We start from the raw sequence: 43,138 nt of genomic DNA on the forward strand, positions 1-43,138 counted from the left end.
CCCCTCCCGCCCCGTTCTGTGTGTGCGCGACCCCCCCCGGGCGCCGGGTCGTTCCGGGCCCCCTCTTTTCCCCCTCCCTCTATACCGCGCCGCCCCTCCTTACATCCGGCGGTCAGCTCATCCGGGAGACCGCCGCGCGCCAACGGACCAGGTCCCGCCGCCGACGCTCGTACGTGATGGCGAGCCCGATCAGCGCGAGCCCGCCGGCGGCCAGGAAGATCCACCGGGGTAGCTGGTCCCACGCGCCGACCACCTCGTGCAGGGCGACGACGGCCAGGGTGGCGCCGCCGAGCAACACCGGCGCCTGCCGCCGCCAGTGCGCCCCGGCAAGCACCACCGCCAGCGCGCCCACTCCGAGCAGCAGCCGCCGCCACGGTTGGTCCCCGTCGACCAGCACCGACGCGAGACTGGGCAGGAGTGCCGCCGCGAGCCCGGGGCCGTGCGTCACCCAACTGCTCAGCGCCGGCTGGACATGCAGCGCCAGCGCACCGACGACCAACGCGCAGAGCGCTGTGGGCAGGGTGTACGCCTCCAGCACCGCCACCTGCGCAGAGGCGAGCAGCACCCAGACCGCGAGCAGTTCACAACCGGCTGCCGCCGAGGCGAGCAGTGATCGGCGCCGGGCCGGCTCACCAGGGCGCAGCGCCCGTACCCCGACCACCACCCCCCAGATGGTGGCGACCGCGGCGGCGTACCGGGCGGAACCGACGGTGAGCAGCAGTGCGACCAACGCCCCGGCGTGCCCGGCCGCCTCGATCGCGATCGACTCGGCCGACCGCCGTCCGCGCAGCAGCACGCCGCCGGCCAGCACCGCCACGGCGACCCCGAGCACCACGAGGGCGGCCACCCGTAGCGGCAGTTCCGCCGCCCGGCTGACGGCGACCGCGAGGGTCAGGGCGGCGCCGCTCGCGACCAGCCAGCCGACGATCCGGACCGCCGGCAGTGGCGCCGCGCCGCCGGCCGCCGCGCCGATCGCCGTGGCGACCAGCACGACCAGGCTCAACGCGAGCAGGGTGCTGGCCTTGGTGGGCAACGCGCCGGCCAGGCCGGCCCCGGCCAGCAACACCCCCACGGGTACGGACACCAGCCCGAACCGGGTCGCGCCGGGCGCTGCCGTGCGGCCGATCGGTACGGTGCCGGCGAGCAGCGCGGCGAGTCCACCGAGCAGGGCCACCCCCGGCACCACCGGCCAGTTGGCGCCGACGCAGGCGAGCACAACCGGCACCGCTGTCGCGGCCACCGGGAACGCCACCATGGCCGCCCCGCCGATGGTGCGGTGCCAACTCCAGCCGGCGAGGGCGAGTACGGCGGTCAGCACCACCAGTGCGGCAGCGGCACGGCCGTCGACGGGCCAGCCGTACGGGGCGAGCCCCACACCGGCGGGCGCCCCCGACCAGACCTGGCCCAGCCAACCGTACGGGCCGAGCAGCACCGCGCCGACCGTCGGTGCGACCGCCAGCAGGACCGGGAACGCCAGCACCGGCACGCAGAACAGGCTGGCCAACGCCGGGCCGGATACCCGGTGTCCGGGCTGCGGCGCCTGGACCGGTTCGGTGTCGGTGGTTCGGGCGCCCACACCCCGGGTCGTCAGCGCTCCGCCAGTCTGGAGCGCGGCGACCACGAGGAGCAGCGCCAACGCCGAGTAGAGCCCGACCGGCTCGTCGGTGCGGCCGGCCAGCGGGGCCAACCCGGTCACCAGTGCGGTGCCGGCGAGCGCGGTGTCGGCGTACGGCAGGTGGCCGGGTCGGTGGCGACGTACCAGGAGCATCGCACCGAGGACGAGTACGCCGCTGGCGAGCGCGGCCCGCGCCTGCCACCACGGTTGCGCCCCGGCGGCGAAGAGTCCGACCGTCGTCGTCGCGGGTACGGCGAGGAGCCCGACGGCGAGGGACGCCCCGCCGATCATCCGCCGTACCGCTGTCACCGGGTCCGGTGCCTCGTCGCCGCCGGTGCCGTCCCGGCCGGGTCGACCGGTCCCGGCTAGTACGGCGACGACCAGCCCGGTCAGCATGATCGTGCCGAGTGCGGCTGCGGCACTGGCTGGACGGGCGAAGGCGACCAGGAGCGCGTGCCCGGCCAGTGCCGCTCCGACGAGCGCCCGGACCAGCACCGACGCCACCCCGGGGGCCGGTACGCGTACGGCGGCGAGCAGCAGCGGCACCGCGAGCGCCAGCTCCACCACGGCCAGTCCCCACCAGGGCAGCGGCAGCGCGGCCGGGAAGGCGAGCACCGCCAGCCCGACGCCGGCTACTCCGACCGGTTCCCGGGTCGGCCGGGGCAGCAGCACCGCGAGCGAGAACGCGAGCAGCAGTACGGTGACCGGCGCCTGCCAGTCCAACGTGCTGACCGGCCCGGTGCCGTCCGCCCACCAGGACGGCCGCCGACGGTCCAGCGCGACCTGTCCGGTGATCGCGGCTATCGCCAAGATCAGGCTGCCCAGGGCGCCGACGAGCAACAGCCCGCCGACCCACGGGCCGCGCCAGACCTCGACCGGCAGCCACCTGCGGCTCCACGCGACCGCGCCGGCCAGTACGGTGACCACCACCGCGCTCACCACCATTTCCCACGGCCCGACCAGGTCGAGGACCGGACGCAGGACCGAGGCGGCGAGGCTGAGCACGACCACCAGTCCGGCTGCGGCCTGGAAGCCGGCGTTGCGCGTGAGCACCGCGCCGGCCACCAGAGCCGTCACCGCGACCAGCAGTGGCCCACCGGCCAACACCGGCGCTCCCGGCCCGACGCCCAGCAGCAGCGCGATCAGGCCGCAGAACGCGGCGATCGCCAGCGCGGCGGCGTACGCCACCCAGCCGACGGCCCGACGGGCCGGCGCCACCCCTCCGGGCGCCGGACCATCAGTCCCCCCACCGCCCACACGTACGCCGGCCGGGACCGGTTCACCGCTCCGGGAGCCGGGACCGGAACGGACCCGCCCGACGTGCACCACGGCCAGGTTGAATCCGGCCAGCGCGGCGAAGACCAGCGCCCAGCCGGCCACACCGGGATCCGCCTCGCTCACCAGCAGCGGCAGTACCGGCTGGACCAGCGCCAGTGCGGTGAACCAGGGCGCATCGAGACGGGTCGACCGGTGGTAACCGAGGGCCACCGCGGCGCTCACCCCCCAGACCAGCGCCGCGTACGTGGCGCCCGGCCAGGATCGGACGTCGAGGAGGTTCACCGACCAGGCGGCGTAACCGTCGAGCGCCACCAGCAGGAGTCCGACCACCGAGAAGGTCTCGGCGGTGGCGGTGAGCCCTCGTCGCTTCGCCAACGGCGGCAACGCGAGGACACCGGCGGTGACCCCGGCCAGGATCGCCGCTCGGCCGGCCACCCCGACCACCGACCAGGTGACCGCGATGAAGACGATCGCGGCGGCGCAGAGCAGCAGCCCACCGAGGACGAAGAGCAGGTTCTGTACGGTCCGGGTGGACGCTTCCGGGCGTACCGGTGCGGGCGCGGCGGCGGGGGTGACCGGGGCGGGGGTCGGGCGTGTCGCCGCCGCGACCCGTACCTGGGCGGCCAGCTCGGCGCGGCGGCGGCGGAGATCGTCGAGGGTGGTGACCAGCGCCGCGTACGCCTGCCGGGTCTGCTCGACCCGGGCGGCCAGCGCGACGATCTCACCGTCCAACCGGACCACCTCGGCGGCGACCGGATCCGGTGCCCGTCCACAGCGCGGGCAGCCGGTGCTCAGATTGGCCCCGGCCCCACATCCGGGGCAGGGATACAGGCTCGGCGGATTGCTCACCCTCGCATGCTCGACCCGCCGGCCCCGACCGGCACAGAGTGCGGATACTCAGCGGCGGGCAGGGTCCCGGGGGCGGGTACTCACACCACCTGGTCCGAATCCCCGACTCAGGTCCGGGTCTGGTCGTGGATCCAGGTGGTGTAGTCCGGGTTTCCGCTCTCCACCCAGTGCACCAGGATCTCCGGCACCTCGTACGGGTGGGAGCTGCGGAGGTGGTCGACGAGAGCCTCCACCCGGTCCGGCGCGGTTTTGAACTGCACCGACCACTCCCGGGTGGTTTCCATCCGGGACTGCCACCAGTAGGTGCTGTCCATCGGGCCACCCACCTGGGCGCAGGCCGCCAGCCGGCCGGCGACCGCGGCGGCGGCAAGCAGATCCGCCACTGACCGGGCATCCACCACGGTCGTTACCACGCAGAGCTGGTCCACGTGGCGCACCTTACGCGCTGTTGCGGTGGATATCGACCCATTCGTCAATACGTTTCCACCAGTCGTAAAGCCAGTCGATCCGCTCCTGCCGACCAACTGGTATTTCTTCCGGCGGCACCGACCAGAAACGCATCACAATCTTCTTATCCATCGGCAGTTCGCGCCAGACGTCAGCCACGGTCAGCATTCGGTCGAGTCCGGTATGCGCGACAAAAATGACACCCGCGTCGGGTGCCGCATCAAGCGCGGCGAGTACGCCACCGGGCTGTGGTGCCAGCACGTGACGCATCGCCTCCGCCCGTACGGCCATCTTCTCCAACCCTCGGGCCCGCAGCCGCTCGATGGCCCGGACCCGCCGACGCGGGGTGAAGTTCCCGCCCTCCGGAAAGATCACGAACGCGTCGTTGCTGTCCAGGCCGACCGCGAGGTGCCCGATCTGCTCGGTGAGGGGACGGCCCGGCTGGCGACTGTCGCCGCCGATCGCCGGGTCCTGGGCCCGGCCGGGCGCGATGAACCGGTTCGGCAGTCGGTTGAGCAGGACGTCGACCGCCGGGTCCCATTGCAGGGTCTGCTTGAGGACGATTCGCGGCTCGCGATCGAACCAGTTCACCAGGGCGTGGATCAGAATGAACGAGTCACCCGGACCGGCATGGCGGCAGAGCACCAGTTGCGGACGCCCCGGCAACGCGCTGTCCGGGTCCGTACCCACCATCTCGATCGTCAGGCGCAGCGTCCACTGCGCCTGCCAGAAAAGGAAGTTGAGGAACCAGCCGGTGAGCACGTAGTGCGCCCGCTGGAACCGTGGTGAACGCTTCTTCCAACCGAATCCGGAAGCGACCCAGAGCCCGAAAAGTGCGATCAGCGCCGTCGCGTCCCAGGCCAGGTAGATGATCCCCATCCAGAGCACGCGCAGCGGGCGCAGGTAACCCGGCACCAGTGGCGACACCGCCGCCGCGAGGATCAACCAGACCGGCAGCGCGCTGACCACCACGACGGCCAGCAGCACCACCGCCGGCGCGAGAAGCACCCGCCGCAGCCAGCGCGGCGGCAGCCACATCAGCTGCCCTCGACGTGCGACTGCAGGTAGCGCCGGGAGGCGGTGTACGCCCGGCTGATCCGCCGGCCCACCGCCGCCATGTCGCGGTACGCCCACGGAGTGTCATCGCGCGGCTGTGACCCTCCGGTCGGCAGCACGTGCACGTCCACGTCGTCCGGCAACGCCGCCATCTCCCGGGCGAACCGGTGCCGACGGGCGATCTCGAAGGCGACCTGGGCGATCTCCCACGGCCGCCGGGGCGGGGTCAACGGCCGTTCGATCCGGCCCACCTGGAGCACGAAGATCTGTTTCGCCCCGCACTCCACCGCCTCGCCGATCGGAATCGAGTTGACGATGCCGCCGTCGACGAAGTGCTCCCCGTCGATCTCGGAGGGTGGGAGCAGGCCGGGAACCGAGGCGGAGGCGAGCACCGCGTCGACCACCGGCCCGCTGGAGAACCAGTGCTCGGCGGCGCGCTCGATGCTCGCCGCGCAGCAGCGGAACGGCACCTTGAGGTCGGCGAAGGTGGTCCCCTCACCGAGTTCGGATTCGAGCAGCCGGCGCAGCGGTCGGGGCGAGTGCAGGTGCGTACGGGCGGCGAACCGGCGGAGTTGCCGGGCCACCGAGTCGCCGTACACCTCGCTCGCCTCCGGCGACGCCCAGAGCCGGACCAGCCGGTTGGTCACCGCCTCGGTCGGGTCGGCCGCCACCAGGGCGCCGTTGACCGCACCAATCGACGTGCCGATGACAAGCTCGGGGCGGATGCTGGCGCGGAACAGCGCCCGGAGCATGCCGACCTCGACCGCACCGAGCACGCCCCCGCCGCCGAGCACGAACGCGACCGGACCCTTGACCATGCCTTTCATCGTGGCACGGCCGGTCACGAGGCGGGCAGGCACGGCCGCTGCGACGTGCGCGTCTTCACGCCGTCCGGCCGCCCCGGCGAGCCGTGACCTGTCAGGCGGGGCGCTGCTCCGAGGCGAGCGAACCGCCGCCGATGCGCGGGAAGGGCTCGGTGGAGAAGACCACCTCGACCGGCACCTCGAAGAAGGCGGCGATCCGCAGCGCGAGATGCAGGCTGGGTCGGAACTCGCCCCGTTCGAGGTAGCCCACGGTCTGGTAATGGACCCCGAGCGCCTCGGCGAGCTGCCGGCGGGAGATACCCCGCTCGACCCGGAGCACCGCGATCCGGTCGTAGATCACCTCGTTCATGGCATCCGCCCTCTCACGTGACCCGCTGCAGGGCCTTCTCGCGACGAGCGGCCACGCTCGACCCCGACTCCCGTCGAGCCATCCGACGCAGCACGACCGGCGCCACGACCAATCCCACGACCGCCCAGACCCCGAGTACGCCGAGGGTCTCCAGGTGCCGCCAGGACTGTCCGATCTCGACCGCCGAGAGGTTCTCCGGAAGCAGCGCCGATCTCATCCCCAACCCCAGCCAGTAGATCGGGAACACCTGCGCGACCCCCTGCAGCCAGGCCGGGAAGTTGGTGATCGGGTAGAAGATACCGGAGCTGGCGACCAGCCCCATGATCGGCAACATGATCAGGCCCATGTTGCGCGGGTTGTCGAAGAGGGAGCCGAGGATCGCACCGATCGGCATGGTCGCGACCAGCCCGAGCACCAGCACCCAGACCAGGGTCAGCCAGGCGGCCGGACTCGTCACCGTCAGGCCGTCGACCAGGAACAGACCGGGTACGAGCTGGAGGGTGGTGCTCACCACGGTGATGCCGGAGATCAGCACGATCTTGCCGATCAGGTAGCCCAGCATCCCGTTCGGGACCGCCTTGGCCCGGAGCAGGGTGCCGTCCTCCCGCTCGACGATGAGCTGCTGGGCCACGTTGACCAGCCCGCCGAAGGCGACGCCCATGCCGATCGCACTCGGCAGGGTCCGCGACCCGAGCGAGAAACTCGTCCCGGGCACGGTGACGTCCCGGGTGAAGAACATGACCGCGAGCAGGATCGCGGTGGGAAAGAAATACGTCCAGAGGTTCTGGGCGGTGGTGAACGACTGACGTAGCTCGATCCCGCCACGCACGAGCCCGGACCGGACCGCGGTCAGCACCGGTGTCATCGGACAACCTCCTCGAACGTACGCGCCGCCGTGGCGGCCCGCCCCGACTCGAACTCCCGGACCATGGCCATGTAGGTGTCCTCCAGGCTGGCCCGACGTACCTCCAGGTCGGCGATGGACTCACCGTGCTGGCGGAACAGTTCCCGGACGAACCGGGTGGCGTCCACGGTGGTGTGCACGAAACGCTGGTCGTCGTGGGTCCAGCGGATTTCCGCCTCGGTAGACATCCGTCGGGAGAGTTCGTCGGCCGAACCGTCCGCGATGATCCGGCCACCGGCCAGGATCAGGATCCGGTCGGCAAGCTTCTCCGCCTCGTCCAGGTCGTGCGTGGTCAGCAGAATCGTGGTGTCGTCGGTGTCGGAGAGCCGGTGCACCAGGTCGTGGAACTCCCGCCGGGCGGCCGGGTCGAAACCAACCGTCGGCTCGTCGAGGAAGAGCAGCTCCGGGCGGCCGACGATGCCGATCGCCACGTCGAGCCGCCGCCGCTGCCCACCGGAGAGCTGGCCGACGCGCTTGCCGGCGTGCTCGGTCAGCCCGACCGCCGCCACCAGCTCGTCGACGTCCCACGGGCGACGCACCTGCCCGGTGGAGTACGGCACGTAGTAGGAACCGATCTGGGCGAGCAGTTCGCGTACCCGCCACTTGGCGTGGTCACGCCAGGACTGAAGGACCACGCCGAGCCGGGCCCGCCACCGCTCGTCACCGTGTCCCGGGTCCACACCGAGCACACTGACCTCACCCGCGGAACGCATCCGGAAGCCTTCGAGGATCTCGATGGTGGTGGTCTTGCCAGCCCCGTTCGGGCCGAGCAGCGCCAGCACCTCGCCCCGGCGCGCGGTGAACGTGACGCCGTCGAGCACGTCGTTGGCGCCGTAGCGCATGCGCAGGTCGCGTACGTCGAGCACGGTCGACCCGTCGGTCCGGCCGGCGACCCGGGCGGGCGCGTTCAGCTCCTGCAACCCCGTCATAGACCTTCACCTCCCCGTCTAACCAGTAGGCCAGACCATAGCATGAGTACTACATTCTGAAGCAGTCTCATTTCTGGCAGCCGCATTTTCCTGCCCGCACCGGCGCTGGGTAACATGAGCCCGCCCCGATGCTTCCCGTAAAGCCCCGTCCGGCGGCTGAGGAGACCAGGAAGTGCCCCTATCGCAGGGCGTCGATGCCCTCACCCGGCTCCGCCGCACGATCTTCCGTACGCCCGGTCCACTGCGCTGGGTCGCCATCGGCACCGCGCTCGGCCTGGTTCTCCTGCTCGTACTCTTCGGAGTCGTGTTCCGGACCGGACTCGGCATCGTGCCGGTGGTCGGCGCCCGGGAACCCGACGGTGGCAACCGGGTCGGCGCCGCGGCACCGATCGGCATCGCCCCCAGTCCGGGGACCTCACCGAAGCCACTGCCGGACGAATACCTACCCCTGGTACTGGCCGCCGGCAAGGTCTGCCCGGAACTGCCGGCGCCCCGGATCGCCGGGCAGGTGATGGCCGCCTCCGGCTTCACACCCGGAATCCTCGGCGAGGACGGCGCGGAGGGGGTCGCACAGTTCCGACCCGAACTCTGGCAGGCGTACGCGCCCTCCACCGCGGCCTCGGCGACGGACCCCGCCGTGGCCGTACCCACCCTCGGCCGGGCCATGTGCGGCCTGGTCGACGAACTCGCCCCGCTCGACGGGGACGCCTACCTGACCGCGCTGGCCGCGTTCCAGTGGGGACCGGAGGCGATCCGGGAGGCCGGCGGGCTGCCCGACGCCCCGAGCCTGCGCGCCTTCGCCGACATGGTGTCGGACTACACCGCCTACTACGCGCGGGATCCGCGACTCTCCGGCGCCTCGCCCACCCCCACCCGGCGAACCAACCCGACCGGACCGACACCGAGCGGACCGACGGGCACGGCCAGCGCGCCGGGCAACGGCACCCCGAACCCCACCAGCCCCGGCACCAACCCCAGTGGCACCCCCAAGCCCCCGGCGACCACCACCACCGCGCCGCCGCCCCCACAGACGCCGGTCTGGCAGGAACGGGTCATCCGGTCCGGCTCCGCGCTCCGCCCCAACCAGTCCTGGACCTCGAACCGGTTGGAACTCACCCTGACCGGCGACGGCGACATCGTCCTGCGGGACCAGGGACGGACGGTGTGGCGGTCGGGCACCGCAGGGAGAGGCGGTCAGATCCTGGTCTTCCAGGGCGACGGCAACCTCGTCCTGTACTCGCGGTACGGCGCGACTCTCTGGAGTTCGCGTACCGCGCGCAACAACGGCGCGACGCTGGTCCTGCGGGCGGACGGAAACGTCGTCATCTCCGACGACGGCAGGAGCATCTGGCAGACCGGGACCGCGAGCTGACCAACGCCTCGCCGGCCGTGGGGAGCGGCCGACGAAGCGGGTACCCCAGAGCCGGAAACCCCGGCCCGACCAGGGGTTGACGGCAGGTGCCGGGTCGGACCGTCGATCGTTGACAGAACGATGACATTCACGCAACCTGATACGATCCCCCTCCCCAGGCAGGTGCTGCACACGATGGCTGCGCTGTACGCGGGCGGTCTACTCGCCCGCAGGTACCGACTCATCGACCAGATCGGCGCGGGCGGCATGTCCGTCATCTGGCGCGCCCGCGACGAGGTACTCGACCGGGTCATCGCGATCAAGGTCCTCGCCGCGTCGCTCGCCGCCGACGCCAAATTCCGTGACATGGTCCGCGAGGAGGCACGCGCCGCCGCCCAACTCGTCCACCCGCACGTCACCGCCGTACACGACTACGGCGAGGAGATCGCCCCGGACGGCGCCGTCACCGCCTTCGTGGTGATGGAACTGCTCACCGGTGAAGAGTTGGAAGCCCGGTTGCGGGGCGGTCCGCTGCCCTGGGCCGACTCGGTGGAGATCTGCGCCCAGGTGGCTGAGGCCCTGGCCGAGGCGCACGAACTCGGCATCGTGCACCGGGACATCACCCCGTCCAACGTCATGATGACCTCGGTCGGCGCGAAGGTGCTCGACTTCGGCATCGCCACCCACGTCGGTGCGCCAGACGAGGACGAGGACGGCGAGACCTTCGGCACGCCCGCGTACGTGGCGCCGGAACGGCTCGACGGGACTCCGGCGCAACCCGCCACCGACACGTACTCGCTGGGTGTGCTGCTCTACGAGACGCTGACCGGACGGGTGCCCTATCCCGCCGAGACCTGGGACGACCTGACCGAGGCGCTGCGTACCGGCGGTCCCGTGCCGCCGCTGACCGGCGTACCCGGGCTGCCACCGAAGGTGGCCGACGCCTGCCTGCGCTGCCTGGCCCGCGATCCGGCCGACCGGCCGACCACCAGGGAGGTTGCCGAACTGCTCCGCGGACAGTTCCTCGCCGCCGAGCCACCACCACCGGCCGGTGCGGCACCGCCGCCCAGCCGACCGGCGATCGTCGCCGAGCCGTCGCCCTCCCCGACCGCGACGATCCCACCGACGCCGAACCCGCCAGCCTGGTCGTACGAGCGGACAGCCACCGCCGTACGGGTGCTGCCCGCCCTCGGCGAGCCGGCCGGATCCGGTCCCGGTGCACTGGCCACCGCACCCGTACGCCGCCCGGAGCAGAGCAGTGTCCGCTCCCGGATCGGAACGCTCGGACTCGCCTTCGGCGCGGTCGCCGTACTCGGACTGGCCGTGGTCATCGGCGCCCTGATCAGCGGCCCGCGCCAGCCCCGACAGGTCGGCCTCCCCACCGCCCCGATGCCGAGCATCTCCGCACCGGCGCCGTTCGCGAACGGGTCGACGCCGTCCAGAACACCAACCACTGCTCCGGTCAGACCGACGCCGACCAAACCGGTCGTCGTGACCGCGGCGACGTTCCCGGAGGCGGTGGCGGAACTCGACCGGTTGATCGGCAACGGCCTGGCCGCTGGCGCGATCCGCGGAGATGTCGGACTCGACCTGCGCAACCAGCTACGCAACCTGCAGACGTCGATGATCTCGGGACCGATCGACCTGGTCGGACCGGTTGACCTGCTCAGGCAGGCGGTGGCGACCCGAGTGCACGAAGGTGGCATCAGCCGCGACTACGCCAAGCAACTGGACGCGGCCCTGGCCCAACTCACCGCAACCTGACCCGAAGGAAGGGCCCCTTGTTATCGCATTCTGTATAGGAAGGGGCCCTTCCAAACGGCTGTCCAGCCGACGCCTTCACAGAAGTCGCGGTGGGACCGGCCGCGAACACCGGCATCGCCGCCGCGACGGCACCCACCCCCGGCACGCCGGCCCGGGGGCGACGCGTGAACGCCGACGGACGGTCAGGAGACGACGAGCGACTGGATGCTGACCGCCGCCGCACCACGCGCCCACTCCTCGAACGGGAGCGGGCGGATGGAGAGAGGGCACTGGGCGGCGGCGCCGAATGCCTGGCGTTCGAAGCCCGCTCGGATGTGCGGTTCGAACAGGTCGTAGACGGCCAGCCCTTCACCGGACACGACGATCCGGGCCGGGCCGACCAGGTTCGCGACCGCCGCGATGCCGGTGCCGATCGCGTTGCCGGCGCGGGCGAAGACGGCGGCGACCCGTTCGTCGCCGGCTCGGGCCAGGGCTACCGCGTCGTCGATGGTGAGGTCGGGCCGACCGGTCCGGTCCCGGGCCTGTTCGACGATGGCGTACGTGCCGGCGATGGACTCCACGCAGCCCCGCCCGCCGCAGTGGCAGCTCGGGCCGGTCGCGTCGATGCCGATGTGGCCGACCTCGCCAGCCACTCCGTGCGACCCGGAGACCAGCCGGCCGTTGACGACCAGGCCACAACCGATGCCGGTGCCGACGGTGACGAGGGCGAAGGACTCGACGCCGACGCCCTCGCCGAACCAGTGTTCGGCGGCGGTCAGCGCCTTCACGTCGTTTTCCACGGTGACGCTGAGCCCGGTGAGCAGACTCGCCTGCTCGCGCAGTGGCACGTTGTGCCAGCGCAGGAAGGGCGAGTATCGGACCAGGCCGCTGCTGCGGTCCACGTCCCCGGAGATGGCCAGTCCGAGCCGACGAGTGCGCTGGCGGTAGTCGTCGGGACCGTCGAGCAGTTCGTCGACGAGTTGGCCGAGTTCGCCGAGGACCACCTCGACACCGGTGTCGGTCAGCGGCCGGTGGGCCGCTGACCGTACCCGCGCTCCGAGGTCGCAGACCACGCCGATCAGCTCGTCTGCGGTGATCTTCACGCCGACGAAGAACTCGCGGTCGCTGCGGATGGCGAGCGGACTGGCCGGGCGTCCGGCCCCCGGTCCGGTCCGTTCGGTCGCGGCGAGTTCGTGCAGGTAGCCCAGTTCGATGAGCGGTCGCGCGGCCTTGGTGACCGCCGCGGACGAGAGTCCGAGCCGGCGGGCGAGGGTGACTCGGCTGAGTGGACCCTCGGTCAGCACGGCGGTGAACACGGCCGTTGCCGCCGGGGCCACGGAGAGGCTGCCCGGGCCGGTCTCGGGAAACATACGCGAAACCTAGAATCAATAATTAACTTCGTCAAGTATTGATTTCGGCGCGGCGACGGTCCTACGCTCGGCGGCACTTACGGCCCGCCCCCCACCCCCGGCCCGGCGGAGCCACCACCCGTTAGCCGCACAACCGAGGAACCGATGCCCACCGTGCTGTTTCACCCCGACCATCGCCTGTGGCTGCTGCGCGGGCCGACCGCGGCGTACGCCGTCCGGCTCGCCGAGGACGGCGCCGTGCGGCATGTCCACTGGGGTGCGCCGATCACACTCGACCAGGCGGTTCAGGCGGGCGAGCGCACCTCGCCGGCGGCGAGCAGCTTCGAAGCGGTGGCCGGGGTGGACGAACTGACGGTGGAGGGCGGTGCCCGTTTCGGCCCGCCCAGTCTGCTCGTACGGTTCTCCGACGGCACCCGCGCCCTCCAGTGGCGGTACGCCGGCCACGACGTCGACGGTGGGCACCTGAGCATTCACCTGGACGATCAGCACTACCCGCTACGAGTGACCCTGCACTACCACATGCATCCGGACAGTGACGTACTCGAACGGTGGACAACCGTCCGGAACCTCGACGCCCACCACCCGGTCACCCTGCTCCGCTGCGACTCGGCGACCTGGACTGTGCCGGGCCGGCCCCACTACCGCCTCAGTCACCTGGTCGGCGGCTGGAACAGCGAGTTCCAGCTACGGCGTACCGAGATCCCGGTGGCCGAGACGGTGCTGACCAGCCGGCGCGGCATGACCAGTCACCACGCCAACCCCTGGATCGCCGTCGATGACGGCACCGCCACCGAGGAGCACGGCGAGGTCTGGAGTACCGCGCTGGCCTGGAGCGGCAGTTGGCGGATCACCGTGCACCGCGACCCGGTCGGCCGGACGACCTGGACCGGCGGCTTCGGCCACGAGGGGCTGACCTGGACCCTCGCACCCGGCGAAGCTCTGGACACGCCGACCGTCGCCGGCCTCTACAGCGTCGGCGGATTCGGGTCGGCCAGCCGCGCCTGGCACGGATACGTCCGCCGGCACGTGCTGTCGCACCCCGACGAGACCCGGCCGGTCCTCTACAACTCCTGGGAGGCGACCGGCTTCGACGTCGACGAGGCCGGCCAGATGGCCCTCGCGGCCCGCGCGGCGAGCCTCGGCGTCGAACTGTTCGTGATGGACGACGGCTGGTTCGGCGCCCGCAGCAGCGAACATGCCGGCCTCGGCGACTGGGTTCCCAACCCGGCCCGTTTCCCCACCGGCCTGCGCCCGCTCGCCAGCGAGGTACGCCGGCTCGGCATGCGGTTCGGGCTCTGGGTGGAGCCGGAGATGGTCAACCCCGACAGCGACCTGTACCGGGCGCACCCGGACTGGGTGCTGCACATGGCGAACCGCGACCGCACCGAGATGCGCCACCAACTGGTACTCAACCTGGCCCGACCGGACGCCGCCGAGTGGACCCACTCATGGCTCGACCGTCTGGTCAGCAAGCACGACATCGACTTCCTCAAGTGGGACGCCAACCGCCCGTTCACCGAGGCTGGATGGCCCGGCCACGGTGACCCCGACCGGCTCTGGATCGCACACACCCGCGCCGTCTACCAGATCATGGACCGGCTCCGGGCGGACCACCCGGACCTGCGGATCGAGGCGTGCGCCGGCGGCGGCGGGCGCGCGGACCTCGGCGTGCTGGCCCGTACCGACCAGGTGTGGACGTCCGACAACACCGATCCGGTCGACCGGATCGGCATCCAGCACGGGTTCGGTCAGCTCTACCCGGCGCAGGTGATGGGCGCCTGGGTCACCGACAGCCCGAACGTCGCCACCGCCCGACGTACCCCGCTGCGCTTCCGCTTCCACGTCGCGATGGCCGGCGTGCTGGGCATCGGCGGCGACCTCACCGCCTGGACCGAGGAGGAGCTGACCGAGGCGGCTGGACTCATCGCCACGTACAAGCTGATCCGGCCGGTGGTCCAGCACGGGACGGCGTACCGGCTTCGCGGCGACGGCACGCTGACCGGCATGCAGTACGTCCACGGTGACGACCACGTACTGCTCGCCTGGTGCCCCACCCGACGGTTCGGCCACCAGCCACCACCGCTCCGCCTGGCCTCGGTCGACGTCGCCGCGACCTACCGCGACCTGGAGTCCGGGGCGACGTACCCGGGCGCGCTGCTCCGGCATGCCGGGCTCCCCCTCGACCTGCCACCGGGCGACCACGCCAGCACCCTCGTCCGGCTACGGCATCTCGGCTAGCCGGGATGCGCACCCCCGACCGACCGAGGCCGATCTGCGCACCTGGGCGGCCGACCATGCACCAGCCACACCACGCCCACCGAACGCACCGACAGCCAGACACCGGCGAGATCCGGTGTCCGAACCCTCACTGGGAGGTTCCCCATGGCACACCACCAGGCCACACCGTCCCCCTTCACCTCTGACTCCCGCCCCGGTCGCCGTACCCTCCTGAAGGGCATCGGTGGCGTCACCGCCGCACTCGCCTCGGCACCACTGCTCGCGGCCTGTAGCGGGGGCTCCCCTTCGGGAGAGGGGGACGACAAGAACACCTCGCTCGGTTCGGGCCTCTCCGACGCCGTGCCGCGCAGCGCCATCCAGGCGATGGTCGACACGTACCAGCAGAAGTCGGGCGCGACCGTGAAGACCAACGTGATGCCGCGCAACGAACTGGTCAACAACATCAGCACGTACCTGCAGAGCAGCCCGGAGGACGCGGTCACCTGGTTTGCCGGCTACCGGATGCGCTACTACGCCGCCAAGGGTCTGCTCGCCCCGCTGGACGACATCTGGGAGAAGATCGGCAGGAACTTCTCCGAGGGCATCGCCAAGGCGTCGACCGGCGACGACGGCAAGAAGTACCTGGTGCCGAACTACAACTACCCGTGGGGTTTCTACTACCGCAAGAGTGTCTGGCAGTCGCACGGCTACCAGATCCCGGCCACCTTCGACGCCCTGCTCGCACTCTGTACGCAGATGAAGAAGGACGGCCTGACCCCGATCGCCTTCGCCGACAAGGACGGCTGGCCGGCGATGGGTACGTTCGACTACCTCAACATGCGCACGAACGGCTACCAGTTCCACGTCGACCTCTGTGCGCACAAGGAGTCCTGGGACCAGCAGAAGGTCAAGGACGTCTTCGACAACTGGAAGGCACTGCTGCCACACCAGGACCCGGCCGCCCTCGGCGCCACCTGGCAGGAGGGGGCCCGGAGCCTGGCCACCAAGAAATCCGGCATGTACCTGATCGGCTCGTTCATCGGTCAGGAACTCACCGACCCGGAGGTCGCCGCCGACCTGGACTTCTTCCCGTTCCCCGCGATCGCGGTCGAGGGCACTGACGCCATCGAGGCGCCGATCGACGGTTTTGTGCTCTCCGCGAAGGGTGGGAAGAACAAGGCCGCCAAGGACATGCTGGCCTTCTTCGGCAGCGGCGCCGGGCAGGACGTGTACGCGGCGAAGGACTCGTCGAACCTGCAGACCGCCAAGGACGCGAACACCTCGTCGTTCAGCGCGCTGAACCGCAAGGGTGCCGAGGCGATCGCGAACGCGAAGTACATCAGCCAGTTCTTCGACCGCGACGCCCTACCCGCGATGGCGAACAACGTCATGATTCCGGCCCTGCAGAGCTTCCTCAAGGACGGCACCGTCGACACCCGCAACCTGGAGTCGCAGGCCAAGACCTTGTATGCCGCACAGTGAGCCGTCACCTGTCATGACAACCACCACCGTGTCCCCGTCGGTCGCGCCGTCGGCCGACGGGACCGCACCCCGGCCACGGTCCCGTCGGGTACGGCGACTGACCGGCTCGGACCGACTCGTGCTCGGCCTGATGGTGGGTGTACCCACGCTCATCCAGGCCGTGCTCGTGTGGATCCCCACACTGTTGTCGGTCGGGCTCTCCTTCACCCGTTGGAACGGGCTTGACCTGGCCGACATCCGACCCGCCGGCCTGACCAACTACACGTACGCGACGCAGGAGTACCCGCCGTTCTGGCCGGCGGTCTGGCACAACGTGATCTGGCTGGTCTTCCTCGCGCTGGTGGCCACCCCGATCGGCCTGCTGCTCGCGGTCCTGCTCGACCAGAAGATCCGGGGTAGCCGGCTCTACCAGAGCATCTTCTTCACCCCGGTGATGCTCTCGCTGGTCATGGTCGGCATCATCTGGCAGCTCGTCTACGCCCGCAACGAGGGCCTGCTGAACAACCTGTTGGGCACCGCCGGAACACCCGGCGCGACCGACTGGTTCGGCGACTCGCAGGTCAACCTCTGGGCCGCCCTGATCGCCACCACCTGGCGGCACGCCGGCTACATCATGGTGCTCTACCTGGCTGGTCTGAAGGGCATCGACCCCAGCCTGCGGGAGGCCGCCGCGCTCGACGGCGCCACCGCCCGGCAGACGTTCCTGCGGGTGGTCTTCCCGGCGATGCGACCGATCAACATCGTGATCGTGGTGATCACGATCATTGAGGCGCTACGGGCCTTCGACATCGTGTACGTGATCAACCGGGGTACCAACGGCCTGGAACTGCTCAGCGTCCTGGTCATCCAGAACCTCGTCGGCGAGGGCCAGGTGATCGGCGTCGGTTCCGCCCTCGCGGTGATCCTGCTGGCGATCTCGCTCGGCCCGATCGTCTACTACCTGGTCCGCACCTTCCGGAGGGCAGACTGATGACGACGACCGCGACGCCCGCGCCGGCAACCGGCCTCGTGGACGGCGGCGACCGGGCTGCCACCCGACGCCGGCCCCCCGGACGCCGGCACTACGGCACCCACCTGTTCCTCGTCGCGATGGCGGTGCTGTGGCTGGTACCGCTGCTCTGGGCCCTCTACACCGCGCTGCGACCGAAAGCGGTGACGGACCGGTACGGCTACTGGAGCCTGCACGGACCGCTCAACCTGGACAACTTCTCCGCCGCCTGGACCCAGGGCGGCATGGCGACGTACTTCGGCAACTCGGCGATCATCACCATCCCGTCGGTGCTGCTGACCCTCGCCCTCGCCTCGATGATGGCGTTCGCGGTGAGCCGGTTCAGTTGGAGGTTCAACCTGACGTTGCTGATCATGTTCACCGCCGGCAACATGCTGCCGCCACAGGTGCTCGCCGCACCGCTGTTCGAGATGTTCAAGCACACGCCGCTGCCGTACTCGATCAGCGCCTCCGGCAGCCTGCTCGACACGTACTACGCGGTGATCGCGGTGGAGGTCGCCTTCCAGTTGGGCTTCTGCACGTTCGTACTGGCCAACTACATGAAGGCGTTGCCGGGCGAGCTGACCGAGGCGGCGCTGGTGGACGGGGCGGGCGTCTGGCGGCAGTACAGCCGGATCATCCTGCCGCTGTGCCGACCGGCCCTGGCAGCCCTCGGCACGCTCGAAGTGATCTGGCTCTACAACGACTTCTTCTGGCCGCTGCTGTTCATCCACAGCGGCGACCAGTTACCCATCACCACGGGCATCAAGAACCTGCAGGGACAGTTCCTGCTGGACTACAACCTGATCGCGGCCGGCGCCACCATCACGGTCATCCCGACCCTGGTCGTCTACCTGGCCCTGCAGCGGCACTTCGTCGCCGGCCTGACTCTCGGCGCGAACAAGGGCTGAGGCACCGTCGGGGCCCCGGATCGGATCAGGCCGGACCCGATCCGGGTGGGTCGAGTCTGATCCGGTTCCCGGCCCGGTCGAAGAGGAGGAGCCGGTCCAGGTCGACGGCGAGCACCATTGGCGCTCCGGGACGGGGTGGGGTCAGCGCGGGAACCCGCACCACCAGATCGGCGACGGGCGGCTGCTCCTGCGCGGACTCTGGCTCGTACACCGGGTAGAAGCCGTACTCGGTCCTGGCGGTCGGGGGCGGTGAGTCGGTGCGCTGGTGCGGAATCATGCGGGCGAGCGCGTGCCGGAACGGGTGGGCGGTCGGCGGGTCGTCGGCGAGCAGTGCCGACAGGTGCTGGCCGGTGTCCGGGTGCTCCAGCCTCGACTCGACAACCGAGGTCGGTACGCCGCCGATGTCCACGTGCACCAACGCCTCGTGCCCGAGGTGCTCCACCGACCGTACGCTGCCGCGCAGCACCGCCCCCTGCCCGGCACCGGGCGTCACCGGAGTCAACGTCTCCGGTCGCAGTGCGAGCGTCACCCGTTCGGTGTGCCGGCGGACCAGCGTCCGTAGTCTCGGGTCGTCACGGGGCAGTTCCATCAGTTGCGAGCCCACGTCGATCAGCACCCGTTCGCGGTCGACGTAGACCGCCCCCTGGAGCAGGCTGGGGCGGGGTGTGCCGAGGAACGCCGCCACAAAGAGGCTGACCGGATCGGCGTACACCTCGGCCGGTGTGCCGATCTGCTGTACCCGGCCCCGGCGCAGCACCGCCACCCGGTCCGCCATCGCCATGGCCTCGACCTGGTCGTGTGTCACGTACAGGGTGGTCACGCCGAGCCGCCGGGACAGCCCGGCGATCTCCGTACGCAGTTCGGCCCGGACCCCGGCATCCAGATTGGACAGCGGCTCGTCGAGCAGGAACGCCTGCGGGCGTCGGACGATCGCGCGTGCCATCGCCACCCGCTGCCGTTGGCCCCCGGAGAGGTTGGCCGGCCGGCGTTCCAGCAGGTGGGCGATGCCCAGTTGCTCGGCTGCCTCGGCCACCCGGGCGGCGAGCGTGCCACTCGGCTCCGCACCGAGCCGCAACGGGAACCCGATGTTCTGCGCCACTGTCAGATACGGGTACAGGGCGTAGTCCTGGAAGACCATGGCGACCCGGCGGTCGCGTACCGTCTGGTTTTCCATCAGGTCGCCGTCGAAGAGGATCCGGCCGCTGGTCGGCTCCTCCAGACCCGCGACGAGCCGCAGGACCGTGGACTTGCCGCACCCGGTCGGGCCGAGCAACACCACGAACTCGCCGGATCCGATCTCCATGCTCACGTCGTCGACCGCCACGGGCCCGCCGTCGAAGACCTTGGTCAACCGGTCGAGGGTGATGGCGACCAAAGGGACCACCTCCTGCCCCACATGGTCCGGGCCGGTACGCCACTCGCGCTACCCCCGCGACACTTTCGATGGGCCATCGATACGCCGAACATCCCCTCCCCTCCCCGCCGGACGCCCAAGGACAACGCGTTTGGAAGGGCCCCTTCCTATACAGAAAGCGATAACAGGGGGCCCTTCCTTCGGTTACCAGGCGCCGGTGGGGGTGAGGGCGGAACTGGTGAGGCGGGGGGCGGTCGCCGCCCAGCGCCGGTAGATCCGCTCGTAGCCCTCGGCCATCAACTCCGCCGAGAAGGAGTTCCGTACGTGTGCCACGCACACCGCCGGATCGAGACGACCCGCGTCCCGCAGCGCCTGTGGCAGGTCGTCCGGGTCGACACAGACGATCCCGGTCTCGCCGGGTCGGATCAGCTCCGGTACGGCACCACGGTCGAGCGCCACCACCGGCGTACCGGTCGCCATCGCCTCGACCATCACCATGCCGAACGGCTCCTCCCAGCGGATCGGCATGATCAGGCAACGGGCCGAGAGCATCAGCTCGAAACAGGTCGCCCGGTCCGGGTTGCGCAGCACGGTCAGATCGGGACCCTGGAGCGGTTCGATCACCTCGGCGAGGTAACGCTGCTCCTCGGGCTCGTCGCACTTGCCCGCCAGCACCAGCGACAGCCCGGCCGCCCGACATGCCCGTACGGCCAGGTCCGGTCCCTTGTCCGGGCTGAACCGCGCCAGCCAGAGCACCGGGCCGGTGCCGACCGAGGTCTTGTGCGGTACGTCGTCGAGCGCCATTCCGTTGTGGACGGTCGCCGCCCACGGCAGGTGGGGACGGAGTCGACGCTGCGCGTGTGAGATCGCCACCAACCCGACCGACCGGTCGATGTCGGCGAGAATGTCCCCGAGTTCGCCGGTCGGGCGGTTGTGCACGGTCGCCACTGTCGGCACGGACCGCCGGGGGGCGACGAACGGACCGATGGTGGTGTGGTCGTGTACCACGTCGAACACGTCGGGATTGATCATCTGGTCGACCCGGGCCAGGTGTGCCAGTTCGGGCAGGGACTGCCCGAGGCGTTCGTGCTGCAACTCCGGCATGGTGCCGACGAACCGGGCAGCGGTTCCCGATCCCGTACCCGCTCCGAAGAGGGTCACCTCGTGCCCACGGGCGGCCAGCGCGTCAACCAGCGCGGCGCAGACCTGCTCCACCCCGCCGTAGCCAGCGGGTGGAAGCTCGTACCAGGGCGGCACGACCATCGCGATGCGCAATGGCGCCGTCCGGTCGAATCGGTCGATTGGCATGTGGTTCACGACGTCGAGCCCTCCCCACTGCTCCGGCTGACCCGGATAGCTCGGGTTCCCCGGCTGCACGGGGGATAACCGGCGGTCATGGCCACGAAAACGGGCGACGGGCGGGACCGGCGGGCCGGCAGACGGTCACATCGCCATTCCGAGCTGGTCGTCGACCTCCCGGACGCCCGGTGCCGACCAGGCCACCCGGCGCGCTTCCTCCCGTTCCATCCACGAACGGACGGTTCCCGCGAGGATGACCGTGTCGGTCTCGACCCGCACCACGATCTTGTCGGCGTTGTCTTCGATCACCCGTGCCAGCGCCCGCCGGATGTCCCGTTCCCGCTCCTGTGGCATGACCCGTTCACCCGGTCGTACGGAGATGAGGTTGGTGATTCCCCGGACCCCGGAGAGCCGGCCGAGGTCCCGCTCAGCGGCCTGCTTCTGGTAACCCCAGTCGACCTCACCGCGCAACACCACCCAACCGTTCGCGACGGTCACGTCGATCTGCTCCACCGGCACGAACGAGTCCCAGTCGAGGGCGCGGCTGGCCGCCTTCGCGATGTCGGTGTCGGTGGGTGCGGTCGAGCCGTGGAACCGTACCTCGATGTCGTTGGCCACGCCTCGAACACCACGGATGCGGTGCGCGGTGCGTTCCGCTGCCCACCGGCGGGCGTAGCTGTCCACCCACCCGGTCAGCGTGACGACACCGTCCCTGACCACGACTCCGACCTCGTTGGGCTGCACCTGCGCCTCCCATTTCAACTCGGCCAGCAGATCACGCTGGATGACCGTGTCGTCCTGGATCGCGGTCGCTGTGGTCATCGCCTCTCCTTCCCGGGTCCGTGCCTCTTCTGCCGCTCCCCCGACCGTCACGCCGGCCGGGGTGACCCGTCCTCGTCCGGGCGAGGTGAGGAGAAGCCGGTGACGGAGAGACGCGAGAAGAAGCCGTGACGGATGAGACGTGAGAGCGAGCCGGTGGAGGGGTGAGACGTGAGAGCAAGCCGGCGACGGATCAGAGGAAGCCCGGTACCGGGGAGAAACGGAACCGGTACCGGGCGGGGCGGAAAGGAAGCGGCGGGCGACGTGACCAACCCCCTTGGTCACATCGCCCGCCGCTTGGGGAGGAGGCGCACTTCCGAGTTACGGACAGTGCCCTCAGGTCTGCGCGGTCGCTGGTGCTATGACGTCTCGGCGAGCGTCACGGTTGCGGTCTGCTCCACACCATTTCGGGTGAAGGTCAACTGGACCTTGTCGCCCACCTTGCCGGTCTGCACGGCGCCCACCAGATCGTTGGAGTCGTTGACCGTCTTGTCGCCGAAGCGGGTGATCACGTCGCCCTGTTGCAGGCCGGCCTGGGCGGCCGGGCTGCCCTGGGTCACCCCGTTGACCACCGCGCCGACGTCCTCGGACTCGGTCACGCTGACCCCGAGGTACGGGTGGCTGACCTTCTGGCCCTGCTGGAGCTTGCTGGCGACGTCCTTGGCCTTGTTGCTCGGGATCGCGAAGCCGACGCCGATGTTGCCGTTGCTGCCGGCGGTGGCGATGGCGGTGTTGATGCCGATCACCTCACCCTTGGTGTTGATCAGGGCGCCACCGGAGTTACCCGGGTTGATCGGGGCGTCGGTCTGGAGCAGGCCGGAGATCGAACTCGCCGCCTGCGGCTGCTGCTGTTGCTGGAACGGGTTCTGCGGCTGCTGCTGCTCCTCGCCGCCGGCCTGGATGGTCCGGTCCCGGGCGCTGATGATGCCGGCGGTGACCGAGCCCTGCAACCCGAGCGGGCTGCCCAGGGCGAGCACGGTGTCCCCCACCTGCATGGCGTCGCTGTCGCCGAACTTCGCCGGGTTCAGGTCGCTGACCCCCTGCGCCTTCACCACCGCGAGGTCGGTCTTCGGGTCGGTGCCGATGATCTTCGCCTGGGCGGTCTTGCCATTGGCGAGGACGACCCGGACCGTGTCACCGGAGGCACTCGCCACCACGTGGTTGTTGGTCAGGACGTAGCCGTCGGCGGTCAGCACCACACCCGAACCCTCACCGGTGCCGGTGGTGATCGAGACGACGCTGTTCTCCACCGATGCCGCGATCTTCGGCAGGTCCTCGCTGTTGATGATCGGTGCGGCGCTGTAGGTCCGACTGGGTCCGGAGGAGCCTCCGTCCAGCGCCAGCGCGACCGCACCACCGGCGATGCCGGAGCCGGCCATCAGCACCAGAGCCGCCGCACCGATCGCCGCGAACTTGCCGGCCCGGCTCGGCCGGGGCGCCGGAACGGGCACACCCGGGCCCTGCGCCCAGATCGGCGGCGGGTTCCCGCCGACCTGCGGCGGCTGCGGCGGCAGGTGCGCGCCGTGCGGGTGGTGCCCGGCGTAGGTCGGGTTACCGGTCCAACCCGGCTGGTTCTGCGCGGCCGGGTGCCAGGGGCTCGGCGGGTACGGGTTCGGCGCCGGGTGCGCGGGTGCCCCGGACTGCGGAGCGCCGTACGAACCGGCGTACGGGCCGGGCTGACCCGGGTGACCGGCGTACGGGCCGGCCGGTGCCCCGGAGGTCCCGGCGTACGGGCTGGCGTACGGGCTCTGCGGCGGCTCGGCCGCGGCGGCGGGCGTACCAGCCTGCTCCGGCTCTCCGGCGGTGGCCGGTTCGGAGGCGGCCTGGGCACCGGAAGTGGCCGGTTCGGAGGCGGCCTGGGCACCGGAGGCGGCGGTGGAGTCGGCCGGCCCGCGCTCGACGGGCGACAACTCCGCGGTGGGATACGACGGCGTGGTGTCGGCGTCGGCGTTGGCCGACGGCCTCTGCGGGTCGGTCTCGTACTCGTTCATGGCACCTACCTTGCCCCGTTGCTCTGCGACCCACCTGGAATCGCACTGGGTGTTCGCTGTGAATCGTTCAGTTCGTCTGGGCGCCCGGCACCGCTACTCGTCTTCGGTCGCGTCGGGCGTGCCCGGGGCGAGTGGCAGTGTGACCCGGAAGGTGGCCCCGCCGCCGGGTGTCTCAAGCACCTCCACGCTGCCGTGGTGTGCCGCGACCAGGGCGGCGACGATGGCCAACCCGAGACCGGTGCCGGTTGCCCCGTCGGCCCGCCGGGTACGGGCCGCGTCGGCCCGGTAGAACCGCTCGAAGACCCGTTCTGCCTGCTCGGGGGCGAGTCCGGGCCCGGTGTCGGCAACCTCGACGGTGGCCACGTTCCCGGTGTCGGCGCGCAGTCGCAGCGTCACCGAGGCGTCCGGTGGGGTGTGGGTGATGGCGTTGGTCATGAGGTTGCCGAGCACCTGTCGCAGCCGCGCGTCGTCGGCGAGCACCACCAGGTCCCCGGAGCCCGGCACGACCTCCAGGAAGATCTTCCGGTCGGGTGCGATCGCCTGTGCCGCCTGGACCGCCTCGGTGGCGAGCACCGGCAACTCGACCGGCCCCAGCACCAGCGGTCGCTCCCGGTCCAACCGGGCGAGCAGCAGCAGATCCTCCACCAGCAGACCCATCCGGGACGCCTCGTCCTCGATCCGGCGTACCAGCCGGGCGGTCTCCTCGGGCGAGCCCGCCGCCCCCTGGCGGTAGAGCTCGGCAAAGCCACGGATGGTGGTCAACGGCGTACGCAGCTCGTGTGAGGCGTCGGCGACGAACTGTCGCATCCGCTCCTCGGAGCGTCGGGCCCGTGCCTCGGACGCCTGCGCGGCGAACGCCGCGTCTCGTGCCCCCAACTCGGCGTTGCGGGCTGCGGCCTCGGACGCCGCCCGGGCGGTGAAGGCCGCCTCGATCTGGGTGAGCATCGCGTTCAGAGCCCGGGAGAGACGACCCAGTTCGGTCTTTGCCTCGGCCGCGCCGGGCTCGGGGTCCGGGACCCGTCGGGTGAGGTCGCCGTCGGCGATCGCCGCCGCGGTCTGCTCGATCTTGTCGAGCGGCCGGAGGCTGGTTCTGACGATCGCCGCGCCCAGCGACGCGAGCAGGATCAGCACCGTGCCACCGACCACCAGGTCGATCCAGATGAGCTGCTTCACCGCGAGGTCGACATCGTCGAGGTTCTGCCCCACGCCGATGAACCGGTGGTCGTCCACCTGGACAATTTTCATTCGCCAACGCAGCCGCTTGTTGTCCCCGTCGGTCGTGAATGCCTTACCGTCGGCGTGCGCCTCGAACCACGAGACACTGTTCAAGGTTCCCGGCAGGTCGACCTTGGTGAGCTGGCGGTCGTACTGCACCGTGCCTGTTCCGCTGCTCTTGTCCACGGCCACCACCAGGTAGTCGGTGGGCAGGCTGGGGTCGATCGTGGGCACCGACACCGAGCTCCGCTTCATGAAGGCGGACAGCTCGGAGTCGACCTGGTCGACCAGGTAGTTGCGGAGGAAGAAGGTGGTCATCACGCTGATCACCAGCAGGGCGGCGGCGACCAGGGCGAGGACCGCGGTGACCAGCTTGAAGCGCAGCGGCGTGCTCCGCAGCCGGCTCTTCAGCACCGAGGCCGGAGTGGTCACGCCGCCGGCTTGCGCAGCACGTAGCCGACGCCCCGCAGCGTGTGGATCAGGCGGGGCTGGCTGCTGTCGACCTTGCGCCGCAGGTAGGAGATGTACGACTCGACGATGTTGTCGTCGCCCCGGAAGTCGTAGTTCCAGACGTGGTCGAGGATCTGTGCCTTGGAGAGCACCCGGTTCGCGTTGAGCATCAGGTAGCGGAGCAGCTTGAACTCGGTCGGGGAGAGCTGCACCCGCTGCCCGGCCCGGTGCACCTCGTGCGTCTCCTCGTCCAGCTCCAGGTCGGCGAAGCTGAGACGGGACGGCGTCTGGTCCCCGGTCGCGGTCCGGCGCAGCACGGCCCGGATCCGGGCGGTCAACTCCTCCAGACTGAACGGCTTGGTGACGTAGTCGTCACCACCGAGGGTCAGTCCCCGGATCTTGTCATCGGTCGCGTCACGGGCGGTCAGGAACACCACCGGGGTACGCGTACCGCTCTCCCGCATCAGCCGGATGACCTCGAAGCCGTCCAGATCGGGCAGCATGACGTCGAGCACCACCAGGTCGGGGCGACGCTCCTTGGCCGCCGTCACGGCGGCACTGCCGCTCGTGGCGGTGGCCACGTCGAATCCCGCGAAACGCAGGCTGGCGGAGAGCAACTCCAGGATGTTGGGGTCGTCTTCCACGACGAGTAGTCGTGCCTCGGTTTGCGCTGCCATGACCACATCATCCGCCGCTCCCCTTCGGGCGGGCTGGAGGTCCCCTGAAAACTACCTGGGAACCCACCCAGCTCCGCCGGGGAAGGGTCGGGCGGCGCGCGGACGGGTCAGCGGAGCAGGCGGCGCAACCCGTCGAGGGCGCCGTCGAGGGTACGGAGCAGGGTTCGCATCTGACCGTCGGTGAGTTGCCGGCCGTGCACCAGTGCGCGTACCTCGGCGGTGAAGTCGGTGAGCCGGCGGTCGAACTCCGCACCGAGGTCGACACCGGGCGGCGGGGGCTTGCGGGGGGCGCCGCCGGGGTTGGCCCAGCCACTGAACCGGGTCTGGCGGGCGGCGGCGCGGAGTTCGCGTTTGAGGTCTCGGACCGAGCCGCGTACCTCCGTCGGGATCTCTCCGGCCAGGCTGGCGAGATCCTCCACCGAGGCCCGGATGTCCGATTCGAGGTCGGCCACCTCACCACTGCGCTGAGTCAGCTCGGCCCGACCGGCGTCGGTGATCTCGTAGACCTTGCGTCCACCGGCGGCGGTGTGGGTGACCAATCCCTCGACCTCCAGCCGCTGGAGCCGGGGGTAGATGGTGCCGGCACTCGGCGCGTAGAGGCCGAGGAACCGCTGCTCCAGCAGCCGGATCAACTCGTAGCCGTGCCTGGGTCCGTCGTCGAGCAGTTTGAGCAGATAGAGCCGGAGCCGCCCGTGGCTGAAGACGGCCGTCACGCCGCCCCCCGATCCTCGTTGCCAGCCCTGGTCCCGGTCCACTGGCCGCTTCCCGTCACACCCGGCCCCACACCCGTCCCGTCGCCTCCGGCCGTGGTGGGTGGCCGGACGTCGTCAGCGCACTGTCGCGTCTCCCCATGCTAACGCGATACATCGCGACATGACGAGTAGGTGCGGGTCGGGCTCAGGCGGCCAGGTCGAGTCCAGGCGGCGGGGCCCCCACCGACGTCGAGACGGGGAGCGCCGGGACGGAAGCCGCGTTCGACGGAACGACCAGGGTGACCGGGACGGGCAGCGGGAGCACGGGCTCGACCCGGGTGGCGGGGCGGTGCGCCAGGGGGCCGGCGAGGCGGACCGCCGACTCCGCAGCCTGGGCCAGCCGTCGCCGGGAGGCCGACTCCTCCGGGTGCAGCGCCGGTGCGGCGGTCACCGTGATGGAGAGCCCTCGCACGGCGATCACCCGTTGCAGCGACACCCAGAGGCTGTCGTCACCGAGGAAGGCGGCGGCGGTCGTACCGTCGCGCCCCGGACCGGTGCGGTAGCTGATCGTCAGCGGCACCACCGGCGCCCCGGCGTCGATCGCCGCCTGGAACATCGCCGGCCGGAACCGGCCCCCGGCCGGACAGTCGCTCGCCTCGCGGGGCTTGCCACACCAGGTCGTACCCTCCGGAAAGACCGCCACCACCCGGTCGGCCCGCAGCGCCTCCGCCACCAGGGCGACCGTTCGGGGCAGCGCCCTCGGCCTGCCCCGGTTGACGAAGATCGTGCCGCCGGCCGAAGCCAGCGGTCCGATCAACGGCCACTGCCGGACCTCCTGCTTGGCCAGCATCCGGGCCGGTGCGACCGCCAACGTGGCCATGATGTCGAGCCACGAGATGTGGTTGGCGGCCAGCAGCGCCCGGCGCCGGGGCAGCCGGCCCCGTACCCGCAGGGTGATGCCGAGGGAACCGAGGACCAACCGGGCCCACCAGCGCCCGCCGGCCTGGCGTCCGGCCGGGGGCAACACCGGAAGTACGGGGAGCAGCAACGCCCCGAAGAGCAACGCACCGAACAGGGCGGTCAGCCGGCCGGCCCGACGCAGCCGCGAGACCTCCGGGGTCTCCCCCGCGCCGGGAAGGCAGTCCGGCCCGCAGGCCGAGCGCGGTTGCCAGAGGGTGTTCATCCTTCTTCTCCGAGTCCGAGGAAGTGACGGCGGTAGCGGGGGTGCATCCGGTCCATCGAGAGCAGGACGTACAGGTCGGCGACGTCGAAGTCGGGGTCGTACGCCGGCTCGCCGCAGACCCAGGCGCCGAGCCGCAGGTAGCCGCGGAGCAGGGCGGGTACGACGGCCGGCGGTGCTCCGGGCGTACCGGCACCGGCGGCGACCGCCGACACCCCGGAGGGCTCGGCCAGCCAGGGCCGGTGCGGGCGTACCCGCAGCGGCGGCGGCGCCATGTTCCGGGCGGAGACCTGTGCCCAGACCGCGGCGGCGTTCGCGCCACCGTCTTCCAACCCGACCGAGGCGCAGCCGCCCAGCCAACGCAACCCGCGCAGGTGTAGGTAGCGGGCGATACCGGCCCACATCAGATTGATCACGGCGCCGGTGCGGTGGTCGGGGTGCACGCACGACCGCCCGATCTCCACCAGCTCGTCGCGGAGCGGCGCGAACGCGGAGAGATCGAACTCGCTCTCGGCGTACCGCCGGCCGGCACGCGCGGCGCGGTCCGGCGGCAGCATCCGGTACGTCCCGACCACGGCCCCGGTGCTGTCGTCCCGAACCAGCAGGTGGTCGCAGTGCGCGTCGAACTCGTCGGTGTCGAGTCCATTGACGTCGGAGTGCAGGGTGGCGCCGAGTTCTTCGGCGAAGACGTCATGGCGCAGCCGTTGCGCGGCGGCGACCTGAGCCGCGCTGTCGGCGATCAGCAGGGTGTAACCGCTGGTCCCGGTGGGTGCGGGAGCGGTAAGCAGAACAGCCATGCGCTATGTGTAAGGTCGCCGCCTACCGTTGGCGTGTCGCGCACCAGGTAAACGGGTGTCGATCGGGTGAACGGCCCTGGACGCGGCGCGCGGCCGGTCCGACCTGCCACCCGATGGCGTACGGCAGCGGTCCCGACTCCGCCGACCAGGCGACGACCGCGACTTGAATGCCAGGTGAACAAGACTTTCATGCTGTGAATCGCAACACGGGCCCGATGCGGCAATGCCCCTCGATAGCGTACGGCGTAGCCTGGGCGGTGACTTCTGACTCCAGCTTCAGGCGGCGGCAGAACCCGCGTGAACCGCAGAACCCGCGTGAAAGAGGCGATCACTGGCCGTGTCGACCCAGCAGACTTCGCAGGACAACCCACTGGCGGGTTTCGGCCCGAACGAGTGGGTCGTCGAGGAGATGTACCAGCGTTACCTCGCCGACCCCACCAGCGTCGATTCAGCCTGGCACGACTTCTTTGCCGACTACCGACCGGCGACCGATACGACCCCGGCCGGCGCTGACGGCAACGGGTCGGGTCCCAAAACAGTAGCAGCGGCCAAGCCGGCGCCGGAGGTGAAGAACGTACCGGCCGCCGCCCCGCCGGCCGCGAAGCCCCAGCCGGCGAGCGAGTCCACCGCGGCACCGGTCGCCACCAAGCCGGCCGAGGCGAAGTCGACCCAGGTCGCCGCGAAGGCCGAGGCGGCACCGGCCGCCGCCCCGAAGCCGAAGAGCACACCGGCCCAGCCGGCCGGCGGCAGCTCCACCACCGCGTTGCGCGGGGTCGCGGCCAAGATCGTGCAGAACATGGACGCGTCGCTGTCGGTCCCGACCGCGACCAGCGTGCGCGCGGTTCCGGCGAAACTGGTCGTGGACAACCGCATCGTGATCAACAACCACCTGGCCCGTGGCCGAGGCGGCAAAGTCAGCTTCACCCACCTGATCGGGTGGGCCATGGTCCGGGCGCTGGCCGAGCACCCGGAGATGAACAACTCGTACGCCGAGGTGGACGGCAAGCCGGTGATGGTCCGGCCGGAGCACGTCAACCTGGGCATCGCGATCGACCTGGTCAAGCCGGACGGTTCGCGCAACCTGGTGGTGCCGTCGATCAAGGCGTGCGAGCAGATGGACTTCCGCCAGTTCTGGCAGGCCTACGAGGACGTGGTCCGGCGGGCCCGCCGCAACGAACTGACCATGGAGGACTACGGCGGCACGACGGTCTCGCTGACCAACCCCGGCGGAATCGGCACCGTGCACTCCCAGCCCCGCCTGATGGTCGGGCAGGGCACGATCATCGGTGTCGGTGCGATGGAGTACCCGGCGCCGTACCAGGGCATGTCCGAGGAGACCCTGGCCGAACTCGCAGTCAGCAAGATCATCACGCTGACCAGCACGTACGACCACCGGATCATCCAGGGCGCGCAGTCCGGCGAGTTCCTGAAGGTCATGCACGAGCTGATCCTCGGCGAGCGCGGCTTCTACGACGCGATCTTCACCTCGCTGCGGATTCCGTACGAGCCGGTCCGCTGGATGCGGGACGTGGCGGTGACCTCCGAGGGCCAGATCGACAAGACCGCCCGGGTCATCGAGATCATCCACGCGTACCGGGTCCGTGGTCACCTGATGGCCGACACCGATCCGCTCGAGTTCAAGATCCGCAAGCACCCGGACCTGGACGTGCTCCAGCACGGCCTGACCCTCTGGGACCTGGACCGCTACTTCCCCGTCGGCGGCTTCAACAGCAAGCAGAAGATGAAGCTCCGCGAGGTTCTCGGGGTGCTGCGTGACTCCTACTGCCGCCGAGTCGGCGTGGAGTACATGCACATCCAGGACCCGGAGGAGCGGCGCTGGATCCAGGACCGGATCGAGCGCAAGTACGAGAAGCCGGCGCCGGACGAGCAGAAGCACGTACTCAACCGGCTCAACGCGGCCGAGGCGTTCGAGACCTTCCTCCAGACCAAGTACGTCGGCCAGAAGCGCTTCTCCCTGGAGGGCGGCGAATCGCTGATCCCGCTCCTCGGTGAGGTGCTGGAGGCGGCGGCCGAGGGCGGGCTGGACGAGGTCGTCATCGGCATGGCCCACCGGGGCCGGCTGAACGTACTCGCCAACATCGTCGGCAAGCCGTACGAGAAGATCTTCTCCGAGTTCGAGGGGCACCTCGACCCCCGGTCGACCCAGGGCTCCGGGGACGTCAAGTACCACCTCGGCCAGGCCGGCAAGTTCAGCACCCCGGACGGCGAGCACGCGATCAAGGTGTCCGTCACCGCGAACCCCTCGCACCTGGAGGCGGTCGACCCGGTGCTGGAGGGCATCGTCCGGGCCAAGCAGGACCGGATCGACCTGCGGCTTGAGGGCTACACCGTGCTGCCCGTGGCGGTGCACGGCGACGCCGCGTTCGCCGGGCAGGGTGTGGTGGCCGAGACGCTCAACCTGTCACAACTGCGCGGTTACCGCACCGGTGGCACCGTCCACGTCGTGGTCAACAACCAGGTCGGCTTCACCACCGCCCCGGAGTACTCGCGCTCCAGCCTCTACAGCACCGACGTCGCCCGGATGATCCAGGCGCCGATCTTCCACGTCAACGGGGACGACCCCGAGGCCGTGGTCCGGGTCGGTCGGCTGGCCTTCGAATACCGCCAGGCGTTCAACAAGGACGTCGTGATCGACCTTGTCTGCTACCGGCGGCGCGGCCACAACGAGGGCGACGACCCCTCGATGTCCAACCCGCAGATGTACCAGATCATCGATTCGAAGCGGTCGGTCCGCAAGCTCTACACCGAGGAGCTGATCGGGCGCGGGGACATCACCGTCGAGGACGCCGAGGAGTTGCTGCGCGACTTCCAGGCCCAGCTCGAACGGGTCTTCAAGGCCACCCGCGACGCCGCGACGGCGGGGCGGCAGTCCACCCGCCCGCGCCGCCAGCCCGAACCGGAGCCGCAGGTCGAGACGGCGGTGAGCGCCGACGTGGTCCGCTCGATCGGCGTCGCGCACACCACGCTGCCGGAGGGCTTCACCCCGCACAAGCGGATCCAGCAGTTGCTTGAGCGTCGGGCCAAGATGGCCGTCGAGGGCAACATCGACTGGGGCTTCGGCGAGATCATCGCCTTCGGTTCGCTGCTGCACGACGGGGTGACCGTCCGGCTCGCCGGACAGGACTCCCGCCGGGGCACCTTCGTCCAGCGGCACGCGGTGATCGTGGACTCGAAGACCGGCAAGGAACACCTGCCGCTCTCCGCGCTCACCGGCGACCAGGCCCGGTTCTTCGTGCACGACTCGCTGCTCAGCGAGTACGCCGCGATGGGCTTCGAGTACGGCTACTCGGTGGAGAACACCGAGGCGCTGGTGCTCTGGGAGGCGCAGTTCGGTGACTTCGCCAACGGCGCCCAGTCGGTGGTGGACGAGTTCATCTCGTCGAGTGAGGTGAAGTGGGGACAGCAGTCCGCGGTGACGCTGCTGCTGCCGCACGGGCACGAGGGTCAGGGACCGGACCACACCTCCGGCCGCCCGGAGCGGTTCCTCCAGATGTGCGCGGAGGACAACATGCGGGTGGCCATTCCGACCACCCCGGCCAACCACTTCCACCTGCTCCGGCGGCAGGCGCTGTCGGAGAAGCGCAAGCCGCTGGTCGTCTTCACCCCGAAGTCGCTGTTGCGGCACAAGCTCTGCGTCTCCAGCGTGGAGGACTTCACCAACGGCTCGTTCCAGCCGGTGCTGGGTGACCGGACCATCGCCAAGCCCGAGGCGGTCAAGCGGGTGCTGCTCTGCACCGGCAAGATCTACTACGACCTGCTCCAGGCCCGTGACGAACGCAAGATCACCGACACCGCGATCGTCCGGATGGAGCAGCTCTACCCGCTGCCGGTCGAGGAGATCCGGGCCGCCCTGGCCGAATACCCGAACGCCGAGGACTTCGCCTGGGTCCAGGAGGAGCCGGCGAACCAGGGCGCCTGGTCGTTCGTGGCGCTCAACCTGCTGGAGCACCTCGAAGGCGTACGGCTGCGGCGGATCTCCCGCCCGGCGGCTGCCGCCCCCGCGGTGGGCTCGGCGAAGATGCACGAGGTCGAGCAGACCGCGTTGATCGAGGCGGCTCTCCCCCGCCCCTGACCGTCGCACCGCGTTGAGTTGAGACCGGGGCGGATCGAGGTTCCCACCTCGATCCGCCCCGGCGTCTGAAAGGACCACGATGTACTTCACCGACCGGGGTATCGAGGAACTGGTCGAACGCCGGGGGGACGAGAGCGTCACCCTGGAGTGGCTCGGCGAGCGACTGCGCGACTTCGTCGACCTCAATCCCGAGTTCGAGACGCCGATCGAGCGGTTCGCCACCTATCTGGCCCGGCTCGACGACGAGGACGACGAGTAGACGACACCGCCCGGTGTGTCCCGGTAGACCTCGGCCGACCCGGCCGCTAGGGCGCCCGATCTTGTAGGTTGGGCAGGTGGCACGCAGTGTCTATATCGCCAGCCTGGGACAGGGCGGCGGCAAGTCGACGATCGCGCTCGGTCTGGCCGAACTCCTCTCCCGGCAGGTCGAGCGGATCGGCGTGTTCCGGCCGCTGGTCAGCGGGAGCGAAGAGGACCCGATCCTGGCCCTGCTCCGCGCCCGCTACCGGATCGACACCCCGGCGGAAGATCTCTACGGCACCACCTACGCCGAGGCGTCCGCCCTGGTCGCCGACGGCCAGCGGGAAGAGCTGATCGCCCGGATCGTGGAGCGCTACCGTACGGTCGAACGCGGCTGTCCCGCCGTCGTGGTGGTCGGCAGCGACTTCGACGACGCGGCGGAGAGCCGCACCGGTGGTCTTTCCCGGGAACTCGCCTTCAACGCCCGGCTGGCGACCGAATTCACCAGTGTGGTGGTGCCGGTGGTGGACGGGTTCGGCCAGGAACCGGAGGCGATCGCGGCAGCGGCCCGTGGCGCCTACCACGACCTGGAGGACCTGGGTGCGACCGTACTGGCGGTGATCGCCAACCGGGTTCCGGGGGCGATGACCCTGCCGGAGCTGCCGGTTCCGGCGTACGCCATCCCCGAGGTGCCGACCGTGTCGGCGCCGACGGTGGCCGAGGTGGCGACGGCCCTCGGCGCCCGGCTGCTCGCCGGGGACCGGGCCGCGCTCGACCGCGACGTGCTCGACTTCGTGGTCGGCGCGGCACACGTGCCGACCCTGCTCGACCATCTCACCGACGGCGCCCTGGTGATTACCCCGGGCGACCGAGCAGACCTGCTGGTGGCCGCCGCCGCGGCGCACGTCGCCGGTCAGGTCTCCGTCGCCGGCCTGGTGCTCACCCTGGCCGAACAGCCCGATCCACGGGTGATGCGCCTGGTCGAACGGCTTCGCACCGGGCTGGCGGTGTTATCCGTGCCCGGCGACAGCTACCACACGGTCGCCGCGTCCAGTCGGATCGAGGGGCGGCCGAGCATGGCCAACCCACGCAAGGTCGAGGCCGCTCTCGGCGCCTTCGAGGCGGCCGTCGACACCCCCGAGCTGGCCCGTCGGCTCCGGGTCACCCGCTCGGTACGGGTCACCCCGTTGATGTTCGAGTACGACCTGATCGACCGGGCCCGCGCGGCGCGGCGCCGGCTCGTGCTGCCCGAGGGCACGGACGAGCGGATCCTGCGCGCGACCGAGATCCTGCTCCGCCGTCGGGTGGCCGACCTGACCCTGCTCGGCGACCCCGGCGAGATCCGCCGCAAGGCCCGCGAGCTGGGGGTGGAGATCAACCAGGCCGAGTTGGTCGACCCGGCCACCAGCCCCTGGCGCGACACCTTCGCCGCCGAGTACGCCCGGCTGCGCGCCCACCGGGGCGCCACCCTCGACCTGGCCCAGGACGTGGTGGTCAACACCAACTACTTCGGCACCCTGATGGTGCACCAGGGTCACGCCGACGGCATGGTCTCCGGTGCCACCCACACCACCGCCGCCACGATCCGCCCCGCGTTCGAGATCATTCGGACGGTGCCGGGGCTCTCGGTCGCCTCCAGCGTCTTCTTCATGCTCCTCGCCGACCGGGTGCTGGTCTACGGCGACTGCGCGGTCAACCCCGACCCGGACGCGACCCAGCTCGCCGACATCGCGCTCTCCTCCGCCGAGACCGCCGCCCGGTTCGGCGTCGAACCCCGGCTGGCGATGCTCTCGTACTCGACCGGCGCCTCCGGGGCCGGCGCCGATGTGGAGAAGGTGGCCGCCGCGACCGCACTGGTCCGGGCCCGCCGACCGGACCTGCTGGTCGAAGGGCCGATCCAGTACGACGCCGCGATCGACCCGACGGTGGCGGCCACCAAACTGCCCGGCAGTACGGTCGCCGGCCGGGCCACCGTCTTCGTCTTCCCCGACCTGAACACCGGCAACAACACGTACAAGGCGGTGCAGCGCTCGGCCGGGGCGGTCGCGGTCGGTCCGGTCATGCAGGGCCTGCGTCGTCCGGTCAACGACCTGTCCAGGGGCGCCACGGTCAAGGACATCGTCAACACGGTGGCGATCACCGCGATCCAGGCGGCGGCGCCACCGGAGCCGGAAGGCAGGGTGGTCGCGTGAGCCGGATCCTGGTGGTCAACTGCGGCTCGTCCTCGCTCAAGTACCGCCTCTACGACCACGTCGACCCGGACGGCTCGGGCAGCACCGGCGGCGGGCCGGTGGTGCTCGGGCAGGGGGTGGTCGAGCGGATCGGCGAGCCGGACGGTGGCCCACCGGACCACGAGAGCGCGGTCCGACAGGTGCTGGAGAGGATCGACCGTACCGGCCTGACCGCGGTGGGACACCGGGTGGTGCACGGCGGCGAGCGCTTCGCCGCCCCCACCCTGATCGACGACGAGGTCTTCGCCGAGATCAGCGAACTGGTGCCGCTCGCTCCGCTGCACAACCCGGCCAACCTGACCGGCATCGAGGTGACCCGGCAACTGCTGCCGGAGGTGCCGCAGGTCGCCGTCTTCGACACCGCGTTCCATCGCACGCTGCCGGACTCGGCTTCGCGCTACGCCATCGACTCCGCCACCGCCGACCGGTACGGCATCCGCCGCTACGGCTTCCACGGCACCTCACACGCGTACGTGTCCCGGCGTACCGCCGCACTGCTCGGCCGGGCGTACGAGGAGACGAACACCATCACCCTGCACCTGGGGAACGGGGCCAGCGCCTGCGCTGTCGCGGGTGGCCGGAGCATCGCCACCTCGATGGGCATGTCGCCGCTGGAGGGTCTGGTGATGGGCACCCGCAGCGGGGACCTGGATCCGACGGTCCTGCTCCACCTGCACCGCTCCGCTGGGCTGTCGGTGGACGAGATCGACGACCTGCTCAACCACCGCAGCGGTCTGCTCGGTCTGAGCGGCGCGAACGACATGCGCGAGGTGCTGCGCCGCCGGGCGGCCGGTGACCCGGCGGCCGAACTGGCCTTCCAGGTCTACTGCCGGCGGCTCACGTTCTATGTCGGCGGCTACCTGGCGTTGCTCGGTCGGCTCGACGCGATCACCTTCACCGCCGGGGTCGGTGAGCATGCCGCACCCGTACGCTCGGCCGCGCTCGCGGGTCTGGAACACCTGGGCGTGGCGGTGGATCCCGACCGTAACGCCGGGGCCGGCGACCGTCTCATCTCGCCAGACGGGGCCGGGGTGGCGGTCTGCGTCATCGCCACCAACGAGGAGTTGGAGATAGCCCGACAGGCCGCGACGCTGGTCGCGACCGGCTGACCCCCGGTCCCGCCGCCGCCCGCCCCGCCCACGGATCGGGGCGGGTAGGGCGGCAGACAGGGCGGGGAAGGGTCGACGGGTAAGCGAACTAGAGGACCAGCCAGGCGATCAGGCCGATCACGACCACGGCCGAGACGACGAGGGCGACGACCAACGGCAGGTTCGACGACGACGACTTGACGGGAGCGGGCGGTTCGGCGGCCGGGTGCGCGAAGGCACGGAAGGCCTCGGTGTTGCCACTGGGGTCCTGGTACGTGTCAGGCATGCCGATGACCATAGCGAACGTGCCCGACAGCCTGCCTCGGACCACTCGTCGACCCGGCGAACCACCGAGGTGGCCGCCCAACATCGACCGGCTGGCCGCCGTACCGCAGCCGGACGGGTGGCCGTGTATCGCGGAGTGCGCGCTTACGGTCAAAGAGGTGCGCGGAAACAACCGTGGATCGGGTCGGTCGACCTGAGCCGGTCGATCACGCGTACCGACTACGGGCGGGCGGTCGCCGCCTCGGGGTGCGCCATCCAACGGGCTGCGCCCCGCCCAGCGCCAGAGGGAACGTACGCGGTCGGCGTGCGTACGCTCGCTCGTGGCCGCGGTGCCGCCCGCCCCCACCAGTACTCACACGTACACCTCCTCTCCTCGCGCCACACCCGGGCCCGCGCTGACGCGCGGGCCCGGGTGGAGGGGGGCGGGTGAAGCGGTCGGGTTACGGCACCACTGGCCTACGGTTGTCCGCCCAGACATTGCTGGGCTTGTCCCAGCTGATTCCGGCCTGGTTCGGGCGGGCGACCACACCGAACCGGAAGTCCCGGCCGAAGACGTTCTGGCGGAACCTGATGTTGCTGCCGTTGAGGTCCTCGCGGATGCCGATCGAGTAGTTGCCGCCGTTGCAGTAGTTGTTCTCGAAGGTCAGGTTCGACACCACCGGACCCGTCGTCGAACCGATCATGATGCAGGCGTTGAACGGGTCCCTGGTGATCGGGTTGTACGTCTCCAGCGAGTTGCCGCGTACCACGATGTTCGACGCGCCGGTGGTCTGCAAGGCGTCGTTGTGCGAGCCGCTGGCCCGGGTGAGGTGGTGGATCCAGGAGTTCTCGATCACGGTGTTGCTGCCCATGCGCGGGCCGTCGATGGTGTTGGTGATCTCGACCCGGCGCAGGGTGTAGTCGCCGCAGCAGACGGCGGCCGAGTTCTTGCCCTGACCGTTGATCTCGACATCCTCGACCAGCAGGTTCACCGCCCCCTTGGTCCTGATCGAGTAGAGACCGCCGCAACTGATCCGCGACTTGCGCAGCACCACGTTCTTGGCGGTGACGTTCACGCAGCCCTTGATGTCGAGCCCGGTGAAGACCTGGCCGTCCTTTGCCGCGTTGATCGAACCGGATGCCTTGAGCTTGACACCGGATGGCACCCCCGTGTTGTTCGGGCCGGGGAAGGAGTCCGGGATTCCGCTGACCGCCTCCGGCGGCGGCACGCTGCTGGGCCCCGGAGCGGTCGTACGGGAGGCGCTGGGGCGGGCACCGGGGGTCGCCGTGGATTCGGCCGGCGCTTCGGGTGCCGGGCCCATCTCGGCGCCGGCGGTCACCGCCTTGCCATTCCAGGTCGACTCGACAATCGTCGCCGGAGCGGAGTCGGAATACATGAATCCGTGTCGGCAGCCGAAAACCTCCACCCGTCGGGCGGTGTAGTTCCCGAACACGACTCCATTGGTCCGGGCCGACCCACAATGAATCTTGGTGTCCTCGATGAGGGTGCCGGAGAATCCGTCGAAGATCCGCAGCGCATGCGACGCACCACCGTAGCGGATGGTCGAATTCTTGATCGTGACGTTGTTCGCCCGTACGTGGAGGTAGCCGCTGATCGCCTCCCCGTCGATCACGGTCCCGTCCTTGTAGATCGCGATCGACCCGTCGCGGCTGCCCGCGACGGCCACCCCGATGCCGGCCACGGCGACGACCATCGTTGCCAGAATTACCAATAATGAACGCGGGCGACGGCTAAATAACTTATGCCCGCCTCGCGCGGATCGTGGCACTTGTTCAATATCCTTATGCGCCGCCGAGAACTTCAAGATCCGACCCCTTCGACCTACACATAGTCCGCAATCAGCAGAGCAGAACGGCATGACTGTACCGTGTATCCAAGGCGGCGAGGACGTATCACAAAAAGATCGGAATCCGAACCTTTAGTTTTCTTAAAGAAGACCTTACCCCGGTCTTATCTACGCTTTTTAAGTGCCTTATGCCGCTCGTTTGCCCCCGTTTACCCAGGGAGAAAGGTCCGGATTTTCAAATCGCGTGATCGCGCGTGTTCAGCTTGCCACCACTCACGGCCGGCCTACCGGGACCGCCGTACCGGCCGGTACGGGCGCTGTCGCTGCTCAGCGGGAGTGGTCGAGCACCACCTTGCCGAAGACCTCGCCGGAGTGCAGTCGGGCGAACGCCTCGGACACCTCGGAGAAACCGTAGACCGAGTCGACCACCGGACGTACCCCCTTGTCGACGCAGAGGGCGAGCAGTTCGGCCAGCTCTGCCGGGGTCCCCATCGAGGTGCCCAGGATCTCCAACTGGAGGGCGAAGACCCGCCGCAGATTCACCTTCGGTTCGTGTCCGGCGGTCGCGCCGGAAACCACGATCCGCGCCCCCGGTTTCGCCGACTTCATCGAATGGTCGAAGGTCGCCGCGCCGACGGTCTCGATCACCACGTCGACCCGCTCCGGCAGCCGGGCTCCCGGGGCGAGCGCGGTCGCACCGAGCGCCGCGATCCGGTCCCGCTTCGCCGCGTCCCGGCTGGTCGCGTAGACCCGCTTGCCCAGTGCGACGGCAAGCACCACCGCCGCCGTGGCGACCCCGCCGCCGGCCCCCTGCACCAACACCGCCTCGCCCTCGTCGATCCGCCCCCGGTCGGTGAGCATCCGGTACGCGGTGAGCCAGGCCGTCGGCAGGCAGGCCGCGTCGGTGACCGGAAGGCCCACCGGTACGGGCACCAGGTTCGCCCTCGGCACCGCCACCCGCTCGGCGAGCGTGCCCGGGAACCGCTCCGAGAGGATCGACAGCCCACGCGGGTCGGACGGGTCCACCACCACCGGGTAGACCAGCACGTCGTTGCCGTCCGGATCGACGCCCACCGCGTCGCAGCCGAGAATCATCGGCAACTGCTCCGAGGTCAGGCCGACCCCGCTCAGCGACCACAGGTCGTGCCGGTTGAGCGAACTGGCCCGGACCTCGACGGTCACCCAGTCGTCGTCCGGGTGGGTCGGCTCCGGCTGGTCGCCGACGGTGAGCGCGGCGAGCGGGTTGTCGACGTCGAAGGTCGAGGCGAAGGCAGCACGCATGATCCGCACGCTAACAGCGCCGGCCCTCGACCGGAACGCCCCGCCGCGCCTCCGCAGGTGATAGGAAGGGCCCCTTCCTATACAGAAAACGATAAGAAGGGGCCCTTCCTTACACCTCAGGCGCGGGCGACACCGTCGCGTCGGGCGGCGTCGAGGACCGCCTCGGCCACGGCCGGGGCGACCCGGGGGTCGAGCGGCGACGGGACGATCGCGTCGGCCGTCAGGTTCTCCGCGACCACCGCGGCGATCGCGTCAGCGGCGGCGACCTTCATGTTGTCGGTGATCCGGGTGGCCCGCGCGTCGAGCGCACCCCGGAAGATCCCGGGGAAGGCCAACACGTTGTTGATCTGGTTCGGGAAGTCGCTGCGCCCGGTGGCGACGACCGCGACATGCCGGCCCGCGACGTCCGGATGCACCTCGGGGGTCGGGTTGGCCAGCGCGAAGACGATGCCGCCCGGGGCCATGCCGGCGACCGCCTGCTCCGGGATCTGCCCGCCGGAGACACCGATCAGCACGTCCGCGCCGCGTAGCGCGTCGGTGATGCCACCCCGACAGCCGGCGACGTTGGTGAACTCGGCCAGCTCGGCCTTGACCGGGGTGAGCCCCTCCCGGTCCGGGTGCAGGACGCCCTGCGAGTCACAGACCACGATCTCGCCGGGGTTCACCCCGCCTGCGGCGAGCATCCGGGTCACCGCGACCCCGGCCGCGCCCGCGCCGCTGACGACCACGCGCAGATCGCCGAGCTTGCGGTTGAGCAGGGTGGCCGCGTTGCGCAGGGCGGCGAGCACGACGATGGCGGTGCCGTGCTGGTCGTCGTGGAAGACCGGGATCGGCAGCAGCTCGTCCAGCCGGCGCTCGATCTCGAAGCAGCGCGGGGCGGCGATGTCCTCCAGGTTGATCCCGCCGAAGGACGGGGCCAGCGCGGCCACCGTCGCGACGATCTGGTCGACGTCCTGCGTGTCGAGGCAGATCGGCACCGCGTCGACACCGCCGAACTGTTTGAACAGCACCGCCTTGCCCTCCATCACCGGCATCGCCGCGCGGGGGCCGATGTTGCCGAGTCCGAGTACGGCGGAACCGTCGGTCACCACCGCCACGGTGTGCGAGACCCAGGTGTAGTCGTCGACCAGCTCCGGGTCGGCGGCGATCGCCTCGCAGACCTTCGCGACCCCGGGGGTGTACGCGAGGGAGAGGTCCTCCCGGCTGGTCAGCGGTACCGTCGAGGCCACCGCCAACTTGCCGCCACGGTGCAGGTCGAAGACCGGATCAGAGTGATCCACAGAAGACGATGGCATGGGGAGAGCTCCAGGATTCGTCGATCGGTTGGGACCAACCGGCTCGACGCGAGGTCGGCGAATGACCGGCGGTGCGGTGCGGGGGATCACCCAGGCACGGCCAATGAGCATACTGTCGTCTGTTTACCGTACCTGTGAGGAGGGTCATACCGAGCGGTAACCGAAGCGACGGGGCCGTGGCCAGTAACGGAACACCACCCGACCGAGCACATCGGCCACTCCGTACGCACGGGAGTCATCGGTGATCAGCTCATTGTCACCGTGCAGCCACCAGCCACCATCCTGCTGGCGTACCGCCCGTTTGACGACCGCCAGCTCAGGACGGCTCCGGAAGACGGCCACCACCACGTCGCCCGGACGTACGGCACGTCCACCGGCCCGTACCAGCACCGCGTCGCCGTGACGGAGCGTCGGCACCATGGAGGGCCCGCTCACCAGGACGGGGTAGAGCCAACGGGCCGGCGGCACCGGGCCGACCGGGGGGTCCGCCGCTTCTCCGCTGCGCACCGGGTTTCACCTCCACGGCCCTGGGGACGTAAGTCAGGAGTAATGTCGTCTCGGATCATCGCAAACATCCCACGGAGGGCCTTGATGCGACTTCCACGCATCCTCACACCACGTTTCGTCGCGCACGCCCATTGCGACCTGCCTTGCGGGGTCTACGACCCGGCCCAGGCTCGGATCGAGGCCGAGTCGGTCAAGGCGATCTGCGAGAAGTACCAGGCCAACACGGACCCGGAGTTCCGGACCCGTGCCCTGATCATCAAGGAACAGCGGGCCGAGCTGGTCAAGCACCACCTGTGGGTGCTGTGGACCGACTACTTCAAGCCCCCGCACTTCGAGAAGTACCCGAACCTGCACTCGCTCTTCAACGAGGCCACCAAGCTGGCCGGCGGCGGAGGCGGCGCCAAGGCGTCGACCGACCCGGCCAAGGCGGACGAGCTGCTGCAGAAGATCGAGGAAATCTCGAAGATCTTCTGGGAGACCAAGCAGGCGTGAGTTCCACGGTTTCCACCGGTCGGCCGCTCGCCGACCAGGGGGACGCAGGTCCCCGACCCGCGATTCGGCCGGCGCGTCCCTCGGACGTGCCGGCCATCGTCGCGATGGTGCACGAACTGGCCGACTACGAGCGCGCGGCCGACGAATGCCACCTCACCGAGGAGCAGCTCCACACTGCGCTCTTCGCCGAGCAGTCGGCGCTGTTCGGGCACGTGGCCCTCGATCCGGAGGGCGACACAATCGGTTTCGCGCTCTGGTTCCTCAACTTCTCCACCTGGCGCGGCGTCCACGGGATCTACCTGGAGGACCTGTACGTCCGGCCGTCCGCCCGGGGCACCGGCGCCGGCCGGCGGCTGCTCGCGACCCTCGCCGCCGTCTGTGTCGAGCGCGGCTACCAGCGTCTCGACTGGTGGGTGCTGAACTGGAACCCGGCCCGTGAGTTCTACCACTCGATCGGGGCCGCGCCGATGGACGAGTGGGTGCCGTACCGACTCACCGGCGAGGCGTTGAGCGCGCTCGCCGGACAGGCCGACTGAGCCCACTCCCAGGTCACACCGACGGGACACAGAACCGTCATCGATCGATGGCATCTCGTAACAATTGATCACCCTCGGTGGATCATTTTCGCACCGAGGGGCGCGACGGGATGTCCACTTGGTGCCATGTCGCCTCTGCGGCACCCTTCGCACCGCACCACGGAAATGATCCGGCCACAGACTCCGAGCTGACGTCATATCGATGGCGTTCCGCTGAACCTGAGGAGTCCGGGCCATGTCCACCCCCTTGCGTCGTACGGCAGCCGGCCTGGCTGCCGTACTCGCGTTCACCGCTGCCGGTACCCCGCCGGCCTCGGCCGCGCCACCGCCGGGTGCTGCCCCCACCGCCCCCACCTCGCCGACCGACGCCACGTCGAAAGTCACCCTAATCACGGGTGACGTGGTCGAAGTCTCCGCTGCCGGAGCCGGTCGGTTCGCTGCTTCGGTGCGTCCGGGCCCGGGTCGGGAGCAGGTGACCTTTCATACGGTGGAGGTCGATGGTGGGTTGCGGGTGCT

General features: G+C 70.3%; 35 protein-coding genes. 13 read left to right on the forward strand and 22 right to left on the reverse strand.

What is annotated here, in order from left to right; all coding sequences use genetic code 11:
* Positions 1-112: 112 nt before the first annotated feature.
* The 7 genes from ACIBF5_RS20620 to ACIBF5_RS20650 all read right to left on the reverse strand — a co-directional run bounded on the left by ACIBF5_RS20620 (position 113) and on the right by ACIBF5_RS20650 (position 8,251).
* On the reverse strand, positions 113-3,742 hold the full coding sequence (locus ACIBF5_RS20620) for a PspA/IM30 family protein (RefSeq protein WP_396813889.1): 3,630 nt from the start codon (positions 3,740-3,742) through the stop codon (positions 113-115).
* 107 nt (positions 3,743-3,849) lie between these two features.
* Entirely contained in the window at positions 3,850-4,170 is a 321-nt protein-coding gene (gene cutA, locus ACIBF5_RS20625; RefSeq protein ID WP_121162036.1) for a divalent-cation tolerance protein CutA, read from the reverse strand.
* A gap of 10 nt (positions 4,171-4,180) precedes the next feature.
* Entirely contained in the window at positions 4,181-5,227 is a 1,047-nt protein-coding gene (locus ACIBF5_RS20630) for a 1-acyl-sn-glycerol-3-phosphate acyltransferase (RefSeq protein WP_396813891.1), read from the reverse strand.
* A complete protein-coding gene (locus ACIBF5_RS20635) occupies positions 5,227-6,063 on the reverse strand; it encodes a patatin-like phospholipase family protein (protein WP_396813893.1) in 837 nt (278 codons plus the stop codon). Before ACIBF5_RS20635 ends, ACIBF5_RS20630 begins: the two co-directional genes overlap by 1 nt.
* Positions 6,064-6,163: 100 nt before the next feature.
* A complete protein-coding gene (locus tag ACIBF5_RS20640) occupies positions 6,164-6,418 on the reverse strand; it encodes a helix-turn-helix transcriptional regulator (protein ID WP_396813895.1) in 255 nt (84 codons plus the stop codon).
* A gap of 13 nt (positions 6,419-6,431) precedes the next feature.
* Positions 6,432-7,283, reverse strand: coding sequence for an ABC transporter permease (locus ACIBF5_RS20645; protein ID WP_396813897.1), 852 nt, complete (start codon positions 7,281-7,283; stop codon positions 6,432-6,434).
* Entirely contained in the window at positions 7,280-8,251 is a 972-nt protein-coding gene (locus tag ACIBF5_RS20650) for an ABC transporter ATP-binding protein (RefSeq protein WP_396813900.1), read from the reverse strand. Before ACIBF5_RS20650 ends, ACIBF5_RS20645 begins: the two co-directional genes overlap by 4 nt.
* 172 nt (positions 8,252-8,423) lie before the next feature.
* On the opposite strand from ACIBF5_RS20650, the gene ACIBF5_RS20655 reads away from it, so the two are divergent.
* Together ACIBF5_RS20655 and ACIBF5_RS20660 are read left to right on the forward strand one after the other, a co-directional pair.
* Positions 8,424-9,623: a hypothetical protein gene (locus ACIBF5_RS20655; RefSeq protein WP_396813902.1), complete on the forward strand. Its 1,200-nt coding sequence runs from the start codon at positions 8,424-8,426 to the stop codon at positions 9,621-9,623.
* 174 nt (positions 9,624-9,797) lie between these two features.
* On the forward strand, positions 9,798-11,366 hold the full coding sequence (locus tag ACIBF5_RS20660) for a protein kinase (protein ID WP_396813903.1): 1,569 nt from the start codon (positions 9,798-9,800) through the stop codon (positions 11,364-11,366).
* A 182-nt stretch (positions 11,367-11,548) separates the two neighbouring features.
* Here the strand turns inward: ACIBF5_RS20660 and ACIBF5_RS20665 are convergent, their stop codons facing one another.
* Complete coding sequence (locus tag ACIBF5_RS20665) at positions 11,549-12,715, reverse strand: ROK family protein (RefSeq protein ID WP_396813905.1); 1,167 nt, start codon at positions 12,713-12,715, stop codon at positions 11,549-11,551.
* Between the two features lie 144 nt (positions 12,716-12,859).
* Here ACIBF5_RS20665 and ACIBF5_RS20670 point away from each other — a divergent pair, with 144 nt between their 5' ends.
* From ACIBF5_RS20670 to ACIBF5_RS20685, 4 genes are all read left to right on the forward strand, one after another.
* Positions 12,860-14,953, forward strand: a complete 2,094-nt coding sequence (locus ACIBF5_RS20670; RefSeq protein ID WP_396813906.1) for an alpha-galactosidase — start codon at positions 12,860-12,862, stop codon at positions 14,951-14,953.
* 144 nt (positions 14,954-15,097) lie between these two features.
* Positions 15,098-16,414 (forward strand): ABC transporter substrate-binding protein, encoded by a 1,317-nt coding sequence (locus ACIBF5_RS20675; protein WP_396813908.1) that lies wholly within the window; start codon positions 15,098-15,100, stop codon positions 16,412-16,414.
* A 13-nt stretch (positions 16,415-16,427) separates the two neighbouring features.
* A complete protein-coding gene (locus tag ACIBF5_RS20680; RefSeq protein ID WP_396813910.1) occupies positions 16,428-17,384 on the forward strand; it encodes a carbohydrate ABC transporter permease in 957 nt (318 codons plus the stop codon).
* Positions 17,384-18,313 (forward strand): carbohydrate ABC transporter permease, encoded by a 930-nt coding sequence (locus tag ACIBF5_RS20685; RefSeq protein WP_396813912.1) that lies wholly within the window; start codon positions 17,384-17,386, stop codon positions 18,311-18,313. The genes ACIBF5_RS20680 and ACIBF5_RS20685 overlap by 1 nt, the downstream gene beginning before the upstream one ends.
* Before the next feature lie 25 nt (positions 18,314-18,338).
* On the opposite strand, the gene ACIBF5_RS20690 is transcribed toward ACIBF5_RS20685, so the two are convergent.
* The 9 genes from ACIBF5_RS20690 to ACIBF5_RS20730 form a co-directional block, all read right to left on the reverse strand.
* On the reverse strand, positions 18,339-19,688 hold the full coding sequence (locus ACIBF5_RS20690; RefSeq protein WP_396813914.1) for an ABC transporter ATP-binding protein: 1,350 nt from the start codon (positions 19,686-19,688) through the stop codon (positions 18,339-18,341).
* Positions 19,689-19,871: 183 nt separating this feature from the next.
* Positions 19,872-20,975 (reverse strand): glycosyltransferase family 4 protein, encoded by a 1,104-nt coding sequence (locus ACIBF5_RS20695; RefSeq protein ID WP_396813916.1) that lies wholly within the window; start codon positions 20,973-20,975, stop codon positions 19,872-19,874.
* Between the two features lie 135 nt (positions 20,976-21,110).
* Positions 21,111-21,788 carry a BON domain-containing protein gene (locus ACIBF5_RS20700; RefSeq protein ID WP_396813918.1) on the reverse strand — a complete coding sequence of 226 codons (678 nt, stop codon included), beginning with the start codon at positions 21,786-21,788 and terminating at the stop codon, positions 21,111-21,113.
* 356 nt (positions 21,789-22,144) lie between these two features.
* Positions 22,145-23,776 carry a trypsin-like peptidase domain-containing protein gene (locus ACIBF5_RS20705; protein WP_396813919.1) on the reverse strand — a complete coding sequence of 544 codons (1,632 nt, stop codon included), beginning with the start codon at positions 23,774-23,776 and terminating at the stop codon, positions 22,145-22,147.
* 93 nt (positions 23,777-23,869) lie between these two features.
* Positions 23,870-25,423 carry a sensor histidine kinase gene (locus ACIBF5_RS20710; protein ID WP_396813921.1) on the reverse strand — a complete coding sequence of 518 codons (1,554 nt, stop codon included), beginning with the start codon at positions 25,421-25,423 and terminating at the stop codon, positions 23,870-23,872.
* A complete protein-coding gene (locus tag ACIBF5_RS20715) occupies positions 25,420-26,118 on the reverse strand; it encodes a response regulator transcription factor (RefSeq protein ID WP_396813923.1) in 699 nt (232 codons plus the stop codon). Before ACIBF5_RS20715 ends, ACIBF5_RS20710 begins: the two co-directional genes overlap by 4 nt.
* Before the next feature lie 107 nt (positions 26,119-26,225).
* Positions 26,226-26,831, reverse strand: a complete 606-nt coding sequence (locus ACIBF5_RS20720) for a PadR family transcriptional regulator (RefSeq protein WP_396813925.1) — start codon at positions 26,829-26,831, stop codon at positions 26,226-26,228.
* Between the two features lie 184 nt (positions 26,832-27,015).
* Positions 27,016-27,993 (reverse strand): lysophospholipid acyltransferase family protein, encoded by a 978-nt coding sequence (locus tag ACIBF5_RS20725; RefSeq protein ID WP_396813926.1) that lies wholly within the window; start codon positions 27,991-27,993, stop codon positions 27,016-27,018.
* Entirely contained in the window at positions 27,990-28,787 is a 798-nt protein-coding gene (locus ACIBF5_RS20730; protein WP_396813928.1) for a GNAT family N-acetyltransferase, read from the reverse strand. Before ACIBF5_RS20730 ends, ACIBF5_RS20725 begins: the two co-directional genes overlap by 4 nt.
* Before the next feature lie 337 nt (positions 28,788-29,124).
* Between ACIBF5_RS20730 and ACIBF5_RS20735 the strand changes: the two genes are divergently transcribed.
* The 4 genes from ACIBF5_RS20735 (at position 29,125) to ACIBF5_RS20750 (ending at position 36,460) form a co-directional block, all read left to right on the forward strand.
* Positions 29,125-32,880, forward strand: coding sequence for a multifunctional oxoglutarate decarboxylase/oxoglutarate dehydrogenase thiamine pyrophosphate-binding subunit/dihydrolipoyllysine-residue succinyltransferase subunit (locus ACIBF5_RS20735; RefSeq protein ID WP_396813930.1), 3,756 nt, complete (start codon positions 29,125-29,127; stop codon positions 32,878-32,880).
* A gap of 79 nt (positions 32,881-32,959) precedes the next feature.
* Positions 32,960-33,139, forward strand: coding sequence for a DUF6104 family protein (locus tag ACIBF5_RS20740; protein ID WP_396813932.1), 180 nt, complete (start codon positions 32,960-32,962; stop codon positions 33,137-33,139).
* 76 nt (positions 33,140-33,215) lie between these two features.
* Positions 33,216-35,312 (forward strand): phosphate acetyltransferase, encoded by a 2,097-nt coding sequence (gene pta / locus ACIBF5_RS20745; RefSeq protein WP_396813934.1) that lies wholly within the window; start codon positions 33,216-33,218, stop codon positions 35,310-35,312.
* Positions 35,309-36,460 (forward strand): acetate/propionate family kinase, encoded by a 1,152-nt coding sequence (locus ACIBF5_RS20750; protein WP_396813936.1) that lies wholly within the window; start codon positions 35,309-35,311, stop codon positions 36,458-36,460. Before pta ends, ACIBF5_RS20750 begins: the two co-directional genes overlap by 4 nt.
* A gap of 88 nt (positions 36,461-36,548) precedes the next feature.
* Here the strand turns inward: ACIBF5_RS20750 and ACIBF5_RS20755 are convergent, their stop codons facing one another.
* From ACIBF5_RS20755 to ACIBF5_RS20775, 5 genes are all read right to left on the reverse strand, one after another.
* Positions 36,549-36,725 (reverse strand): hypothetical protein, encoded by a 177-nt coding sequence (locus ACIBF5_RS20755; protein WP_396813938.1) that lies wholly within the window; start codon positions 36,723-36,725, stop codon positions 36,549-36,551.
* 439 nt (positions 36,726-37,164) lie between these two features.
* A complete protein-coding gene (locus ACIBF5_RS20760; RefSeq protein WP_396813940.1) occupies positions 37,165-38,418 on the reverse strand; it encodes a hypothetical protein in 1,254 nt (417 codons plus the stop codon).
* Between the two features lie 420 nt (positions 38,419-38,838).
* Positions 38,839-39,801 (reverse strand): zinc-binding dehydrogenase, encoded by a 963-nt coding sequence (locus ACIBF5_RS20765; RefSeq protein ID WP_396813942.1) that lies wholly within the window; start codon positions 39,799-39,801, stop codon positions 38,839-38,841.
* A 107-nt stretch (positions 39,802-39,908) separates the two neighbouring features.
* Positions 39,909-41,087, reverse strand: a complete 1,179-nt coding sequence (locus ACIBF5_RS20770) for an NADP-dependent malic enzyme (protein ID WP_396813944.1) — start codon at positions 41,085-41,087, stop codon at positions 39,909-39,911.
* A 144-nt stretch (positions 41,088-41,231) separates the two neighbouring features.
* Complete coding sequence (locus tag ACIBF5_RS20775; protein WP_396813946.1) at positions 41,232-41,594, reverse strand: S24/S26 family peptidase; 363 nt, start codon at positions 41,592-41,594, stop codon at positions 41,232-41,234.
* An 84-nt stretch (positions 41,595-41,678) separates the two neighbouring features.
* Here ACIBF5_RS20775 and sodN point away from each other — a divergent pair, with 84 nt between their 5' ends.
* The 3 genes from sodN to ACIBF5_RS20790 all read left to right on the forward strand — a co-directional run.
* Positions 41,679-42,086, forward strand: coding sequence for a superoxide dismutase, Ni (gene sodN / locus ACIBF5_RS20780; protein ID WP_121156864.1), 408 nt, complete (start codon positions 41,679-41,681; stop codon positions 42,084-42,086).
* Between the two features lie 104 nt (positions 42,087-42,190).
* The gene (locus ACIBF5_RS20785) at positions 42,191-42,622 is read left to right on the forward strand and encodes a GNAT family N-acetyltransferase (protein WP_396813968.1); all 432 of its coding nucleotides are present in this window, start codon (positions 42,191-42,193) and stop codon (positions 42,620-42,622) included.
* Between the two features lie 235 nt (positions 42,623-42,857).
* Positions 42,858-43,138 (forward strand): hypothetical protein (locus ACIBF5_RS20790; RefSeq protein ID WP_396813948.1); only part of this gene is annotated, 281 nt, incomplete at its 3' end.

This window comes from Micromonospora sp. NPDC050417, assembly GCF_044458865.1.
Lineage (GTDB): Bacteria > Actinomycetota > Actinomycetes > Mycobacteriales > Micromonosporaceae > Micromonospora_G.

Coding starts and splice junctions, on each gene's coding strand:
- ACIBF5_RS20670 (WP_396813906.1), top strand. CDS start 12,860: ATGCCCACCGTGCTGTTTCACCCCGACCATCGCCTGTGGCTGCTGCGC.
- ACIBF5_RS20770 (WP_396813944.1), bottom strand. CDS start 41,087: ATGCCATCGTCTTCTGTGGATCACTCTGATCCGGTCTTCGACCTGCAC.
- ACIBF5_RS20645 (WP_396813897.1), bottom strand. CDS start 7,283: ATGACACCGGTGCTGACCGCGGTCCGGTCCGGGCTCGTGCGTGGCGGG.
- ACIBF5_RS20665 (WP_396813905.1), bottom strand. CDS start 12,715: ATGTTTCCCGAGACCGGCCCGGGCAGCCTCTCCGTGGCCCCGGCGGCA.
- ACIBF5_RS20755 (WP_396813938.1), bottom strand. CDS start 36,725: ATGCCTGACACGTACCAGGACCCCAGTGGCAACACCGAGGCCTTCCGT.
- ACIBF5_RS20740 (WP_396813932.1), top strand. CDS start 32,960: ATGTACTTCACCGACCGGGGTATCGAGGAACTGGTCGAACGCCGGGGG.
- ACIBF5_RS20700 (WP_396813918.1), bottom strand. CDS start 21,788: ATGACCACAGCGACCGCGATCCAGGACGACACGGTCATCCAGCGTGAT.
- sodN (WP_121156864.1), top strand. CDS start 41,679: ATGCGACTTCCACGCATCCTCACACCACGTTTCGTCGCGCACGCCCAT.
- ACIBF5_RS20785 (WP_396813968.1), top strand. CDS start 42,191: ATGGTGCACGAACTGGCCGACTACGAGCGCGCGGCCGACGAATGCCAC.
- ACIBF5_RS20635 (WP_396813893.1), bottom strand. CDS start 6,063: ATGGTCAAGGGTCCGGTCGCGTTCGTGCTCGGCGGCGGGGGCGTGCTC.
- ACIBF5_RS20730 (WP_396813928.1), bottom strand. CDS start 28,787: ATGGCTGTTCTGCTTACCGCTCCCGCACCCACCGGGACCAGCGGTTAC.
- ACIBF5_RS20695 (WP_396813916.1), bottom strand. CDS start 20,975: ATGCCAATCGACCGATTCGACCGGACGGCGCCATTGCGCATCGCGATG.
- ACIBF5_RS20680 (WP_396813910.1), top strand. CDS start 16,428: ATGACAACCACCACCGTGTCCCCGTCGGTCGCGCCGTCGGCCGACGGG.
- ACIBF5_RS20660 (WP_396813903.1), top strand. CDS start 9,798: ATGGCTGCGCTGTACGCGGGCGGTCTACTCGCCCGCAGGTACCGACTC.
- ACIBF5_RS20675 (WP_396813908.1), top strand. CDS start 15,098: ATGGCACACCACCAGGCCACACCGTCCCCCTTCACCTCTGACTCCCGC.
- ACIBF5_RS20685 (WP_396813912.1), top strand. CDS start 17,384: ATGACGACGACCGCGACGCCCGCGCCGGCAACCGGCCTCGTGGACGGC.
- ACIBF5_RS20725 (WP_396813926.1), bottom strand. CDS start 27,993: ATGAACACCCTCTGGCAACCGCGCTCGGCCTGCGGGCCGGACTGCCTT.
- ACIBF5_RS20760 (WP_396813940.1), bottom strand. CDS start 38,418: ATGGTCGTCGCCGTGGCCGGCATCGGGGTGGCCGTCGCGGGCAGCCGC.
- ACIBF5_RS20650 (WP_396813900.1), bottom strand. CDS start 8,251: ATGACGGGGTTGCAGGAGCTGAACGCGCCCGCCCGGGTCGCCGGCCGG.
- ACIBF5_RS20630 (WP_396813891.1), bottom strand. CDS start 5,227: ATGTGGCTGCCGCCGCGCTGGCTGCGGCGGGTGCTTCTCGCGCCGGCG.
- ACIBF5_RS20715 (WP_396813923.1), bottom strand. CDS start 26,118: ATGGCAGCGCAAACCGAGGCACGACTACTCGTCGTGGAAGACGACCCC.
- ACIBF5_RS20640 (WP_396813895.1), bottom strand. CDS start 6,418: ATGAACGAGGTGATCTACGACCGGATCGCGGTGCTCCGGGTCGAGCGG.
- ACIBF5_RS20705 (WP_396813919.1), bottom strand. CDS start 23,776: ATGAACGAGTACGAGACCGACCCGCAGAGGCCGTCGGCCAACGCCGAC.